The following is a 57,671-nucleotide window of genomic DNA, read 5'->3' on the forward strand; positions in this document are numbered from 1 at the left end:
CCATTAAAATATAGGATGTCAATTCTTTTTTATTATTTTTTGTTTCTGTTAAAAGTCTTTTAGAGACTGCTAAAGCATTTGTTTTGGCAATTCTATGATCATTCCAATTATTGATTTGTAAGGCAATTAAAATTCCAATAACTACCAAAACTATTTCGCCAATGGCATATTTAACGTACTTTGAGGTTTTGTTTTCCATAAGATATGATTTTCTAATATGTTTAAAGAACTTTATCATAATTTGAATTGTAATAATAATTGTCCGCAAGCGGCTATCTCAACCAAAGGTCTACTAGACCTTTGATTTTGCAAAAGCAAAATTATGTTTCGATAATGACGAATTTTTCGAAAGAATTTAATCATGATATTTTATTTAATCAACTTTTGATAGTTTGATGATATTATTTAAACTACTTGTTAGTTTTTGAAGTTCACCTAATTCTCCTAAAATTGCTTGTAAATTAGCCTGGCGAAGTCTATAAACATATTCAAACTCCAGAGATTCTAAAACGTTAAGATGATTCCTTTTATCTTTAAAATTGCCCTCAAAATCAAAATGTTTTGCTAAAAAAGGATCAATAATTTCATCAATGGTTTTTGATGCGTGTATTTCGTCTTCTTGAAAATCGCTCACCAAATCAGGCCAAGAAATAAGCAAGGTTCTTAAAGAGTCGTTTTGAATAAGGTCAAAAGTTGAGGTGTTAATAATGGCATTAATTGATCCTTGAGATGGGTTATAAGTAAACTGAGTTAGCGTTGAAAAAGCATATTTTGAAACCGAATCTAAATTTATTTTTTTAACATCTATAGGAAGCATTGAAACTAATTTACTTGTGTATTTTAATGATCTTTTATGATAATGCAAAGCTGAGTCTAATTGAATTCTGTTTTGGATAAATTCATTGTGAATAGCTTTTAAAATGGCTTTTTCTTTAGCTAAATTTTTGCGGTTTTCATTCCAATTATTAATTTGCAATGCAAGTAAAATTCCGATAACGACTAAAACAATTTCACCAATTGCATATTTTAAATACCTGCCTGCGGCAAAGGCAGGCTTAGTTGTTTTGTTTTCCATGAGAAGTCTTTTTCGGATTTTTTGAAAGAATTTAATCATTGTTAATTTTATTACAATTTTGTTTTTTCAATAATTAATTCCATTGTTGTAGATACTTTCTCAATTTCTGTTTGCGCTTTTTTATTTTCTCTATCACTTGCAACAAATAATATTTCATTCAAAATTCGTTTTTTTCGGGCAATAAGATTTAAGTATTTTTCAAGCTGTTTTTGTTCAAAATTGAGCACTTCATCAAAACGTTCATCCTCTGTATACAATTTAAAATTATCTAAAGTGAAGGGAATAAAAAGATCTATTGTGAATTTTCGCATTTCTATTTCTTCTTCTAAATAATCGTTAATTAAATCTTGCCATCGAATTAAAAGTTCTCTCAATTCAAAATCTTGAATAAGGTTGATAGACCCAGAACTAATTAATGATTTTATACTACTTTGTGAAGGATCAAAAGTATAAGAAACTCTAGCCCAAAGAGAGTGATAACGCAATGAATCTAAATTAACCGTTTTAAAAGGTTGATTTTTTAACATCCATTCACAACTTTTAAGCGATTTTAAATGAAAATTTTTAATCATTTCAAATTGCACCTTATTTTCTAAAAACTCTGTATGAATTTGGTTTAAAAAAACGGCTTCCTTAGCTTTATCTTTACGTTGTTCATTCCAATTATTAATCTGTAGTGCTATCAAAATACCAATAACAACTAAAACTATTTCTCCAATGGCATATTTAAAATACTTTGAGGTTTTATTTTCCATAAGATATGATTTTCTAATATGTTTAAAGAACTTTATCATAATTTGAATTGTAATAATAATTGTCCGCAAGCGGCTATCTCAACCAAAGGTCTACTAGACCTTTGATTTTGCAAAAGCAAAATTATGTTTCGATAATGACGAATTTTTCGAAAGAATTTTATCATTTATTCATAGCTTTAATTAAGTTTCTAATTTGAGTAATTTTAAATAGAGCAGCTTCAATAGAGCGAACATTTCCTTTTCTATTATCATTGAATAACTTAATTAGTGTAATAGAGGAAGGTTTGGTAAAGAATGTTTGATGATTAATTGGTTCACATGATACCCGCCATTGAAAATCTTTGAAATCTGTTTTTATTACAGGAACCCAATCAACATTAAAGGAGCTTTCAACATCATTTAGTGCTTGATAAACATCATTTACATTCTCATCATAATAAGAAATCAATTCTTGTTGAATAGTTTTATTTGATATAACTTCTATGCCTTTTGCTTTTAAAACTTCAAAAGCACTCGATTTTGCTCTAAATCTTTCAAAACAGATAATGTTACCAAGCCAAATTTTTAAACTGTCGTTGTAATTTTCAGTAGCAACTTGCTCAAGAAGTAAACCTGTTGTTAAAATTGCCTCTTTTGCTTTTTGTAATTCTATGGATAAAGTTACAGAATCGCTTTGCAAATTTTGGTCTATCAAAAACAGGATTTCTGCTTCATATTTTTTACTTTTTTGTTGATCATTCCAATTATTAATTTGAAGCGCAATTAAAATCCCAATTACTACAAGTACAATTTCACCAGAAGCATAAATTAGGTATATAGAAACTCTGTTTTCTTGCATAAGTTTTTGACGGATTTTTCTAAAGAATTTTGTCATGGTTTGATATTGTTTTCAATTAACTTAAGAGTTTCTTTTAAAAACGTCATAATAAGCTCCTCATTTGTTGTGACGAAAGATTGATTCATGTAATAATCAAACAACATATTGTCTACTTGAAGACTGTTTAAAAATTCGTCGTAATTAGATTTTGGTACTTTAATTGGAGGAATGAGAATGTCCCTTTTATAATCTTCTCTATCCATTGTAGCATCTCCATTTCGTAGCGGTAAAAATTTATGAAGTATAGGTGGTACATTGTTTATCCAATATGAGCGTCTAATAACAGCATCGTCTTCGTAATCATCGAGTTCTCCTGTCCATTGGTTTAAGGCATATCGTAATTTAGAATCTTTAATTAATTCTAGATTACCAGAAGAAATAATATCATTCATGACTCCTAGTCTAGCATCAAAAGTTGCAAAATTGAAAACCTTCCCAATTAAACTATCTATAGTTTTGGTTTCAAAACTTTTAGTTTCATCAAAATTTAATAGCGTTATAATAGCATTTAAGCAATTTAAGTTGACGTTGTGGTCAAAATTTAGCTCCTTAATATTTTGTTTAAATTCTTCTCTAAGACTAAAGAGTATTTGTTGTTCTTTTTCTTCCTCTTTTTGTTTTTCATTCCAAGTATTAATTTGTAGTGCAATTAAAATACCAATAACCACTAATACAATTTCACCAATGGCGTATTTAAAATACTTTCCTGTTTGGTTTTTTATTACTAAGTTTTGACGGATTTTTCGAAAAAATTTAATCATTTTGCTCATTGTTTGATTTTGTTTTTTAACTATTCATTTATGGCATCTGTAATACCTTTAGTGGGGATTTTTTTTGGATATCTCCAGTTGTATAGGCATTGTAGAGATTTTTAACTATTTTTTTATTATTTGGATTTAAATATTGAGCTAGATCAAGTTCTTCCACAAAGATTAAATTATACATAAAGTCTTGTTTTAGAGTAATTTTTCTATTTTTAATTTTATTAGTGTAGTGAATTTGTTTTTTCAGTTTAATATTCAATAATCATTATAAAATGATTTAATAAAAATTAAGAAAAGGAGGATTTGCAATGCACCAAAAGATTTTGGTAATTGTTTAAAGGTATGATAATACGTAATTTTCATAGTGTCTTTTTATTATAATAGCACTAATAAAAAAGACTTAGGGAATACAAGTTAATATTACTAAAAATATTGAATACTGTCAAATATTTTATTGAATATTTACATATTTAGCTTTGTTACAGATAATTTATTAACAAATGTTAATTTTATTTAAATTTATTTCAATGTTTATTTAGCTTTTGTAGTTGCTTAATTGTTAAAGTGCTTCCATCATGACTCCAACCTGGTGCGCCAAAAACATACATAAATTTATGGTACCAGTTTTTAGATTTTTTCATGTCTATCCAAATATCTTTGTATTCATGTGTTAGTATAATTAATGGATTATATGAGTTGGGAGCTTTGGTAACACCATATTTTATGTTTATGTTTTCGTCTAACTCTTTCCAAGTTCCAAAAATTTTATCAAAAATGTTTAAAAAGCCACCATGGTTTTTATCCATATACTCAATGTTTTGGGCATGATGCACTTGGTGCATAGTATGTGTATTAAATATTTTTTCAATAATACCCATTTTGGGTACATATACAGAATGCAACTGAAATTGCCATAAAGCTTCAATTCCTAAGCAAACCACTAGCATTTCTGGTGGGAATCCTAATGCAGGAATCCACATGTAAAAAAAAGGTTTGTAAAAAATGGTGAACCAACCGTTTCTTACTGCTGTTCCTAAATTAAAATTTTCTGAAGAATGATGTACAATGTGTGCTGCCCAAAGAATTCGAACATTATGGTTTTGCCTATGAAACCAATAATAACTAAAATCATCTAAAATTTGGCAGATTATCCAAATATACCAAGCGAATCCAAAAGATTTCCAACCCATAATATTGGTTCTAACACCATCAATAATAGGGTTAAAAAACTCATAAACAAAATTAAAAAGGACAATAGCAGCTATCGTTTTAGTTAAAGGAGCTAAAATGGTAGACCCTATTCCCATAGTAAGACTAGCAGCCAAGTCTTTCCATTTATATAAATCATTATTTGTTTTTTTGTGTTTACTATATGTAAGTTCCAGTAAGATTAAACCAAGAAAACAAGGAACACCATAAATTAGAGGGTTTGTAAAATTCATTAAATAAAAAAGTTGATTTTCAAAAGTATAATGATTTTAATTAAAATTACTATGATATCATTTTTTTATTGGTAGAAATTAAAATTATTTAAGTTTATTAATTTTGATTAAAAAAAACAGGAAATTATTTGTTTGTTAATTTTTCTTTATGATGCTGTATATCAACGATATTTGGCGATTGTTTTTTTGTAATTTTGAAACTTAAATATATTTCTAAAAATTCTCAAATGAAAACAAAACTACTCTCGTTATTATTTTTCTCAACTTTTTTAAGTTTTTCACAAACTGATATTGAACAATTGCAAAGTGCAACAGGATCTCAATATACCCTTTTAAACGGTACTGTAGATCAATCGACTACTGGTGCTAATGTGTCATGGGATTTTACCAGTTTGTCAAACACAACAATTTTATTAACAGATACTTATGCTGTTTCAGGATTAAATGCTACTATCCAAACTAACGATGGTGCTACTTTAGTAAGTAGTATTGGACTTGTTAATACTGGTGGTGAAATAGCTGTAACGTCTGCTTTGTCATCAGGAATTCAATTAAATTATTCCAATACAGCAGTAATAGGAACTTTTCCATTAAGTTATGGTTATTCCAATACAGATTCTGTAGATGGCACCTTTAGTGGTACAGTTTCTGGAACAGTTTTGAATACAAGTTCTATTACTGTTGAAGTAGATGGATGGGGCAATTTAAAAGTTGGTACTTTTGATGGTGAAGTAACTAGGTTAAAAATTGTGCAAAATCTAAATTTATTAGTTGGCGGTTTTGTTACTGGAACGGCTACTCAAACTTCTTATTTTTATTATGACGCTAATAATGATGATTTGATTTTTAGATTTACTAGATTACAAGTACCTCTTGCTAGTATAGATGAAACAACACAGGAAAGTTTATCAACCTATACACTAAAAACTAATAATTTTGTTACAAATAATATTGATTTAAAATTATTAAGTAACCCTGTTAAAGATCTTCTTAGTTTTGTTGTTAGTGATTTTATTGAAATAGAATCTACAACTATCTCTGACATTTCTGGAAGAATTGTTTTAAAAGTAGATGATAATATTTCTTCACTAAATGTTAGCCAATTACCATCCGGATTATTTATGGTTTCAGTTTCTACAAATAGAGGTCTTGTAACCAAAAAATTCATAAAGAAATAGATAATAACTTTATATAAATAAAAAAGGGTTTCAATTTTGAAACCCTTTTTTATTTAATTTATTATGCTGTTACCTTTTCCTTTTTTTTACAAAAATCCACTTCAATTTGATTATTTATTATGTCTTCAAAAGTTTCTCTTTTTCTAATTAAATGGGCTTTGTTGTTATACCATAACACTTCTGCAGGACGAAAACGTGAGTTATAGTTACTAGCCATAGAGAAACAATAAGCACCTGCATTTTTAAAACATAAAACATCACCTTCGTTAATTTCATTAATACGTCTGTTGTTTCCAAAAGTATCTGTTTCGCATATGTAACCTACTACGGTATAAAAACGCTCACGACCATTTGGATTTGATATATTAGTAATTTCATGATGCGAACCATAAAACATAGGACGAATTAAATGATTGAATCCAGAATCTACTTGAGCAAAAACCGTAGATGTTGTTTGTTTTATAGCATTTACTTTGGTTAAAAAGTAACCAGATTCACTTACTAAAAATTTCCCAGGTTCAAAAGCTAACGTTAAGTCTTTACCATATTCTTTACAGAAAGCATTGAATTTGGCAGATAGTTTTTCACCTAACTCTTCAATATTAGTTTCAATATCACCTAATTTATAAGGTACTTTAAAACCTGATCCAAAATCAATAAAATCTAAATTTTTAAATTGCTTAGCGGTTTCAAATAAAATTTCACTAGCATATAAAAATACTTCAATATCTAAAATATCACTACCTGTATGCATGTGTATGCCATTTATTGTCATTTTAGTATTTTCTACAATACGAAGTATATGGGGTATTTGATGAATGGATATTCCAAATTTAGAATCAATATGACCAACAGATATGTTGGCATTTCCGCCAGCCATAACATGGGGATTTATACGGATGCAAACAGGTACCTTAGGATGTTTAGTACCAAATTGCTCTAATATTGAAAGGTTATCAATATTAATCTTAACACCTAATTTAGCTGCTTCTTCAATTTCATTTAATGAAACACCATTAGGTGTAAAAATGATTTGATCAGCTTTAAAACCTGCTGCTAAACCTAATTGAACTTCTTGAATAGAAACTGTGTCAATACCAGAGCCAAAAGAATTAAATAGCTTTAAGATAGATATATTAGATAAGGCTTTAACAGCATAGTTGATTTTTAAATTCTTAACAGTTTTAAATGCGTTTGTGAGTCTTTTATATTGAGATTCAATTTTTTCTGCATCATAAACATAAATAGGACTTCCAAATTCTTCAGCAGTTTTAAGCAATTGATTAGCTACCATAATTTTTATTTTTTTTCAAAGATATTTTTTTAAAATGAATTAAAAATTAAATCAATTAAAATTTATTAAAATTAAACATAATGTTAAATAAATAACAATTTATATTTAATAGCTTTATTTATGAGTTTTAGTAATTAATTATTAGTGTAAGTTAACATGATTATTTACTTTTGTCTTGTTAATATATTAAGCAAATTATGAATTTACACGAATATCAAGGTAAACAAATATTAAGTAGTTTTGGAGTTCGTATCCAACGTGGTATAGTAGCCCAAAATGCTCAAGAAGCGGTTGCAGCTGCAAAACAATTAACAAGTGAGACTGGTACTAGTTGGCATGTTATTAAAGCACAAGTTCATGCTGGTGGCCGAGGAAAAGGTGGTGGTGTAAAACTTGCTAAAAACCTTCAAGAAGTTGAAGAAATAGCTGGTAAAATAATCGGTATGGATTTAGTAACACCTCAAACTTCTGCCCAAGGTAAGCGTGTACACCAAGTTTTAGTTGCTGAAGATGTTTATTATCCTGGTGAAAGTGAAACAGAAGAGTTTTACATGTCTGTTTTGTTAAATAGAGGTTCTGGTAGAAATATGATTATGTATTCTACAGAAGGAGGTATGGATATTGAAACCGTTGCTGAGGAAACTCCCCATTTAATTTTTACTGAAGAAATAGATCCTACTGTGGGTATTATGCCATTTCAAGCAAGACGCATAGCTTTTAATTTAGGGTTATCTGGAAATGCATTTAAAGAAATGACAAAGTTTGTTATCAATCTTTATACAGCTTATGTAAAGTCTGATTCTTCTTTATTTGAAATTAATCCGGTTTTAAAAACTAGTGATAATAAAATAATGGCTGTTGATGCTAAAGTTACTATCGATGAAAATGCATTATACAGACACAAAGATTATACAGATTTAAGAGATTTACGTGAAGAAAATCCAATTGAAGTAGAAGCTAAAGAAGTTGGTTTAAACTATGTTGATTTAGATGGTAATGTTGGTTGTATGGTAAATGGTGCTGGTTTAGCAATGGCTACTATGGACTTAATTAAACAAGCAGGAGGAGAGCCAGCAAACTTTTTAGATGTTGGTGGTACTGCTGATGCGGCAAGAGTTGAAGCAGCTTTCAAAATTATATTAAAAGATCCCGCTGTAAAAGCTATCTTAATTAATATTTTTGGAGGTATTGTTCGTTGCGATCGTGTAGCTCAAGGTGTTATAGATGCTTATAAAAACATGGGTACTATTAATGTCCCAATTATTGTTCGTTTACAAGGTACCAATGCTGATATTGCTAAGGAGTTAATTGATAATTCAGGCTTAGCTGTTTTAAGCGCTACAGAGTTTCAAGAAGCTGCTGATAAAGTACAGCAAGTATTAGCATAAATATTTAGTTATATATAATTAAAAAGAGCAACTAATTTAGTTGCTCTTTTTATTTTTATTGAAAACCTTATACTTATCAATTTTCTTTGGTTCAGATTTTATTGAATCATGTTCTTTTGGTTTATCTTCTTTTTTAAGCATCGGCCCACGAAGATGTATTACCAAGCCATTTAAAAAGTTACGTAAAATCTGGTCGCCACAGTCCATATATTTAGGGTGGTCTTCTTTTCTAAAAAAAGCTCCTAATTCACTTTTAGAAATTCTAAAATCTACAAGCTCTAAAATTTTTACAATATCGTCGTCCCTAAGCTTTAATGCGACCCTTAATTTTTTTAAAATATCATTGTTTGTCATATCTGTAATTTAGCTATTAATCCATTATGCATTTTATCGATACTCATCAAAGCAAACCTCTTTTCTCGCTTTTTTTTAGTTTTGTAAATATACTTTAAAAAATGCTTTTTCATATATATCATTTTTTTAAAGAATTTTAATTTTAAGTATTTGTAAATCAGTTTTTTAAATTAAATTTTAATGTTGACTATTTAAATAGTTAAGAAGACAAAGTGCTATTTTTTTGGATGTAAAAAAAGTGCTTATTGATGAAATTAATAAAAATGCCGACCAACTACTATCTACTTTTCGATAAGTTACATTTATCCACGATTATAAAAGTAGATGTTCTGTGTAACTTTACATTATTATAAATTAATCCCCTAAGAAATGGTTAATAGAGTTGAAAAATTAAGTCTTTTATCAGAAATGATAGCGTTTGCAAAATATGATAAAGACATAAGAAACATAGAATATAATTTTTTACTTGGAGTTGCTAAACAATTAGACATCTCAAGAGAAGATTTTGAATATTTATTGGAAAATCCAGTTTCTTATACACATTTAAAATCACACAGTGAGCGAATTGTTCAATTTCATAGATTAGTATTATTAATGAATATTGAACAAGAATATGGACAGGAAAGTAATAACTCTGTAGGTGCTATAAAATTATATAATTTTGGTTTAAGAATGGGTTTAAGCCATGAGTCTATAACTAAAGTATTATATTTAATGGAAAGTTTTCCTAACAAAATAGTACCACCAGATGTATTAATAGACATCTTCAAAACACAATATAACTAATCCCATAAATGTCTCTCAGCATTACTAAAATGCAAATTTTTAAGTGTTGATTTAAATTTAAGTTTAAGTTCTGCGGATTATAAGAAAAGCTAAAGGTTATACCTTTAGCTTTTCTAGTTTATTTTGGTAGCTTTTAATTTCGTCTCTCAATTTAGCAGCCACAATAAAGTCTAAAGATTTAGCAGCTTCTTCCATAAGTTTTCTTTTATCTTTTATTTTCTTTTCTAATTCCCCTATACTTAAGTATTCGCTTTCGGGCTCAGCAGCTTTTGCAGCCTCTAATTCATAACTATAAGTACTTACTGAGTTTTTGGATAAAGCGTTATCTAAACTTTTATTTAAAGCTTTAGGTTTTAAGTTAAATTTAATGTTATGAGCAATCTGTTTTTCACGTCTATAATTTGTTTCATCAATCGTTTTTTGCATGCTATTTGTTATTTTATCAGCATACATAATAGCTTTTCCATTTAAGTTTCGTGCTGCTCTACCTACTGTTTGAGTTAAAGAGCGTGCTGAACGTAAGAAACCTTCTTTATCAGCATCTAAAATGGCAACTAGAGATACTTCTGGTAAATCTAATCCTTCCCTGAGTAAATTTACACCAACTAATACATCAAATAAACCTTTGCGTAAATCTTGCATGATTTCCACACGTTCTAAAGTATCGACATCACTATGTATATATCGGCATCGTATTTGAATTCTATCTAAGTATTTAGTCAACTCTTCTGCCATTCTTTTGGTAAGTGTGGTAACTAAAGTACGCTCATCTTTTTCAACTCGAAGTTGTATTTCCTCAATTAAATCATCAATTTGATTTAAACTAGGTCTCACTTCAATAACAGGATCTAGCAAGCCAGTAGGACGAATTACCTGTTCTACATAAATACCATCTGTTTTTTGCAATTCATAATCTGCAGGTGTGGCGCTTACATATATAACTTGATTTTGTAAAGATTCAAATTCTTCAAATTTTAAAGGACGATTATCCATAGCAGCTGGTAAACGAAAACCATATTCTACGAGATTTTCTTTCCTACTTCTATCGCCACCATACATAGCGTGTACTTGAGAAATGGTTACATGACTTTCATCTATAACCATTAAATAATCATCTGGAAAGTAATCTAATAAACAGAAAGGGCGTGTGCCAGGTGCCCTTCCATCAAGATATCTCGAATAGTTTTCAATACCAGAACAATACCCTAATTCTCGAATCATTTCTAAATCAAATTCGGTACGTTCTTTTAAACGTTTTGCTTCTAGGTGTTTACCAATTTCTTTAAAGTAATCATGTTGCTTTACTAAATCATCTTGAATGTCTTTTATGGCATTTTGTAATATATCCGGCGATGTAACAAACATGTTAGCAGGATAAATATTAACACGGTCGTATTTTTCAATAACCTGATTCGTTTGAATATTGAAAGCTTCTATATCTTCTATTTCATCTCCAAAAAAATGAATACGAAAAGCATCATCTGCATAACTTGGAAAAATATCTACCGTATCACCTTTTATTCTGAAATTCCCATGATTAAATTCACCTTCTGTACGTGCATATAAACTTTGAACTAATTGATGCAAAAGTTTTGTTCTTGAAATAACTTGGTCACGTTCTAAAGTGATAACGTTTTTTTGAAATTCTACCGGATTTCCAATACCATATAAACAAGAAACCGAAGCTACTACTAAAACATCTCTTCTACCAGAAAGTAGAGAAGATGTTGTGCTTAATCTCATTTTTTCTATTTCCTCATTAATCGATAAATCCTTTTCAATGTAAACTCCAGTAACAGGAATATAGGCTTCTGGTTGATAATAATCATAATACGAAACAAAATATTCTATGGCGTTTTCAGGAAAAAACTGTTTAAACTCAGAATAAAGTTGGGCTGCTAAAGTTTTGTTATGTGCTAAAACTAGCGTTGGTTTTTGTACTTCTTTAATAACATTTGCAACTGTAAATGTTTTACCAGAGCCCGTTACACCAAGCAACGTTTGGTATTTTTCGCTGGTATTTAAGCCATTTACAAGTTGTTTTATGGCTTGTGGTTGATCGCCTGTAGGGTTAAATTCTGATTCTATTTTAAACTTCATTTTGCAAAATTAAGCAAAATAACACGGTTATCGTTTTAAAGTGAAATGTCCTTTGAATTCTCTGCCATCTTGAAGTAAAACTTTGAACCAGTAATCATCCGATTGCATCAAATTACCTTTAAAAGTACCATCCCAACCACTGGAAAGCGGGTTAATCTGTTTTAAAAGTTTACCATACCGATCAAAAATATAAATGTCACTTTGTGGTTGAAATTGAGCATTAATACCGAGTATTTGCCACGAATCGTTAAAACCGTCACCATTAGGTGTAAAGAAATTAGGGAAATCTATAACTGAAATATCAATAGAAGTTGTACCGCATCCATTTTTATCTCTAACAAAAAGTGTATGAACACCTCCTTTAACACGGTCGAAAAATGGTTCATCTTTATAAGAAGCAAATTCATCATCTAAAGCAAATTCATAATCACCTAAACCAAGATTAGCTTCATTTATAGTAATTGTATTATTGTCTGATATGTCAACAATAGTAATATCATCTTGTGTTATGGTTGCTAATTCTGATGCATTAACAAAAACATCTCTGGTTCTAGAACAACCAGTTCCATCTGTTTTAGTTAATGTTATAAAATAGGTACCGGGAGTAGATACTGTTAAAGTTGAATTATTAGAAAGCGAAGTTCCTGTTTCATTAGTCCAATCATAGGTGTAGATTTCAGATGGATTATCTTCAAGAGGATCTAAAACTACTGTGAAATTTGGATCAGAAGAACATACTATTTGAGGCGTTTCAATTGAAAATTCAGGTAAAGTATTCACAATAAAATCAATAGTTGTTGAAGCGGTGCATACTAAATTTGATGGATTAACAACGTCAACCGTTATAGTTTGTGTATCAGAAATTAAAGTATTTGGCAATGACGTTGCATTACTAATTAAATTGCCATTTTCATCAAAATAGGTGTAAAACATATCCATATCAGTTTGAGTGCCTAATACAGTACTTTCAATGTTTGTAGTATTGAAAGGGTATAAGCCATCATCATCATCAATATCACCAGAATCTCCATCACAAACAACAAAAGGACTGACAGAATTTGCAACGGGACTGACATCAACAATAAATTCTAAACTAGTTTCATCAAAGCAAGGGCCATCAGGAGCCGAACTTGTATTATTAGTAACTCTAATCGTTATCGTTTGACTTGCTGTTATAAACGGATTAGGCAGCGGACTAGGTAGCGGATTTCCTAATTCATCAAAATATTCAACAATAACATCTGCTGGGTTTTGAGCACCTAATAAATCATTTTCAACTTGAGAAGTGTTAAAAGGGAATTCACCATCATTATCATCATCACATTGTCTAATAATTGTAACAGGGTTTGCCAACGGTAGAGGTTCCACATTTAATAATATATGAGCTCCTAAACCTAAACAATCGTTAGCAATATTACTGTCAACTCTCACATAGATAAGTTGAGAACCTGGGTAACCAATATTTCTGTAATTCGAAATTTCGGTTATTTCATTTATTTCAGCTAGGGCATCAGCTTCATTTCTAAAGTATCTGGGAGGTAATGGATTTTGTCCTACAGGAATAAAACTTAAAATAGTTGCGTCAACACTACTAAAATCAAATGTAGCAACACCATCTCTATCATCGTTATTTGTGTTATCAACACCATTAATATCAAGAAAATCATCACATTGATTAAAGGTGACTAAAAAGTTTGAAGGAATTACTGTAGTGGAAACATTAAGTTGAATTTCTGAAACTCTAATACAACCAAATGAATTTTCGATTCTTGCCCAAATAATATCAGAGCTAATTGTTCTATTTTCAAAAGTTGTTGGGTTATTAATAAAATTAGGACTGGTAATATCTCCAGATATTGCCGCAGCTTGAGTTAAGAAAAAAGTAAACGTTTCGTTTATTGCATTTGCTGAAATTTCACTGTTAGCCTCAGTTAGATTAAAAGGACTGAAACCAAGTGTTGATGGATCGTCATCATCACACTGAACTAAAACAACTGGGGAATTAATAATTGGAAGGGGATGTACTATTAAATCAAATGTATTGAATGTGTTTACGCAATTAGTTACATTATTTTCGACTCTTACATAAATAGTTTGGTTATTTGGGTTAGCCGTATTTGTATGCGGACTCGCTAAAGGATTATTTCGTAGTTCAGCGTCGTTTAATGACAAATGATAGGTAACAGAATAATCAGTTGCTGCTTGTGTACCCAAAATAGTTGTGGTTTGACTTTCTAAATCCCAAGTTTGAATAATACCGTTGGTATCATTACCATCATCTGTGTTATCACAAGCCTCTAAATCTGGTACTGTATTAGCAAACGGTAATGTGTTTACAATCAAATCAAAAGTTAAATATGGATTTACACAACCTGTTATTATATTTGTAATTCTTACATAAATGGTTTGTAAATTAGGACTTAGTGTATTGGAGTACGGACTTGTTAGTGAACCAGAACCCGTAATGGCATCGGTTACTGATAAATGATAAGTAACTGTGAGATTTGTAGCAGGTAGAGTGCCTAAAATAGTTGCGGTTTGGCTTTCTAAATTAAAAGTTTGAACAATACCATTTCTATTATCGCCATCAGAGTCATCATCACAAAGTTCTAAATTAGCAACTGGATTTGCAACTGGCAGGGGGTTAACAATTACATTGAAACTTAAGTTTGTATTAATGCATCCTGTTGAATTATTTTCAACTCGAACATAAATGGTTTCAGAGTTTGGACTTGCATTATTTTCATGAGGACTTGTAAGTGCTTGATTGCCAGATGTAGCATCAGCCAGAGATAAGTGGTAAGTTACAGTAAAATCAGTATTAGGTTGTGTTCCTAAAATCGTGGCAGTTTGACTTTCTAAATCAAAAGTTTGAACAATACCGTTAAAATCATCTCCATCATCTAAATTATCGCAAAGTTCTAAATCTAAAACAGGGTTAGCAACAGGTAAAGGATTTACTATTAAATTGACTTCATCAGAATATAAACCACAGCTGTTTCCGTTTCTTTCTAACCTAACTCTATATTGATAGTTATTTAATGATAAAGGTGTACTAATAATAGTTAAATCAGTTGTCTGTGAGCCTGAATACGTGGCATCATCTGTTAGCGGATTCCATGTGATACCGTCTGCACTTAATTCCCATTGTATAGAATCAAAAGGTGTTGAAAGTGTAACTGATAATGTTGTATTCAATAAATGACATACCTCAATATCGATAGGTTGCGTTGTGATAATAATTGGTGCTGAATCTAAATAATCACTATTTGGTAATGTGTAACCATCACTTGCATTTGTAACTAAACCTTGTCCTGTGGTAGAATCTGGCATTAAATCTACAACAACTGCACCATCCCCTAAATAATCATCATTGTTTGCGTCAGAGAATCCTGCTTCAATAACATCACTACATCCGTCACCATCGCTATCAGCATCTATGTAGCTAAAAATAGTGTCATTATCCAAATCATTTATAGTGTATCCAATAAGATTACTATCTGGTGTTGTTTCCGCAGCATCTGCCCAACCATTGGTTCCAAATGAACCACCATCTTCAATTCCATTTAAATCGGTGTCAGATAAAATTCCTAGTAGCCCTGATTCAATTAAATCTGTAATACCGTCATTATCACTATCTAAATCATAAAAATCTGATACGGTATCTCCATCTGTATCTATTGGAAGGGTATTGATATCGTAAACATCATCCAATCCGTTTAAGTCTGCATCAATACCAGAAAGCGGTTGAAGGATTCCTATATTTTCAACAAAGTCAGGAATTCCATCGTTATCACTATCTAAATCTAATGCATCTTCAATGCCGTCAAAATCATTATCATTTGCAACGCATGTTGTAGTTAGTTTGAAAGTGGCTTGATTACTACTTGTATCCGATGTGTTTTTATGGATATAAGTTATGGCATTTACTGAATTGGCAGAAAAACTAAATGTACCAGCTCCCAGCGCTAAGGACGTTCCGTTGAGTTTAAATCGTATCTCAAAAGCTGAAATTTGAGTTACTCCAGTTTCGTAAATACCATCAAAATTAGTGTCAACTAATAATTGGTTATCAGGATTTAAAAGCGTGATTGTTCTTGTATTCGGGACACGAATTATAAATTCTTCGTCATCAGTAAGTAAACCATTACCTAGGCCTGTAGAGGTTGCATATTCAAACAATAAATTTAGATTATTATTGAAAACTAAATCATAAGTTACACTTTCTTCCGCAGCGTTATTTCGGCTTGGGGTTTCGCTCATAAAAGTACCATCAGCTAAACCAACAAAAGGCGTGGTTGCAGCAGTTCCAAAAGTATTGATAGTTCCTGTATAGGTATACCCTCCAACAAGAATACTTCCAGAAGTAGGATTTGAAAGATTAATATCTTGATTTCCGTTAGATTCTGTGCAATTTAAAATACCATCATTATCATTATCAATATCCGTATTATCTGGAATACCATCGTTATCAGTATCATCTGGACAAATACTTACTGGTACTTCAAGAGATTCTAATGTGGTGTTTGTACAATTTAATGTGCCTATTAATTTATATGTACCAGATAGGGCGGGTGTAAATTGTAAAGACGTATTACCTGTTGTAATGAAACCTGCACCATTTCCATCATCAAAAAACCATTCAAAACTATCAAAACTACCAGCATTAGCTACTTCTAAAGTAACGTTGGGAATACAAACACCCAGAGTAGTAAAGATGGCATCAAAATTTATTTCGGGAGGACTTGGAAATCCTGAATAAAAACTACCTGATGTTGCTGCACCATTAAAATTGAAATAAGCACAGTATAACTCATCAGAACTTTGAACCGAAATATTCCCAGTTAAACCTGTTACTTTATAAGTAACATAATCGGGTTTTCCAGTAACATTATTTGGTCCAATAGATGAAAAATTACTAATTGGAGTATTATTAATAGTTACCGTAGCTCCAACTTTGGTTACTATCGATATACCGCCTGTATAAGTTGTACCTCCAATAGATTCAATGTTGGCAATATTATCTAAGTTCCCTCTTGTTTCGCAACTTAAAGGTGGCACAAAAAACATGCCTTGGTTGGCTTCACTTGTTGTAGCACCAACCCCTTGATAAGCAAATACGGGTTGCGATGTTTGTACGTACATATTGCCACTAGCTGTATATTCATTACCTTCTATGAGATAATAATCACCTGCATTAATAGTAGCAACAGGGGTATTACCATTTATACTTATTGTTGTATTATTTGTATGTGCAACAATTAAAACATTTTCCCATCCATTTTCACCATCACCTTTAACAAAAATGTATTCTGTTCCTACTTTGGATAAATCAACAATTTGATCTATTCCGTAATCTCTAGCCCCACCATTATGAAAACTACCGTTAGCAGAACCACAGTTAACCACTATAGGTTTATCTGAACTAACTAAACACCCTATTAAGCCATCTCTATTAATTATGGCATTGTTACTATTAGTAGCTAGGGTATAGCTTTCGCCTTTGTTTAGTGTTGTGGTGACTGGTGTTATTCCTGTATAGTTTTCTATAACTAATCCCGCAGGTAAATCATTAAAAGATACTTGTGTATTGTCTTCAGTAGCCATAACTGAAACAAAATTTAAGTAGTTATCTTGCGGGTTTTCGTTGGTAAAGCTACCTACTCGAAATGTTGTTCCTAATGCTGCTAAGCCTTTACTAACTAGGGCTCCTGCTTGAGCTCCTGCATTTGCTCTTACAGAAACGTAAATGACATCTTGAGATTCTATTATAAAACCTTTATTATTTTTAACAGTACTAGTTTCGTTTGCATTAACAAACAACTGGGTGTCTCTGCCATTTCCAATATTATAAATAAATGGCGTAGCATTTGAAACTGTTCCAGTAATTTCAGCAGCAACTCCTTGACCAACAGGTTTTATTGTAAAGCTAAATGACGCTGCTTTAGGAGTAGAAATATAGATATAATGATCTTGTGGATTTGATGAGCCTGAGCCAGATTCCGTTAATGGTGGAATATAATGGGTTCTACTTAACTGAGAGAATCCTTGAAGACTTGAAAAAAGTGTAAATAAAAAGAAAAGTCCTTTAAATAATCTGGATAAATTCATTTATTTAATAAAAATTTGTATTAATTATTAGTATTAAAAATAGAAACAAATACTAAAATATAGTATTTAACTATACTTAGACTAAAAGAATGTTACAAGGTTTAGCCTTTTTAGATGAAAAGAACAAAAAGGCCACTAATAAGTATAAAAAGGTAGCTCTTTGACCGTTTTTATAAAGAATTAATTTTTGTAAACTTACCGTTTTAAAGCAAAATGGCCTCTAAAATCAAACGTGGTTCCATTTTGCACAACTTTTGCTAAAAACCAATAATCATCAGCAGGCATATTTTGGCCGTTAAAAGTGCCATCCCAACCAATTGAAGTGTGGGGTAAAGTTTTTATTAGTTTTCCGTATCGATTATAAATATAAACCACAGTTCCAGGTATTTCACTAATACCTACAATATGCCAGGTGTCAAAAAAGCTATCGTTATTTGGAGTAAAAAACTTTGGAACGTCAATAACAACAACTTCAGTTATAACATCTCTACAGCCATTTAAATCTCTTATAGTTACTAAATGAAGACCAAAAGTAACATTCTCAAAAACGTTTGAAGTTTGCGGTTCACCATCATCTAAAATAAAAACATAATCTCCAATACCACTTACATCAACAGTGATACTATTCGGATCAGCAAAATCAACAGTAGTAGTGAAATTTAAATTAGCATCTTCAGAATCAATAACTGTAAAGTTTTTAGTAAAAGAACAATCGTTTGAATTTATATTTGGTGTTGTAGCAGTAACAAAATATTCTCCAATTTGGCTGATATCATTTAACTCAATTTGAGATGAAGTCTCTCCTGTAGACCATAGGTAAGTGTCATTAGGGTTTCCTGTGTATGCATCAATTATTAGTGGTAATCTATTTATACAAAGTGGTACAAAATCTTCAATAGGAATTACAGGTAATGGCGTTACAAAAGTGTTAAATTGAGAAATGCCGTAACAACCAGTAGTATTGTTTTCTAATCTTGCAAAAATGATTTCACCATCAAAAGCAGAATGAGTGCTTGATAATGCGTCCAATGCATTTTCAGCATTATCGATATTGTTATAATAAGTTACTGTAAAGTTTAATGGATTTAATGAACCCATTACTGAAGCATCTTGAGAAGCTAAATTAAATTCTAAAAATCCATCAAAATCATCATCACAGTCAATTAAATCTAATGGTATATTTGCTATGGGATTTGGGTTTATTTGTAAATTAAATGAAGTTGTAACTAGACATCCTGTATCTATAAATGAAACTCTAGCAAAAATAATATGACTGTTTAAAGTATAATTAAAAATGTTGTTTAATGGTGATACATTATCATCAGCATCACTTTGTGTTTCATGATATGATATATTTACTGTTGAAGTATTATTTACTAGTATCGAATTAATTGTGGATAAATCAAAAGTATCTGTATCATTATCACATATTTCAATAATTCCTGTAGCATTTGTTGGCGGAGGTAAATCAACTATAAGATCTAAAGGAATTATGGTAAAACAACTGGTTAATATATTAGCTACTTTTATGTAAACCGTTTGAGAATTAGAATTAAAACTAGTTGGATTTAATATTTCGTTAGTATTATCTAAACCATCATTTACATTTATATCTGTGAGATTTTCAAAATAATTTACAATGAGATTACTTTGAACTCTATCTAAAATTTCGAAATCTGCCGTTGTCAAATCAAAAGCGGTAATACCATCATAATCTGCGTCACAATTTACCAATGGGCTAGCATTAGTTACATCTGGAGTAGCAATAATATTTATACCCAATTCTTCAACAACATGGCATAACGAATCTTCACTTTCTATTCTTACAAATAAACTTTGGGGATTTGAAACGTTAGTATAGCTTAATGGTAGTGGGTTTAAATTATTATCTGCATCATTTGGATTTAAGTGAAAAGATATATTAAGTATATCTGGCGAGCCTTGAGATACTTCAGTTATTTTTTCGCTTAAATCAAAGATGTTTATACCGTCATTACTATCATCGTCACAGATTAGATAATCTATTATTGGATTATATACAGGATCTGGTGAAACTTGTAATATGAAAGAATCGGTTCCAAAACAAGAAGGGTCTGTTATATTTTGAACACGAACATAGATAGTTTGTGGGCTAGTTGTATTTTGATAGATATTAAACTTATCAATTGGAATTGTAAAGGCAGCATCTTCAAAATAAAACACTTCTTTACCAGTTTGCCCGTTTAATATTTCCGCATCTTTGTCAACTAATAAAAAGTCTGCTATAGCATCTCCATCATTTTCACAAATTTGAAAATTACTGATATCTGGAAATACAGGGAGTGTATTTACAAAAGCTTCAAATGATTCTAAAGCGAAACACCCGGTACCACTAGCAATATCTTCAACTCTAACAAATATGGTTTGTGTATTTGTGTTGTATACATTTCTCTCAGAATCAGGAATTGCATTTGTATTTGTATTAGCATCATCCAAAGATGTGAAAAAATCAATTTGTAAACCTGTAGTACTCGAAACTACTTCAGGAATTTTATTGTTTAAATTTATGATGGAAAATCCATCTTGATCATTATCACAGATAATAACATCACTTGGCTCATTTGTTGAGGGCGCTGTTAATATTTCGATTTGAAAAGAATTTACCGTTGCACAACCAGAATTTATACTTTCTACTCGAGCATAAAGCGTTTCAATAGGGTTTGTATTGGTATAAAATGGAGGTAATTGATTACTTGTGTTATTATTTTCAGCATCTGTTTGATTTAGAAAATAAGTAACTATAAAGTTAATATTTCCACCTGTAACTGTATCGTCTATAGAAGCCAAATCAATACTAGTTATACCATCATCATCATCATCACAATAAGGTATTGGTGCTAAAGGACTAAATAATAATATGGGATTTACTAATAATGTTATTTCAGTATTTTCAATACAATTTCCACCTTCAATTCGAATGTATAAAACTTGTGGACTAACTGCTAAGTATAGAAGAGTCTTGTCTATTGGGTTTACATTATTATCTCTATCCTCAGCTGTTTCAAAAAATGTCACGTTAATAGGGAATGGCAAGTCATTTGCAATGTAGTTTTCTACAGTAAACAGGTTAAATTCTAATGTATCACTACTATCATCATTATTATCACACAGTGCAAAATCTCCAGTATCAGTCCCAGTTAATAATAAATTTGTGTGTATTTCAAAAGGTACTACTGTGGAACAGCCTGTTACATCATCTACAACCCTTAAATAAAGAGTACTAGAACCTGGTTCTATAACGGCATTTGTATATTGGTAATTTGTTTCATCAGCAATTGGATTATCTCCTGTTTGTGCATCATTAAAACTGATATGAAAAGTTGTAGTTACTCCCATTAATCCATTTAGGATACTTGCAATTACCTCAGTTAAATCAAAAGAAGCATTACCATCCAAATCAGTATCACAAGCATCTAAATATTGTGTATCCCTATTTACTATGGGGCTAACTGTAACATTTACATTTAAAGTTGTAGTATTTACACAACCAGTTAAGGTATTAATCACCCTTACATAAACTAAATCTATTGGTGTATTTGTATTTATATAAGGTGTTGGTATGGGGTTATTACCTGTTGTAGAATCTAAAATATTATAATGATAAGTAACTAATAAATTATTGTTTCCTCCTGTAATTTCATTATTTTTTTGAGATAAATCTATAACAGCAAATCCATCTGGATTATCATCGCCATCACAAAAGTCTAAATCACTTGGTGGGGTAATATTGGGAACTTGGTTTACAATTAAGTTAAATGTTGTGTACGAAAAACAATTGCTATCTAAGTCATCTATTCTAACAAAAATAGTTTGTGGATTCGTTGTATTGGCTGTTGGGTTTGTTATCGCATTTAAATTATTTCTAGCATCAGTATCAGATAAATGATAAGTAAAAGCATAATTAGTAAATGGAATATTATTTATTAATTCTGAATCTTTTGTATTGAGATTAAAAATTTCTATACCATCGGCACTAGGATCATCACATAATAAATAATCAGAAATTGGGTTTATAGGTTCCTCAGTGTTTAAAACAATTACTATTCCATCTTCTTCAATACAATTTGTGCCATTTACGGGTACTGAAACTTCAACGGTATAAGTTCCATCTTGAGTGGCAATATATGTAGCATTTGTAGCAACAGTTATTAAATTACCATTTAAATACCAAGCATATGAGGCTAATGGATTCTGTAAATCGGCATCTAAAACTACTGATGCGGCACAGGTTTGTATATCTTCACCTAAATCTAAAATTCTAAAACTATCTCCTTCTATAAACACAGCAGAGTCAAAAGTGCCATCTGTTTGATCTGCAATAATTAATTTAATATGATAAATTACATTTGGTAAAATACTGCCTGAAGCTGTTAATACGGTAGTTCTTCCATTGTAGTTGGTGTCTCCAATATTATAACCATCAAAATACTGATCGTTTTGGGCGGGACATACACCAAAAATCTCATCGTGTATGGTATTGGTGTTAACAGGGGTTGTTGTGCCTGGTACTAAGGCTATGTTTTGATAAGGATTTGTTGTTCCAGCTTCTCTTATTAAAAACACGAAACCATCTGAAAACTGACAGGGATTTATTCCAAAATATTCTTCTGAAGCTAATAAATAATTAAATTGAAATTGATTTGAAATTGAAACAAAATCGAATTCTATAGAAGTGGCATTGACTGTATTAGTTATTCCTAACGCGGTTTCTAGATCTGTATCTGTACCCCAAGCAGAAGAACCTTCACTCAGAGTTGGTGTTCTTAAACTATTACCACCAGATGCTGCTGCTCCGGTTGATAGCATGATACCTCTTTCAAATGGGAAATTAGAACTCCCTCTTTCAAAATAAGCATAACTTGGTAGTCCACTTGAATTTCCGTTAACTGATGAGCTGATGTTTGAAATATCTACACAGCCATTTACTAAATTATCTTGAATAAGAGATTGTAAACCAACAGTATCATCAACAGTAATTTGTTGTGAATAAACAAAATTACTACAGCAAAAAAGTATTACTATGATATAGTAAGTAATTCTCATAGATTGTAGGTTTTTCTTTTTGGGTTTTGTTTGGGTAAAAAACAAACTTATTTAAATAAGTTTGTTTTCGACTGAAAAGTAATTTTTTTTTAGTTCAAACCCAAAAAAAAGAGCAGTAAAAGTGCTTAAATTAGCTATGATGCTTAATTTTTAAGGGTGAAATGGTTTTTAAAGACCCTTCCGTCTTGAAGTTCTACAGAAAACCAATAATCATCATTAGGTAGGTTACTACCATTTAAAGTCCCATCCCAACCAATACCTGAAGGAGTCAACTCTTTAATCAATTTACCAAATCTGTTAAAAATAAGAATTTTTGTATTTGGTTGAAACTGTTCTGAAACACCAAATACTTGCCAAGTATCGTTAAAACCATCATTATTAGGTGTGAAAAATTTAGGAAAACCAATTACTGAAACTCCAGCATCTACAATTCCACAATCATTTTTTGAATCTCTAACAAGAACCGTGTAGATACCGGGAGAAACATTTTCAAATACGTTGCCTTCTTGATATGAAATTACAATTTGGTTATCACTATTTACCAAACTATACTCATAAACACCTTCTCCAGAAGTAATAACTGTAACCGTATTATTTTCAGTCATATCAACAACATTAATAGTTTGAAATGTAGCTATGTTTGAAGGTTCAATAGTAATTGTTCTTTGTTTAGAACAGCCATTAGCGTTTGTAACTGTTACATTAAAAGTTCCAATTTGATTTATTTGAATGTTAAATGTGTTTTCTCCAGTAGACCACTCGTAAGTATAATTATTAGGCGAATCATTTAAAACGCCAGCATCTATTGTAATAGTTTCAGGGAAAGTATTTAAACAATAATATTCTAAATCTTCGGTAATTATATTAGGTAATTCATTAACAGTAAGTAATAAATCACTAATTCCATAACAATTATTAGCGTTTTCAACACGTGCATAAATTGTTTGTAAATATGGAATGGTATTAGTAAAAGACATTCCTAAATTATTTTGTTCTAATAGGGCATCTTCATAAGTCTCATAATATGCAATATCGAGTCCTATTGTAGGAAGTCCATTCAGAATAATACTATCAGCTTCACTTAAATCAAATTCATAAAAACCGTCTTCAATTCCATCATCATCACAAACTGCCGGTAAAATGGCGTCATTAGCGTCAGTTAAACTCACATCTAAAATTAATTCAGAATAATTGGAACACCCGGTGATTATATTAAAAACTTCAACATAAATAGTTTGAGGGTTTATAGTGTTATAAAAAGAACTACCATTTATCTCATTTGTTCTAGCTATATCCGTGTAAAATTTAGTGGATTTATCCAAAATGCCACCTGTTAGATTATCATTAGCTTCATTAAGGTTAAATAAAGTAAATCCATCAACATTACCATCTTCGTCACATTGCAAAATGTTATGGTTAAATGCTTCAGGTACTGGGTTTACAATTAAATTTAAATTAGTAATGCTTTTACAATCTGTATTGAAAACATCTTCAATTCTTACAAAAATTTGTTCGTTAAAAGGGTTATTATTATAATATAAGTTTGGTAATGCAGCGTTTTTAATTTCAGCATCTGCTTCACTCATATAATATGATATATTGAAATCTGTAGGGTTTTGTCCATCTAAAATTTCATTGTTTTTTGATGTTAGATCAAAAATTACAAGTCCATTATTATCACTGCCATCATCTAAGTTATCACAAAGAATAAAATCTGTTGGAACACCAAAATCTGGACCAAGATTTACACTCAAATTAAAGTCGGTTAATTCAAAACAACCAGTTATGTTATTAGTGATTCTAGTGTAAATTGTTTGTGGGTTTGTTGAATTAGTAAATGGAGACAATAACTCATTTATTCCAATATTAGCATCACTTATCGATACGTGATAGGTTACTGAAATGTCAGTTTGATTTCCTAAAATTAGTGGTGTGTTATCTTCTAAATTAAAGCTTGTAAAACCATCGTTAAAAGGTAAATTAACATCACAGTTTTCTATGTTTATTGTAGTTCCTGTATTAGAGGATTCGTTGTTTGGCGGGTCTGAAAATTGTGCTGTACCAGTCCATTCTAAACTAAAAGGACTATTACCTATTGGTCTGTCAATAACAATAAAATAAGTTTCTCCAGCTAGAACATCTAGCCACCTTACAAAACTATTTCCATTAGCTCCAGGGCCTTCTGTGGTATCAGTTGAGGTAGCATTCATACCAGTTAAATTATTACCTTGATTTGCCGCTTGGGGGTTTGTTGTAGAACATCGAATTGATTGGCCTAAATTTCCACAAGTAGCATTTGGACCAAATACAAAAAAGTCATAATCCTCAGAAATTGCTGTACTATTTGGAGTTAGGGTAAAACCTAATGTACCATCACTTATTAAAGTTACTTTTAGCCAAATACTATTATTTTCTTGACTTGAACAATTTTGTCCAAAACCAAGCTCTTGATTTCCTATACCATTTACATCTAGGTTTATATTAGAATTTCCGCAAACTACAACTGCATCAATACAATCAGTTGGTTGTTGAGAAAAGCCATGATTAAAACCTAAAATTATACTGAATAATAAAATATACTTTTTTAATTGAATCAAAACTTAGCGTTTAAGTGTAAAATGGTTTTTAAATATTCTACCATCTTCTAATTTTACAGAAAACCAATAATCGTCACTTGGTAAAATGTTGCCACGAAAAGTGCCATCCCATCCAATTCCTGAAGGGTCTAACTCTTTTATTAATTTACCAAATCTATTAAAAATAAGAATTTTAGTGTTTGGTTGAAATTGGTTTGAAACACCATATACTTGCCAAGTATCGTTAAAACCATCATTATTAGGCGTAAAAAATTTAGGAAAACCGATTACAGATACTCCATCATTTACAATACCACAATCATTTTTTATATCTCTTACAAAAACTTTGTAAATTCCAGGAGATACGTTTTCAAATACATTACTTTCTTGATATGAAAATATAATTTGGTTATCACTATTCACTAAGCTATACTCATAAACACCTTCTCCAGAAGTAATAACTGTAACCGTATTATTTTCAGTCATATCAATAACATTAATAGTTTGAAATGTAGCTATGTTTGAAGGTTCAATAGTAACCGTTCTTTGTTTAGAACAACCATTAGCGTTAGTAACTGTTACATTAAAAGTGCCAACTTCATTTATTTGAATTTCATAAGTGTTTTCATCGGTAGACCACTCATAGGTATAATTATTAGGAGAATCATTTAAAACTGCCGCATTAATGATAATAGTTTCAGGAAACGTATTTAAACAATAATATTCTAAATTTTCAGTAATTATATTGGGCAATTCATTTATGGTTAGAATAACTTCACTAATTCCATAACAAGCATTATCATTTTCTGCTCTTGCATACAAAGTTTGCGAATAAGGCGTTGTGTTATTATATGGTGAAATTAGCTCATTTTCTTCTGAAAGAGCATCTTCATAAGTTTCATAATACGAAATAGGTAATGAAATCCCATTTAAAGTTTGTATGTCTGTGGTAAAATCATTCAAATTAAAAGTTCCTAAACCATCTTCAGAATTCAATTCATCACAAATAGCAGGTGCAAAATAGTCATTAATTTGAGTAGACGAGGTTTCTAAAATTAGCTCTCCAATACTAAAACAACTTGTGTTAGTGTTTATTATTTGAACATAAATTGTTTGTGGATTTGCAGTGTTTTGAAAGTTTGTTGCAATAATTATTTCATTCAAACTATTTTCAGCATCTATTTGTGAAGTAAAAAATTTTAATTCTCGATCTGTTAAATCATTGGTTAATATTCTTTCAGCTTCAAGTAAATTATAAGAAGTTAAATTGTCTTTTATACCATCTTCATCACATTGAATAAGGCTTGTATTAGTATATAATGGCAATGGGTTTATTGTTATTTCTATTGGAGGAGTAATTGCAAAGCAATTGTTATTTAAAACATTTTCAATTCTTCCAAAAATACTTTCATTAAATGGTGTTTGATTGAAGTATATAAAACTTAAGGGGTTTGTTTTGTTTTCTGCATCAAGTAATGATTTATAATAAGACATAGAATATAATGACGCATCTTGAGAGCCTAAAATATCAATATCAAATTGGTTAAGATTTATATCTGTTTGGCCATTGGTTACATCAGAATCATTCATTACGGCCGTGTCACAAATTTCTATAGGATTTACAGTATTCGCAATAGGTGTATTAAAAACCTGAATTGTAAAAGATTGAGAAGAATCAAAGCAGTTATTATTACCAGTAATACCTAATCTTGTGTAAATTATTTGAGGATTTTGTGTATTAATAAAAGGAAGGTTAATTTCATTTTGATTTAAATCTGCGTCTTCTTGAGATACATAATATTTTATATTGTAAGTTAATGGGTCTTGAGCACCAAAGGCTTGTTGAGTTTGTAAAGAAAAATCAAATAAAAAGTTACCATCGTTATCGGTATCACAAATTAAAATGTCATTTATTGGGTTTGTTATTGGTACATCAAAATATTCTACTAAGGCTTCACCTTCTAATATATCACAGTCTCCTGTATTGGGTTCTATTAAAACATCGTATAAACCGGGTTGAAATATTTCTAAATCAAAATCATTTTCAGTTAATATAATACCATCTCTACTCCAAGTGTATGTTGCTCCGGGTATATCTTCAGCAATTAACGTATAACTTTCGCCAATACATAACGGTAGGTAAGTGGTTTCAAAACCATTTCTAACAATATCTATTTTTTCAGCAAAAAATGAAGAAATGAATGGAGGTAAACCTTGTCTTGCTGAACTGCTAAGCGTAAAAGTATTATGGTTGTAATTACAAGCAGTGCCAATTTGATTTGGATTATTAATAACAGAAAGAAAAGGTAAGCCATTATTGTATGTACTGCTCATTGATCTGTAAATTTTTCCATTAGGACCTAATTGTAAGGCACCTCTATAGGTTTGTCTTTCGTCAATAACAATTTCAGAAGCATTAATGTCTGGAGCAGTTAAATCATATTGTAACAGGGCGCCATATTGACTATTTGGATTATCAAATTCTGACTGAATAGGGTTGTAAGACGTTGTAACATAAAGTAGTTCATTATTTTGTGAAAATTCAACACCATAAGGCGCTTGAGTTTTACCAGGAGGTGGAGTAAAATTTATGTTTAGGAAATTTGGGTTACTAACAATTCCAGTTGCTTTATCAAAATCAAATAAATATAAACCATCCCTTGAATTAGCACAGGCTAATTTTGTGCCATCTGGTGATAGTTTTAAATAACCCCTTGGATCACCAATAAAAAAATTAAAACTAGAAGTAACTGGCATTGTATTTACACCCGTGTTTGAAACCTCGTAAGCAAAAAAAGTATCAAAAAAACCCAAATCTAAACCCGTAGAATTTGCAAAAGTAATTACCCAGATAGATTTGGATTCACAGTCTTTTAAAACAGCACTAATTTTTTCAGAGCTGTCCTGTAATAGGTTGATGTTTTTGCTAGTTATATCTCCTAAACCACCATTTAAAGTTAAATCGACTGTAGAATAGTTAAAACCTAAATCAGCATCAGTTCCTATTGAGGTATCAACTGTGAAAATGTAATAAATATTTAAATCATCGGGTTTGGGAACAACTATTGCAGATTGTGTACTTGATGGATCTCCAAAAAGACCATTATTGGGCATTGGTTGGTGTAGTCTGTTAAAAACAGTAATTCCATCAGTGTAAAACAATAAATCTCCATTGTTATCAGAGATTGTTGTACAGCCTTCAACAGTATCTAGCATCCCATCTGTTAAATTTGTTACAGTGCCGTCTGAATTAAATTTAATTCCAGCATTAGAACCAAAATACCAGTTTGAAGCTTCTTCTTGACTTATAGAAAAGTTACAAATCAAGAAAAATAAACCAATAAATATTTTTTTCATCTTTTAAATAGCATAGCTATCAAAGATATTATAAATCTCGCTTTTTTAATAATCTATACGATAAAAAGATAAATAGAGCAGTCCAACCTAAAACAACGGCAATTTCATGCCAATGTACTGCATAGTCATAAGTTAATTCTGCTTTATCTGGAAACTTTGTCATTGCTATACGTTGAAAAGGTTGGTCTATTAATTTATACATAGATTCTAAAGGCATAAAGTTTTTTACTTTGAATGCAGAATTTGCATTTCCAAATATTTCGTAAGAACCCCAAAACACTAACCATTCAATAATATATAATATAAATAAGAATGCTAATGCAAATGCAGAGCGTTTAACTAGCATACCGAAAAGTAAACATAAACTAAAAAAACCAATTAATTTAACGAAATAGGCCAGCAAAAATTCAACCTCTCTAAAAATTATGGAGGCTTCGTTATAACTTGAATAGTAAAGACCAATAAAAAATGAAATTAACCCAATAAGAATGGTAGAAACTATTGAAAAGAAAACAATAGTGTAAAATTTTGATAATATAAATTCCTTTTTACTTAATCCATCTATTAGGTTTTGTTTGATGGTTTTATTGCTGTATTCATTACCAATCATACTCACTACAACAATGGCAAAAAAGAACTTAAATTGAGATGCGAAAAAAGTAGTTAAATGCCAAATAATTGGGAAATTAAAAATGCCTAATTCACCAAGTTCCAGTGTAAAAAAACCAAATACATTAATTTTTAATGATGATAAAAGAATAACAAAAAAAGGTAATATGAAGGATACAAAAATAAGTATTTTACTAGTTCTGTTTAGTAAAAGTTTTTGTAATTCTAAATTTAAAAGTCGTAACATCTGGTTGTTTTTAGTTATTTTGATTGTTGGTTAATTTTAAAAATTGCTCTTCTAAACTTTCTTTTCGTTGCACTAAATGAGTAAGAATGATACCTTCTTCAAATAATAGTTTGTTAAACTCATCAGATTTCATAGGCTCATTAAGAAAGGCAGTTACTAGGTTGTCCTGAACTTTTATTTTCCCAAAAGAATCATGATTTTCAAGTAGTTGAATTAACTCATTTTGATTGTGGCATTTGAGTTCAAAAAATCCATGGCTAGAGATCATTTCATCAACCCTTCCAGAATATAATTTTACTCCTTTACGGAGTACTACGACATGTGAGCACACTTTTTCAACTTCATCTAATAAGTGCGAAGCCAGTAAAATAGTAGTGCCTTGTGACGCTATTTGTTTTATTATTTCTCTAATTTGATGAATGCCTTGTGGGTCTAATCCGTTTGTGGGTTCATCTAAAATTAAAATTTCAGGGTCGTTTAATAGGGCAGATGCTATGGCTAAACGTTGTTTCATCCCTAAAGAGTATGTTCTAAACTTACTATCCTTTCTTTCTAAAAGGCCAACAACTTCTAATTTTTCTTCTATTTTACTATAATCAACTCCTTTAATTTTGCATACTAATTTTAAATTTTGAGAGGCGGTCATGTAGGGGTAAAAATTTGGACGCTCTATAATGGCTCCTACTTTTTTTAAGGCATTATGTGTAGAGGTGTTGCCATCAAACCAATGAAAACTACCTTTGGTTTTATTAACAACATTTAAAACAATACCTAGTGTTGTAGATTTGCCACTTCCATTGGGTCCTAAAATACCATAAACATTCCCTTTGTTTATTGTAAATGATAGGTCTTTAACAGCTGTTAAGTAACCAAATTTTTTAGTTAGATTGTTGATTGTAAGTATTGTTTCCAAACTCTAATAGTTTTAATACCAATTGTAAAATTAGTAAGGGTTAGTTTTAAAAGTAAGACGATAGTCTTTAAATTTTGTTACAATAGTGTAAAAAAAGGATTAAATTTGAGTAAGTTTAAAGCGCATGAAAGATTTGAAAATTTCAAAAAAAAAGCCTTCATTTCCAATAATACCAAGATTACACGATTATTTATCTGAGTATAATAGGAATATTAAAATTCCAATTTTTTATGATGATTTGCTCCGTTTTCAAGGATCTATCGTGGTCTATGATAAAGATGATAATGATACACTTTGGGTGCGTGTTTATTACAACGAATACGAAAGAGAGGAGATCGATTTATCATTAAAAAAAGTATATACTATTTTTCATTCGGATGGTAATGAAGATACCATTCCTTTTTTAAATGTGGATGCGATTGATTATTGTACGTTTGGAAATTCAAAACCTTTTAGAATAAAAATTAGAAATATTTTAAATGATAATTACACTTATTTTTATGTAAAAACCGCCGATGCTTCTCGAATTTATGGCTTAGAGTTAGAGCATATGTTATCCCCATATAATCTTAACTTTTTGGTTTATAAAAACACTCTTATTGAAGAGCATATTGCTGGAATTCCTGGTGATGAGTTTATAAAAAATATATTGCCTAAATGTGATAAATCTGAAAAATCTCAAATAGCAAAAGAGTTTGTGAAATTTAATGAGCGTTGTATGATTAGGCTTTTAGGAGATATGCGTTCTTATAATTATGTTATTGTTCCCACACATGATTTTGATCATGTGGTTTATAAAATACGACCTATTGATTTTGATCAACAATCTTACGAAGGGAAGTTTAATATTTACAGGCCGCAGTTTTTTAAAGAAAATTTAAAAATGGTTGAATTGGTTTCGGAGAGTATGCAAAAGCTTTCAATAAATCAGTACAAAACTGAGGAGCGCTCTATTTTAGTAAAACGCCTAAAAAGTTTTCATGATAGGATCGATCAACTTTTAGCTTGTATGCTTCATGATAGTATATCTAAGGAAGAAAACATAGATACTTTGAAGATGACAATTTATGAATATACCCAAGATTCAAACTTCAAATCATGTAAAAATATGGGGCAAATATTAAAACACTCTCTGGAATTTTTAACCCGTAATTACGAGAATGTGAATCTGGAAAATTTAAGACAAAAACGAGGTATTAATTCCAGTTTTCGTTAAAATCTAAACTCTCATAATCATCTAAATCTAAGTCGTCTTCAAACTCATTAAAGTAATCATCTTCATCAGCTTCAAATTGTTTTTCGGGAGCATTATCAGGAACCTGACCTTGAACAAACATGAGGTTTGGATAATCATTGCCTTCCATTTCATCAACAATTTCTGCAAGTTCTACATAAAAAGTCCACATACTTAAAAAGTCGTAAATGTAAATAAGTTTCGGTTGCATTTCATGAACTACATCGTTAATGGTAGTTTCATTCATTAATCGAGCAGAAGCATCATCAGTTAAATCAAATAAAGATATTTCTTCCCCTTGATTCCATTGGTCATCACTTAAATAAAATGAAGCCATTTCACTACCATCAAATCCAAAAGATTGGGTTATAATATTATGCAAATCTTCTAGTGTGTCTGTTTCTCTGATTTCTAAATCACGAAAAATATCTTCTTCTGTATCGTTGTCTAAAATAACTCTAAATCTATATATCATGGCGAAAATTATTATGCTAATTTACAAAGTTTGAGGGATGTTTTTAGTATTAAATGTTTCTAAAATGATATAAAATTGAATACCAAATAAAATACTAGCGAAAACAAGATGTATGGTTTGTGTACCAAACGGAAAGTGAAAATAAACCATGGCAATACCAGATAATATCTCCATAATTAAAATTACCATTACCCAATTTAGTTTTTTAAAATTTAGTTTTACTTTTTTTAGCAAATAAAACAAATAACCATTTATTAATAAGACAATTATTGAGAAAGATCTATGAAAGTAAAAGATTAATGTGGGGTTGTTTAACCAAAGATTACTCTTTTGGTCTCCAAAAATCTTAGCCTGTTCATCTATAAATTGTCTAACCTGTGTACCTAAGATTATTTGTATCAAAGTTAAGATTGAAGCTAATATCAAAACATTTTTAAAAGTAGAATGATAATGGTGGTTTTTATTTTTTGTATTAGTTTTATTAATAATAAATAACATGGCAGCCACCAGAACAAGAGCCATAACCATATGTATGGTTATTTTTAAGGGCGCTAAATTAGAATCTACAACTGTTTTGCCTAACCAAGCTTGAAAACCCATACCTAACACTATAAAAATTGAGAGTAACGTAATGGTTTTGTTTTCTTTCCAATATTTAATAGATGCAAAGGCTAAAAGTAAAGTTGCTAAGCCTGCTAAGGCACCTAATAAACGATTGATATATTCTACCCAAGTATGCCAGGGATTAAAAACAGTATAATCATGTTTAGTATAGGTTTCCCAATTAGATTTTGTAAAAACATCAGCAGTTGTAAAATCTGTTTTGGCAACTTGTAATGATTCTTCTAAAATAATAACTTGACCTTTTTTGTAAACATAATTAGGTTTCCATTCTAATTGTTGGTATTCTGTTGGTGGAATATAATAACCAAAACATTTTGGCCAATCAGGACAGCCCATGCCACTTCCAGTCATCCTAACAAATGCGCCTGCAATTATTACCAGATATGTTAAAACTAGCGTTACTTTTGCTATGTTTCTGAAATTTTTTTTCATTTGTTGTAGTGTTTTATTTAAACACAGTTTTCATCATAATTCTAAACTTACTTTTAGGCCTAATCGCTTACCTTCATTTAACATAAGTTGATAAGCAGCGTTGTATTCATTGGGAATCTCCCCTTCTAAAATAGCTTCTTTTATGGTTTCTTTGATGATGCCAATTTCTCGTGAAGGTTTTAAATTGAAGGTTTTCATAATCTCTTCTCCGGAAACTGGTGGTTGAAAATTTCTGATATGATCACGTTCTTCAACTTCAACAATTTTTTCACGAACAATTTTAAAATTATTATGATACTTGCTAAATTTTTTAGGGTTTTTAGTCGTGATATCTGCTTCGCAAAGTGTCATTAAGTCATCTACAAAATCTCCAGCATCAAAAACTAAACGACGAACGGCAGAGTCGGTTACTTCATCATTAGCCAAAACAATAGGGCGAGAACTCATAAAAACCATTTTTTGTACAAATTTCATTTTGTCATTTAATGGCATTTTCAGTCTTTTAAATAAATGATAAACCATTTTTGAGCCTTCAAACTCATGGCCATGAAACGTCCAACCTACTTTTTTACTAAACTTTTTGGTTGGGGCTTTTCCAATATCATGCAATAATGCTGCCCATCGTAACCAGAGATTATCTGTGTTTTTCGAAATATTATCAACAACCTCTAAAGTATGGAAAAAATTATCTTTATGTCTCTGGCCTTCAACTTCATCAATGCCTTTTAAAGCTATTAATTCTGGTAAAATATACTTTAATAATCCTGTTTTTTCTAGATGTAAAAATCCAATAGAAGGTGTTTTACTTTCAATTATTTTATGGAGTTCTGATATAATACGTTCTTCAGTAATAATTTTAATTCTATGACTGTTTTTTGTGATGGCTTTTAGTGATGTTTCTTCAATTTTAAAATCTAATTGTGAAGCAAATCTTATAGCTCGCATCATCCTAAGTGGATCATCACTATAAGTAATATCAGGGTTTAATGGGGTTCTGATGATTTTATTTTCTAAATCTTGAATACCATTAAAAGGGTCAAGTAAATCGCCAAAATGGGCTTCGTTTAGGTTTAATGCTAAAGCATTTATAGTAAAATCTCGACGGTTTTGATCTTCTTCTAAAGAGCCTTTTTGAACCGATGGGTTTCTGCTATTTTCATCATAAGATTCTTTTCTAGCGCCTACAAATTCAATTTCAATAGTTTCAAATTGGAGCATCGCCGTACCATAAGTTTTGAATACTTGTACTTTAGGTTTGTTAGGTAAATTTTTAGCGACTTGTTTTGCTAATTGAATGCCATCACCTACGGCAACAATATCAATATCTTTAGCTGAACCACGTTTTAGTATAAAATCACGAACAAAACCACCAATAGCATAACTTTCTACTCCTAATTCTGAAGCTGACTTAGAGATTATTTTGAAGATATTATGTTGAAGTGCTTGTTTGTAATTCATTAATGCTATTTGAGAATTTATCCCCTTATAACTTTAACAATACCATTGTTACTTAATTTAATAATTAACGATGGTTTGTCTAAGATTTTTTCGTGGTGCAAATTTACAACATAGTCTACACCTTTTAAAACCTCTTGAGAGATTTCTTTGAATGATTTTGGTATAACATAACCCCTAATGTTTGCAGAAACAGATATGATGGCACCATTTAGTTTTCTTGATATTTGATAGCAAAATTCATCATCAGGAATTCTAATGGCTATGGTGCCATCTTTAGCAATTAAATTTTGTGCTAAATTCTTAGCTTCATCATAAATGATGGTTGTGGGTTTATCGGTAACCTCAATAATGTTTAAAGCAACCGTTGGTACTTGAGTTATGTATTTTTTTAGCATTCTATCGTCTGCTATCAAACAAGTTAGTGCAGAACAATTTTCAATTTGAAGTAATTTATAAATTTTGTTAACAGCATCCCCATTAGTTGCATCACATCCTATACTCCAAACCGTATCTGTAGGATATATTATAAGTCCTCCTTTTTTTAAGACTTTTACTACGTTGTTAATTTCAAATTGCATCCGGTAAAGGATTGATGGATTGTTTGTGTTTTAATGAAATTGAAAGAGGTGCTTGTTTTAAAAGTGCTATAAATACAGGCCAGTTTTTTGGCTTAATTAAACTACTTATAAAATATTTTAACTGTAAATATCTAAGTAAAATGTAAAAAGAAACTAAACCATAATGTTTTCTAATGACATATAACAACGATATTTTTAATTCAATTTTTAATGCTACTTGTTTTGGGGTACTTGCTCCATGAAAATGAATAAAGTGTCCCTCAGGAACTAAAAAGGCCTCTTTGTTTATTTTCTCTAATCGTTTGCAAATGTCTGTTTCCTCATAGTAAAGAAAAATATTAGTATCAAAACCACCAATTTTGTTAAAATCAGCTGAAGAAAAAAACATAAAACTGCCTGCCACAAATTGCCCTTTTTTAGGCGAACTATAAAATTGTTTTCGTTTGGGGTATTTTTTTGGGTTAACAGATTCTAAAACCTTCCTTCCAAATAATTCTCTACCTAAAGATGCAAAATGATCTAAAGTTGGGAGTATTTCTTTATTTTCTTTAAATGCTTGTGGACCACAAACACCAACATTTTTATTAGTATCCATAAATATTTTAAGGATACTTAAACAATCATTTTTAAGAAGTACATCATTATTAATAAAGGCAAGATATTTACCTTTTGCATATTTAGCGCCAATCATATTTCCACCTCCAAAACCTGTATTAATGTTACTTCTAATAAGTTTTATTGTAATAGTTTTAGACAAAGAATCTATATATTCTTTTAGGTTAAAATAATTTTCAGCTTCTGATCCATTATCAACAATTAGGTATTGACAAGTTATATTTTTTGAAGTGTGTTTTATGATAGACTCAATACAATTAATTGTGTAATCTGCGGTATTGTAGTTTATTATTATTATGGAAACATCGACTGCCATTATTTAAGATATTGGTTAACTCCTTTTTCTACAAAGGTTATTTTATTAATCGTGGTTTCGTTTTCAATAGTTACGTTAATATTTATATGGCTTTTATCTTGCTCTTTATGATAAATATGAAAAGCTAAACCTCTAAATTTTAATCGTTTCCCTTTGATGCCTATATTTAATAAACGCTGAATCATTTCACTATCATCAATTCCCCAGCCTATAAGGTTTTCATTAAAACCATTCACTTTTATAAAGTCTTCTTTCCAAAAAGACATATTACAACCCCTTAATTTTGAAGACCTTTTTTCTTCTTCTTTATAAAAATTTGATAATAAAGGTATTCGTAAAGTTCTGCCTCGTTTTTTAATGCCTTTACTTAAAAAATTAAATGAAATTTGTTTTTTTTCAAATAAATCTTTTAAATAACTTTCTTTAATATTAACCCTACTGCCATACAAGAAGGTATTTTTTTTTGCCATGGCCAAATGATCTCTTACAAAATCTTTATGCATAATGATATCACCATCAATTTCAATAATATAGTCATATTTAGCTTTTGCAATAGCTTTATTCATAATGGCTGGTTTCTGATTTTTATTGTCTTCATGCCAAACATGATGTAATGGAATAGGGAAATCTTTCTGAAATTCTTTAACTAATTCTTCAGTTTCTTTTTGTGAACCATCATCAGCAACAATAATTTCATCAGGAAAAACAGATTGGTTTTTTACACTTAATAACAAAAGTTCTAAAGCCTGCGGCCAATTATAAGTTGGGGTTACTAAAGAGCATTTTGGAAAGGATTGCATTTGCATAATTTTGAAACGCAAATTAATGTATTTTTTTATTAATTAAGGATTAGTTTAAAAAGGATGTATGAAATTTTATACTTTTGAAAAATGGATTACGAAAATAAACCAAAAGGCTATTACGATAATGTTCGTAAAGAAATGCTAGAATTTTTACCAAATGATGCTAAATTTGTATTGGATGTAGGATGTGGAAACGGTGCTTTTGCTGAAATTATTAAAGAGCGAAATAAAGCTGAAGTTTGGGGCATTGAATTAATGGATACGCATGGTAAGGAAGCCAAAAAAAAGTTAGATACAGTTTTTATTGGTAAATGTGAAGACTTTATTGAAAATCTACCAGACAACTATTTTGACGTTATTTATTTTAATGATGTTTTAGAACATCTTGTAGATCCATATTGGGTTTTAAATATTATTAAAAACAAATTATCGAAAAAAGGTATAGTAGTTAGTTCTTTGCCAAACGTGCGCTTTTATAAAAGTTTTATGAAAGTGGTTTTGCATAAAGACTGGAAATATGAAGATTTTGGAAATATGGATAGAACGCATTTAAGGTTTTTTACAAAAAAAAGCATTAAACGCATGTATGAGGAGTTAGGTTTTGAAGTAATTACACATAAAGGTATTAATAAAAGTAAATCAATAAAACCCTATTTGTTTTATTTGTTGACACTTTTCACTCAATTAGATATGCGTTTCGTTCAATATGCAACCGTTGCAAAGAAAATTGATGAATAATAGAAAAATTCATAACGATTATAACGATTATTCAGATTTATTAGATTCTGTAATTCAAAATTTCGATTTTAAAGGAAAAGCCTTTGCAAATCAAGATAGAAATCAGTTAAAATTATTTGATATAAATGATAAAACTATTGTAGTGAAATCTTTTAAATCGCCTAATTTAATAAATAAAATTGTCTATAAATTTTTTAGAAAAAGTAAAGCCCAACGCTCCTTTGAGTATGCAAGCAAGCTTCTTAGCTTGGGGATAAAAACGCCACAACCTATTGCTTATTTTGAGTTTAGTTCTCTTTTTTTATTTAAAAAAAGTTACTATGTAAGTGAGCTTTTAAATTACGATTTTACGATTAGAAGTCTGGTAGATGACGATAATTTTAATAATTTTAATGACATATTGAGAGCTTTTACAAGGTTTACATTTTCACTTCATGAAAAAAATATTAATTTTCTTGATCATTCTCCAGGGAATACTTTAATAAAAAAAAATGGTAAAGGTTATGATTTTTATTTAGTGGATTTGAATAGAATGACTTTTGAAACCATGAATTTTGATGCGCGTATGAAAAATTTTGCACGTTTATCTCCAAAAGATAAAATGTTAAAAGTCCTGTCTGATGAATATTCAAATTTGATTAAAGGTAAAACTAAAGAAGAAGTAGAAAAGCGTATGTTTTTCTTTTCACAACAATTTTCTGAGAAATTTAAAAAATGGGAACGATTCAAGAAAACTTATTTTTTTTGGAGAAAGTTTAATTAGTTATTCTTTATACAAACCTAATTTTCGCTTTATATTTTTATAATACACATTTCGGTAAGAATCTAATTTGTTTAAGTAACTTTCAAATCGCCATTTTTTATAATTAACGATGTGTTTTAGTATAAATGCTTTTTTCTGTTCAGAAATTTTAAAATTTTCAAAAAATAGTTGGATATCAATATTATCAAAACCTGTAAATTCGTTTACCATGTTTTCTTGATGGATTATTGAGGCCCAAATTACCTTATTTTTTATTGTTTTTAATTTTTTTTCATATTTCCAATGCATATGTTCTCTGTGATACATGCTTTTTGGATTATCATTTTTTTCTATGAGCGATAAAAATGGATTAAATTGATGCTTTTTTTTGCCAATTCTAATTTTATCATTAACCTGTAATGTGTAACCGTCAATAAAATCAAGGGCTAAATAATCTTGTTTATTAAACTGCTTTTGTACTTCATTTATATAATTAGTACTTAAACAATCATCGTTGTCTAACCCACTAGTTATTACATATCCACCGGAATTTATAGTTATATAATTTTGTAAGTTTGGTAAAAATTCTTCAATCCCATTAACAAAAATTGGTTTAAATAAGGTTAATTCATTTTCTAAATTTTTAATTTTTTCTTTGTAATAATCTGGAGTTGTTATATCAAAATACACTAGCCATTCAAAATTTAAATTATTTTGTGAGGCAACACTTGGAAAACAATAATCTAAAAAAAGTTTAAATCTATTTTCAAGCCATGAATCTGTTAAAACAGATTCATTTTGTTTACTAAGAGTCCAATCTGTTTTTCTTAAATTAAAGCGTGTTATTAAGTAGTGTTTAAACATGGTTTTTATATGATTATCTGTTTTTATTTATTAATTCCTTTAGTTTTGTGTACTTTAAAAATGTGATATTGGCTGTTTGTACACAAATTACAAAGCCATTTAAACCATCAAGAAATCCTAATCTTAAAAAGTAAGCTTTAAAAAAGGCCCAAGTTGGGTTTAAAATAATTTTCCAAAAAGGTGCTCTTTTTCCTAGATCGAAATAGGCATTTGCAGCAATAGTTGAAAAATAGTCAGTTTTTAAATTAAATTCAGAATAGGTTTGGTAAGTCCAATGTAAAATATCACCTTTTAATTTTCCTATGTTATTTTTTGAATCTTTTAATTCTATGTGATCATGAGGATTTATGCCTTTCCACTCAGCTTTTCGTTTATCAAAAACACGTAATTTTCTGTTGGGATACCAATCTGAATGTTTAATCCATTGCCCACAAAAATTATTAAAACGGTTACAGTAATAACCATTAAAAACCCAATTGTGCTTTAAATTTAAAATAGATTTTTGTAATTCTTCAGAAAGTGCTTCATCACCATCAAGAGATACAATATAATCGTTTGATGCTTGTTTTAATGCAAAGTTTTTTTGTTCTACGTACCCTAAAAAGGTTTGTTCGATAAATTTCACATGATATTTAGAACAAATAGCTTTCGTGTTATCTGAAGAAAATGAATCGACTACCACAATTTCGTCAACAACATTTATGAGAGAGCGTAAACACTTTTCAATATTTAGCTCTTCATTAAAAGTAATAATAACACCTGATAGTTTAATCATATTCTATATTAAGGTTGCGTAAAAATAGTTATTTTTGTGGCAATGCAAACATTAGATATATCAGTAATTATAAGTACCTATAATCATCCAGAATGGTTAGAAAAGGTGCTTTGGAGTTATGAGTATCAAAGTTTTAAAAGTTTTGAAGTGGTGATTGCTGATGATGGCTCTGATGAAAACACCATAAATCTTATTGAAAATTTAAAGAAAAACTTATCTTACCCAATCCAACACATTTGGCATGAAGATAATGGATTCCAAAAAACCATCATACTTAACAAGGCTACAGTAGCAAGTAAATGTGATTATTTAGTTTATACTGATGGAGATTGTATAGCACGAAATGATTTTCTACAAACTCATATGGATTGTAGAACTAAAGGTTACTTTTTGTCAGGTGGGTATTTTAAACTGCCCATGCATATTAGTGAACTCATTTCTATTGATGATATAAGGAATCAATTTTGTTTTGATATAAATTGGTTAAAACAACATGGATTGAAAGATTCTTTTAAAAACAATAAAATAACTTCTAAAGGTTTGAAGCAAAAACTTTTAAACAATTTGACGCCAACAACAGCTACTTGGAATGGACATAATGCATCTGGTTGGAAGGCAGATATTATAAAAGCAAATGGTTATGATGAGCGTATGCAGTATGGTGGTGAAGATAGAGAACTAGGAGAGCGTTTATTTAATTCTGGTATCAAAGCCAAACAAATACGTTACAGTGCTATTTGTTTACACCTAGATCATGAGAGAGGTTATGTAATACCAGAAATGATTGAAAAAAATAAAAAAATTAGGGCAAAAACAAAAAAAGAAAAAATAACGAGAACTCCTTTTGGGATTGATAAAAATTGAATTATTTATTTTTTAAAAAGATGTTTAATTTTGGAATAATCAATTCTGGTTTGAATAACTTATAAAGTTGGTTTCCATCTTTTTTCATATCCTTTAACGATTTATTCATGTAAATATCTGGATTAACATCTTTTAAATGAATAGAAACGTGCATTTTTCCATCTTCAAACATATTCCAAGCTTCTTTTAAAATCCATGGAGAGAAAATGGTAAATGTTGAAATATTTAAGGCTTTTGCCATATTTACGGCGCCACCTTCATTACCAATTAAAGTATCACAATGTTTTGTAATGGCTAGAAACGCTCTTAAATTCTTTCCAAACACCTCAAAATAAATGTGCTTTTTGGTTTCATCTTCACATAAATCAAAAATTTCTTTGGCTTCTGTTTCTTGATTTGGAATGTAATTAAATAATATTTGTGCTTGAGTCTCTTTTACTATGACATCAATAATTTTAGCCATATAATTTAAAGGGTAGGTTTTATTTGCACTACTTCCAAGAACACTAATCATGAATAAAGGTAAATTCAAATTTATTTTATGAGATAACAAAAATTGCTTTGAATCTTCAATTTCTTTTTCTGTTAAATATATTTTAGGTTGAATAATTTGAGCTTGTTTTTTTAATATAGGTTGTAATAATTGTAATCGGTTTTCAATGGCTAAACCAGCTACAGTTTTGGTTTTTTTTTGTTCTCTGAAAGTATGCGTATATAAAAAAGATGTATACCATTTATACTTAGAGATTTTAATTTTAGATCTTGATAATGCTGTTATAAGATTGCTTGAGAATTTTGAATAAACATCAATAACAACATCGTATTGGTTGCTTTTTATTTTTTTTGCAAATTTCAAAAGCGCTTTTTTACTGATTGATTCTTTTTCAGTAAAAAATAAATAGTTATCTATAAATGGATTGTTTTCTACAACAGGGTAGGTGTGCTCATTTATTAAAAAATCTAGTTGAGCATTTATATATTGATGGCGAAGTACTTCAAACAGAATACTGCTAGTAAGCACATCGCCAATCATTTTTTGTTGTATAACAAGAATTTTCAAACTCTAAGAGTTATTATGTTTTAAAAAAACTAAAAAGTGTTTCTTATTTAAACAGCTACACTATGCTCACGAAGGGCATCGTTAAGTGATGTTTTTTTATTGGTGCTATCTTTACGTTTACCAATAATTAACGCACATGGTACATTGTAAGTTCCAGAAGGGAATTCTTTAGCATAACTTCCAGGAATTACAACCGAGCGAGCGGGAACTAGACCTTTATACTCAACAGGTGTATCTCCAGTAACATCAATAATTTTGGTACTCATAGTTAAAGTAACACCAGCGCCTAGAACAGCTTCTTTTTCTACCCTAACACCTTCAACAACAATGCATCTACTTCCAATAAAAGCATCATCTTCAATAATAACAGGAGCAGCTTGTAATGGCTCTAAAACACCACCAATACCAACACCACCAGATAAATGTACATTTTTACCAATTTGCGCACAACTCCCAACAGTTGCCCAAGTATCAACCATAGTGCCTTCATCAACATAAGCACCAATATTTACATAACTTGGCATTAAAATAGTACCAGCAGAAATATAGGCACCGTGTCTAGCTACTGCATGAGGCACAACACGTATTCCTTTTTCGGCATAACCCCTCTTTAATGGGATTTTATCATGAAACTCTAAAGGACCACACTCGATAGTTTCCATTTTTTGAATAGGAAAATATAAAACAACGGCTTTTTTAACCCATTCGTTTACTTGCCACCCACCTTCAATAGGCTGAGCAACTCTTAATTCGCCTTTATCTAATAAATCTATTACTTCTCTTATAGAAGCAGTTGTAGTGTCTTCAGTTAAAAGGTCTCTATTTTCCCAAGCATTTTCTATGGTTTTCTGTAATTCTGTCATTGATATTAAAATTTTGAGCAAATATAAAGCTATCATTTAAAAAATTAAAGTATATAAACTTTATTATATCATTTAAATAGATCTTTAAAATGCAATAATTTCTAACTAAAAGTGTCTAATGTTATTCTATTTATTCCTTTGAGCGCATTGTTAAAATCGATGAAATACATTTTTGTTGTATTTCACCGTAAAAAATATGCTTTTTAACTGTTTGTCGATAGAAATAAGTCGCTTCTCTAATAATCGAAAATACACGGTATACAACTAATTTATTGTTAGTAAGCCTTCGTCTGAATATATATTTGTCACATCAAACAACAAAAAACAGAATGAAAATAAATTTTTACATACTATTACTTTTATTACTTTTTTTCTCTCTAGGAAATGCACAAAGCACTATAAAAACTGTAGAAGTTGAAGTAACTAATACTATTTCTGTTTCCAATGTTGATACAAAAACTATCAACGCTAATCATGTTGAGGTTAATAAAGTAATAGAAACCGAAACTTTATTAATTACTCCTAACGATTTAAGAGAAACTATTGCACGTGGCAATAGCGATATCAGAATTTACTTAATTCGTAAAAGAAATGAAGGTAATATTAGTTTAGTTTTTCAAAGTATAAATAAAGCTGTAAAGGCTTAAAATATAATTTTCAAATATTAATTAACTAAGGTTAATAATTTAATAAAGGCTGTCTAAAAAGACGGCCTTTATTTTTTATTAATTAATTTTGTAAAAAAAAGCAATGGCAAGAATTTTAGCAATAGATTTTGGAACTAAAAGAACTGGTATTGCAGTTACTGATGCGCTTCAAATAATTGCATCGGGTCTTACAACTGTTGAAACTAAAGAGTTATTGCAATTTCTAAAAAACTATATTAAGCAAGAATCAGTTGAACTTTTTTTAGTTGGAGAGCCTAAACAAATGGATAATTCGGCATCACAGAGTGAAGTTTACATCGCTGCTTTCATTACTAAGTTAGAGAAAGAAATTCCTAACATTCCAATAAAAAGAGTTGATGAACGATTTACTTCAAAAATGGCTTTTCAAACCATGATAGATAGTGGTTTGAAAAAGAATCAACGAAAAAATAAAGCATTGGTTGATGAAATAAGTGCAACACTTATTTTACAAAGCTACCTTTATTCAAAATAAAAATCTTAAAAGAATAAATTTACCATAAATACTTACTATAAATTATAAGTTAGTATTTTTGTAGCATCAAAAAACAAATAATGATTTTACCAATTGTAGCCTACGGCGATCCTGTTTTAAAAAAGAAAGCAACAGATATAACTAAAGATTATCCGGACTTTGATGAGCTTTTGGTAAATATGTTCGATACCATGTATAATGCTTGTGGTGTAGGTTTAGCAGCACCACAAATTGGTTTGCCCATAAGAATGTTTATTGTAGATACAAGTCCTTTTTCTGAAGATGAAGATTTAACAGACGAAGAAATGAAGCAATTAAAAGGTTTTAAACGTACCTTTATTAATGCTGTTATAATTAGTGAAGAAGGTGAAGATTGGGTTTTCAATGAGGGTTGTTTAAGCATCCCAGATGTTAGGGAAGATGTTTCAAGAAAATCTATAATTACAGTTCAATATTTAGATAAAAATTTTAAATCACATACAGAAACATTTGATGGTTTAATTGCACGCGTCATTCAACATGAGTACGATCATATAGAAGGTGTTTTGTTCACAGATAAGCTTTCTAGTTTTAAAAAACGTTTATTAAAAGGCAGATTATCCAACATATCTAAAGGAAAGATAAGTGTAGATTATAGAATGCGATTTCCTGAACTAAAAAAGAAACGATAATATTTGCAAGACATTAATAAACAGTTGATATTTGCCCCTTTCAAAAAATAATTTATGAGTTTAGATAAAGTATTATCAATATCCGGCAAACCGGGATTATATAAGTTAATAACACAAACCAGAGGTGGTTTTGTAGCTGAATCTTTAACCGATAACAAACGCATATCTGTAAGTGTGCAGAATAATGTAAGTGTTTTAAGCGAAATAGCCATTTACACATTAACAGAAGAAGTACCACTTAAACAAGTTTTTGAAAACATAAAAAATAAAGAAAACGGTAAGCAAACAAGCGTTTTACCTAAAGATAGCAAAGATACATTAGAAGCCTATTTTTTTGATGTTTTACCAGACTATGACGAGGAACGAGTGTATGTTAGCGATATTAAAAAAGTAATACAATGGTACAATTTATTACATCAATATAATATGCTAGATGGTCTTACCGAAAATGTTGAAGAAGCTAAAGTTGTAGACGAAGAAGAATAAATATTATAATCTGTAAAAAAAAACCTCCTATTGGGGGTTTTTTTTATGCCAATTTTTGAAAGGTGTTGATTTTATTTTCGACCTATTAAAATGCTAACAAAATAAATTTAATATGAATCCAATTTGGTTTTTTGAAGACGTAAATCTATTCAAGATTTTATGCCCACACAAATTTAAGGAGTATAAAAAAGATCATAATTTTGATGCTTATAAAAAACAAGATTATATTTATTTTGAAGAAGACTCCTCTAATAAAGTTTTTCTAATAGAGAAAGGGAAAGTTAAAATAGGTTATTACAACGAAGATGGAACTGAAGTTACAAAAGCCATTTTGTCACGCGGTCAATTATTTGGAGAAAAAGCTATTTTAGGCGAACAAAAACGAGAGGAGTTTGCCCAGTCAATAGATAGTACTACAAGTATATGTCCCATTAGCGTAGAAATGATGCATGAGTTAATGCGAAAAAATGAAACATTTAGCTTTCGAGTATATAAATTCATAGGTTTTAAACTTCAAAAACTCGAAAGGCGACTTCAACTTTTAATGTTTAAAGATACTAAAACAAGACTGCTGGAATTCCTTGATGAGTTATGTTCTGAGTATGGATACGATTGTAATAAAACAGGTGATAAAGTAATTAATCATCCATACACTCAAAAAGATATAGCTAGTTTAATAGGAACTTCTAGACCTACATTGAACATTCTTTTAAATGAATTGAAAGACGAAAAAATCATTCAATTTAATAGAAAAGAAATTAGAATTCATAAAAATATTGCTTAGTGTTAGCTAGCTAACATTTTAAAAAATTATCAGATTGTAAATTTGAGGTATAAACTTTAAATAACGAAATGATGATTAGAAAAATGATTTTAGCTTTATTATCACTAGGCGTTTTTGCCTCATCTTGTAGTGATGATGAAACTTCGCTAATAATACCAAATGCCGGTATTTTAATAGGAGGTCCATTTACCTTTTTTGTAGATGGAATACCTGATAATGTAAGTGGAATATCAACTGATGCCAATGCAGTTGGATCCAATAGTACATTTGTAGTTACTGATGATTTGGGAAATATTCTGGGGTTACCTCCAACGTTAGCAGCACTTGAGGGTGTAAATTTTGATGATGCTGGTGAAGGCGTTTGTTTTATTTGGTATTTAAGATATGAGGATGGCTTAACAGGTGCTGAAGTAGGAATGAACGCAAACAATTTAGAAGGTAGTTTTGATTTATCTAATTCAATTTCGGTTTTTAGAAATCCAGAACCAAATGCAGGGATATTATCCGGTGGACCTTTTACGTTTATTGTAGATGGTATGCCAGATAATGTGTCAGGCATTTCAACAGATGCTAATGCTATTGGAACCAATAGCACATTCGTGGTAACAGATGATTTAGGAAATATTCTTGGATTACCACCAACATTAGCGGCACTTGAAGGTGTAAATTTTGATGATGCAGGTACGGGTGTTTGCCTTATTTGGTATTTAAGATTTGAAGATGGTTTAATGGGTGCAGAAGTAGGAATGAATGCAGATGGTTTACAAGGAACTTTCAATTTATCTAATTCGATAACTGTTAATAGAAAAGCTAAACCAGAAGCAGGAACTTTGTCTGGTGGTCCCTTTACATTTTGTATTGATGGACAAGTTGATAATCTAACTGGTATAAGTACAGATTCTAATGCCGTTGGAACCAATAGTACATTTGTAATTACAGATGATTTAGGTAATATTTTAGGGATGCCACCAACTTTATCGGCTTTAGAAGGTGTTAATTTCGATAGTGCAGGTGCTGGTGTTTGTTTAATTTGGTATTTGCGTTTTGAAGATGGTTTGATGGGAGCAGAAGTAGGAATGAATGCAAACAATTTACAAGGATATTTTAGTTTATCTAACGCCATTATGGTTACAAGAAATGAGGTTAATGCTGGCGCAATTACAGGAGGACCTTTTACTTTTGATGTCGATGGAACTCCAGATTTTGTAACAGGTATAACTTTAGATGGTACTGCAAAAGGCACAAATAGCACTTGGGTAATTACAGATGCAAGTGGAAACATATTAGGATTACCACCTACTTTATCAGCTGTGGAGGGCGTTAATTTTGATGAGGCAGGAACCGGTGTATGTTTAATTTGGTATTTACGTTTTGAAAATGGTTTAGTTGGAGCTACTATGGGTGAAAACACTAATAATTTACAAGGTTGCTTTGATTTATCAAATCCAATTACGGTGAATCGAATTTAAAAAAAAGTTAAGGTTTATTTATATCATTGAAGAAGAAAAATTTCTTAACTCATTTGAAGCGTGTCATATTTTAATATGATGCGCTTCATTATTTTTAATGTTTAATAGTTAAAGTGTTTTAAAAAACGCTTTTATAAAGCTCCAAGAGAATAGGGATTGCATGATTTTCAATTCTTCTAAAAAATTCGACTCTTCATCAAGAAATTTAAACATTGTTTTAGATTCATTTTTACAATAAAACTGTTCGAAAATCCATTCACCTTTATGATTTTCATCTTTTAAAACTTTAAGAAAAATCGTATCATAAAACTTATATTTTCTTTTGAATAAATTTTTTGATGGTGTTTTGTTTGTTTTTAAATTCTCAATTATTTTTAAAACTTTCTTTTCGGTATGTTTAAACGAATAACCTGTAGAGCCTTTTACCCAACCACCTCCTGTTCCTATTTTGGTTATATGGTTTGTGTTATATTTTTCAAAAGGAAAATTAGTCATAGGTATGTTACCTTTTTCTGATTCAATAATTTTAAACGCTTTAATTTTTAAATAATCTGTAATATAGGTTTTAATAAATCTATCATAAGTAGCTTCATCTACAAGGTTTTCAGTGAAATAAGTAAACTCAACTAAAGCCTCTGTTTTAGAAAAAGGTAACACATAAGTAAATGTTGTTTGTGCGCCATCTTTCAATCTATAATCCATCATAATAATTTTGGTTTCATCAAAAAACGCGTTTTCAGTTTTAATGATGATGCCTTTAAAATGTTGAATTATAGATGTATATTTTTTTGTTTTTTTAAAAAATTCTTGAGGAATTCTGCTATCAAAAATATGGGATGCTCTGTAAGTGTTTTTTTTTGTTGAAACCACAATTTCAGGTTTTTCTGAAACGCTTTCAACATGATCTATTATAAAATGAAAATTAGGATGATTTCTTAGTTTTTCTTTAGCGACTTTATAGAAATCAATAGCCCTAATTGTTTTGTAGACATATGGCTTTAGATTTAACTCTATGCATTTTTTAGAGGTAAAAACGGAGGCTTTATACCATCTTTTATGAACTACATCATTCCATTGTGAAGGTTCAGTTTCCCAAAAACTCCATGTTTTATCATTGGTGTTTTTTTTTGAGGTATCAATTAAAGCAATTTGTTTGTCATCAAAAAAGGAATCAGATGCCATTTTTAAAGCCAATTGAAAACCAGCTAAACCACTTCCTATTATAATATAATCGAAATAGGAACTATCAGACATTTAAAAACTTTAATTGTTATTTTTTGAAGTATTTAAAAGGAACAAATAACATTCCAAAACATTCACCATCACCTTTACCTAAATGTTTGTGGTGAATTTTATGAGCCCGTCTTACGCCTTTTGCATACCAGTTATTGGCATTTCTAAAAAGTTTAAAACGTTGATGAATAAAAATATCGTGAACTATAAAATAGGACAGTCCATATGCAAAAATACCCAAGCCAATAGGCAAACCAGCCCAGAAACTGGTGTATTTCCAAAGCAAGAAAAATCCAATACTTACTACAGCATAAAATATAAAAAATGCATCATTCCGCTCAAACCAGTTATCATGGTCTTTATGGTGATGGTCTTTATGTAAACTCCAAAGAAATCCATGCATGATGTATTTATGAGTAAACCATGCCATAAACTCCATAAAACTATAGGTTCCTAAAAAAATTAATATCCAATATAACGTGTGCATCGTTTTAAATTTACATTAAGTTTAATTGATATTTCACATAACTACGTGCTAATAATTCTATTTTTTTTGGGTTAGAAACACGTATTCTTGAGTCTTTTATTTTTAAAGCTGGCGTTTTTTTAAGTTTTTTTAATAGTTGGCTGTAATATCTGTAAGCCATAAAAACCCCAAATTTAGCTTCAATAGGTAATTTTTTTATGCCGCTTAACCCTTTTTCAAAATCCTTTTCAATATCATCAATAATATATTGTTTTGATGCTTCATCCAGATTATTTAAATCCGTATTAGGAAAGTAAGTTCTGTTTAAATCATTAAAGTCGGCTTTTAAATCTCTAAGAAAATTAACCTTTTGAAATGCCGAACCTAATGCCATGGCAGTATCTTTGAGCTCATCATATTTAGATTGATCGCCTTTTACAAAAACTTTCAAACACATCAATCCCACAACATCTGCAGATCCATAAATGTAGGCTTTATATTCCTCATCAGTTAAATAAGTGGTTTTGTGTAAATCCGTTCTCATACTCTTCATAAAAGCATCTACTAAACTTTTATCTAAACCATATTTATGGAAAGTGTATTGAAATGAATTTAATATGGGATTTAAGCTTATTTTATCAGTAAGTGCAAGTTCTAAATCTTCACTAAACCTGCTAAAAAGTGCTTTTTTATCATAATCATGAAAAGTATCAACAATCTCATCTGCAAAACGTACAAAACCATAAATATTATAAATATCATTTCTGATTGATTTATATAACATTTTTGTAGCCAATGAAAACGAGGTACTGTAAGTTTTGGTTACTATTTTGCTACAATGGAAGGAAACGTTATCGAATAATAATTTCATATTAAAATATGATGGTGTTTTGTTACTAAATCGGCTACTAATTTTCCAGAAATTAATGATGGAGGCACACCAGGACCTGGAACGGTTAATTGACCAGTAAAAAATAAATTTTCTACAAGTTTACTTTTTAATTTTGGTCTCAAAAAAGCGGTCTGCAATAAAGTGTTTGCCATTCCATAGGCATTTCCCTTATATGAATTATAATCTTTTATAAAATCATTGATGCAAAAACTTTCTCTAAATATAATATGATTTTTTACATTTTGGGATGTTAATTTCTCAAAACGTGAAATAATTTTTTCAAAATAAATATTTCTAAGTTCCTCAGTATCTTCTATACCTGGCGCTAAAGGAATTAAAAATATACCCGCTTCTTTGCCTTCAGGTGCTGAATTTGAGTCTGTTATGCTAGGGAAGCTGGCGTAAAATAAAGGGTTGTCTGGCCACTTTGGGTGGTCATAAATAGCTTCTGCATGCACATCAAAATCAACATCAAAAAATAAAGTATGATGATTGACATTGATTAATTTTTTATCAAACCCCACATAAAATAGTAGGGAAGAAGGCGCAAATGTTTTTTTATTCCAGTACGATTCAGAATATTGTCTATGGGGTTTGTCTAAAAGTGTTTCAGTATGATGGTAATCTGCACCACTTACAACGATATCCGATTTAAAAGTTTCACCATTAGAAATAACACCTTTTGCAACGCCATTTTCAACCATAATTTGGTCGATATTTGCATTTGTTTTTATAGTAACCCCAAGTTCTTGTGCTAAACTTTCCATAGCCAAAATAACTTGATACATGCCTTTTTTAGGATGAAAGGTACCTAAACCAAAATCAGCATAATTCATAAAACTATAAAAAGAAGGCGTATCACTAGGTTTAGCACCAAGAAAAAGCACAGGAAATTCAAGAATTTTTACAAGCCTTTCATTTTTAAACTCTTTTCTAACATCTTTTTTTATGGTGCTAAAAAACTGGTTGATTTTTTTTATGGTGGCAGGTGTAATTAATTCAAGTGGCGATACCCCAGGATTATAAACTAAATCCTTTATGGCGATATCATAATTATTCTTTGCCTTTTCTATAAATTTATTAAGTTTTTTAGAACTTCCAACTTCTTCTTTTTCAAAGGCAGCTTTTATTTTTTCAAGAGTATCTTCAATGGTAATAAAATCATTTTCACCAAAATACACACTGTAAGCAGGGTTTAGCTTTTCTAGGGTATAATAATCAGATGGTTTTTTGTTGAAATCTGAGAAAAAACGTTCAAAAACATCTGGCATCCAATACCAAGTTGGACCAATATCAAATGTAAATCCATCCTTTATTAATTGTCTGGCACGACCGCCAATAGTACTATTTTTCTCAAAAACAGTAACATCATAACCAGCTTTTGCCAGGTAACAAGAGGCTGCTAATGATGAAAAACCAGAACCAATTATGTTTATTGTTGAATTCATATGTTGTATTAAATGCTTTTAAAACTATTGCGTTGTAAAAATTTATAAGTTTTCTACTAGTTTTTCTATTGAATTGTATATAGTTACTTTTTTAGGAAGACTAGACACATCATAATTCGCAAGTTTAGGTCCTAAAAGAATGAAGTTAGTTTTTTCTTTTTGAAGTAAAAGCGCATCAAATTCTTTAATGTAATCTGGTATTTTTTCAATTTCTGGATACACGGTAAAGTAAGATAAAAATGTTATTTCATCAAAAAACTCCAGTAAATCAGTTAAGCTTTCCATGGGCATACTTTCACCAAGAAAAATCGTGTGGTATCCTTTACTTCGTAATTGATAATTAACAAAAAGCAATCCTATATCATGAATTTCTGCATCTGGTAAAAAGAGTATAAACGTTCTAGAAACGGGTTTTGGCTCTAAGAGTTGCAGTCTTTCTGTATTTATTAGTATTTTTTGTTTGATGTGAACCGATAAAAAATGCTCGTGGGCAGGGGTGATGGTATTGGTTTGCCATAATAAACCAATTTCATTAAGGAGTGGTAAAAAAACCGAATAAAATATTTCACTAAATGTTTTATTATCTAGAAGGTTGTTGTACGTACTGTAAAATAGCACTTGATCAAAATTGATCATAGCCATTTTTAGCGCATTTATAGCATGATCTTCTACCTTAGATCTAGACGCAATTTCTCTAACCTTTACAGGTATTTCTTCTTCTTTAAAACTAGCAATTTTAGAAATTTTAATACCGTTATTGTTTAAATATGAAATATTTAAAAGTTTTTGGAAGCTCGCTAAACTATAATTTCTAATATTTGTGTCAGACCGATCTGGACTTAATAAATTGTAGCGCTTCTCCCAAATTCTTATGGTATGTGCCTTTATACCTGTTAAATTCTCTAAATCTTTGATGCTAAAATTTACTTGAATATTGTTCATTAAAATTTAATTTAAGTTAAACAAAAGTACATATAATTTATTTACAAGCTTTAAAAAATTAAAGCTATTTTTTTTATTTTAATTAAAAACTCAAATTGTTAATTTATTATTTTTCGTGAATCTTATTGTATTTAAGATTATAAACCAAACTTACTGTTGAAACCTCCTCTCATTTCAAAATAATATTGAAATTTCTAATAACGATATTCTGACAATAAATATCGATGAAATCATCACTTAATATCGACAAATGCAACTCTAGTGTAGTTTAACGAATATTATAGCTATGTATGGAAAAAGTATTAAATATAACTATTTTATATGTTTTTTTGTACCGGTTGTTGGTTTATACCCTACAGCTACCAATGATTTGATTAATAGCAAAAAAATCTAAATTATTAAAAACAGTGATTCTTAAAATCCGTTTTTTAAAAGATTGTAAACATTAATAATATAAACAACTGTTAATGTTAGTTTTCATCTTCTGTTTGGATTATGAAATTAATAAATTGCTATATGAAAACAAAGAGTTACTCTCACTTAATTATTCCTCTTTCGATAATCATACATTTATCAATAATAAATGGCACGCTGTTTATTTTGACTCCTGATACTTATACGTACTCACTAAGTATAATTTTTTACAACTTTTCTTGGTTAGCTATAACTTACAGTTTGAATTATTATCCTACAGCACGTAAGGAAAAATTCATGACAAATATCAAGAAAATGTTTAATCTGTACATTATTTACGGATTAACTTATTTTTCATGGTTTGTTGTTCGGGGTGTTTTGCCAGATAATATTCAATATCACTTAATAGTATTCTTAATAATATGTGTTTTACTAACCATTTACAGGTTATTATTTTACATAGTTATTAGAAACTACAGATTAAGTGGGGGTAATTATGTTAATGTAGTTGTAATTGGAAGAGATAAGAATTTAAAGAAAATTAGAAAAGTATTTGATAATCCATATTACGGCTATCGTTATTGTGGTTTTTTTGATGATAAGCCATCTCAAAGTCCTACTTATTTAGGGGAAATTTATGATAGTTTTAAATATATTATAGATAATAGTATTAACGAAGTTTATTGTACGGCGTCAAAGCTTTCAAGGTCTGAACTACAGAACCTGATTAATTTTGCTGATAATAATCTGATTAAATTAAAAATAATACCCGATAACAAAGACATCTACACAACAGCAATGACTGTTCAGAAATATGATAATATTCCTGTTTTGGATGTTCGAACAGTGCCTTTAGATGCAGATTTTGGTCGAATGGCTAAACGTATTTTTGATGTTGTTTTCTCTTCTATCATCATAGTTAGTCTTTTGTCTTGGTTAATACCATTACTATATATTATAATTAAGTTGGAATCTCCTGGGCCATTGTTTTTTACACAAAAAAGACATGGGCTTAAGCGTCAAACTTTTAATTGTTTAAAGTTTAGGTCTATGACATCCAATGGAGAGGCACATTCTAAAATGGCTACTAAAAATGATATGCGTGTTACACGAATTGGTAGGATTTTAAGAAAAACAAGTATTGACGAATTACCGCAGTTTTTTAATGTTTTTCTGGGGCATATGAGTGTTGTTGGTCCAAGACCACATATGGAACAACACACCTCCGATTACGAAATATCTGTAGATAAATATTTGGTAAGACATTTTGTGAAACCCGGAATAACTGGTTTGGCACAAATAAAAGGTTACCGTGGAGAAATTATTAAACCCTCAGATATTTTAAACAGAATTAGATTAGATATTTTATACGTAGAAAAGTGGTCGTTTTTACTAGATTTTAAAATTATTCTTTTAACAATTTTCAACGCTTTTAAAGGCGAAGAAAAGGCTTATTAAAATACATGTAAATTAAAATTAAAGATTATGAGTTGGTTTGTATTATCAGTGAAAAGTAGTCAAGAAAAAAAAGTTGCCGATATCTTAAATAAGATGGGTATTCAGGTATTCAATCCTTTAATTAAAGAAGTAAAATATTGGAGTGATCGTCAAAAAGTTGTCGAATCGCCTTTATTTAAATCATACGTTTTTGTTAATATTTCAGAAAAATATAGAAGGATAGTCTTTGGTGTGCCAGGAGTTAAGGGTTATTTGTTTTTAGATGGTAAACCAGCCTTAGTTGGTGAGGACGAAATTGCTATCATTCAAAAATGGATAAATGAAGAACGGTACGATTTAGTAAGGCTTTCTAAACTAATTTCTAGAAATGAAATTGCCATACAAGAGTGGTTAATGAAAAATAATTCTGGTATCAAATGGATTGGAAAAAGCAATGTGTCTGTCCTACTAGATCAAATGCATATTTTAGAGAAAGAAAAATTAAGAGAAGTTATTTAATTTTTTAATTTTTTGTGTCAACTCATTTTTAATTTTATTAGCCCTAATAATCTAAAAACAAAGCAAATCATGACAACAGTATTATGAAATTTGCATTTAAACGATAATGAAAATATAGATTATTTAAATTATTGATTATATTCATTTTAAGCCTACTATATTCCTTTGAATTTTTAAAAAAAAGATGTTCCTTTACTTAAATTTGTTAAAAATTTGAAAATATTTGCTTGTAGTAGCCATTATTTTCAAATTGAATTAATGTTTTTTTAAGTTAAAAACCAGTTATTTTTCATGAATCAATCTTATTGTTATTTATAAATATGGAAAAAGATATTTTCAAAATATTGTTAAATTATTTACGTTATTGGTATTTGTTTTTAATAGGCGCTGTAATTTGTTTAGCATGCGCACACTTTTATATAAGATATAATATCACACCAGAATATTACGCAAGTGGTAAAATTTTACTAAATGATAAAGAGGAAGGAGACGGTTTACAGTCATTCAGTAATTTAGGATTAATTAAAAATTCTAAAAACATTGATGATGAAATTGGAATTTTAGAATCTTACGATCTTATGGTAGAGACCATAAACGAATTAGGCTATTCTGTAGGATTTTATGTAAAAGGAAGATTTAGTGAAATCGAGCTTTATGATAAAGCGGTGCCCTTCAAAGTTGTTTTAAGTGATAGTGTGCCGCTTCAAAAATTTGGAACACTGGGTACTATTGCTATTGTTGATGACTTTACGTATCAGATAGAAACATTTAAAGACGATGAGAGTGTTAGTAAGAGTACTCATAATTTTGGAGAACCTATTAATACACCTTTTGGAGCATTTCATGTGGAATTAAGAACCAATAACTACAAAACCCTAGACCCTATATTTGTTAAGTTTAGAGATGTAAAATCCATAGCTTTAGGGTATAATAATAAAGTAAGTATCAGAAATGTTAACGAAAGTGGAGGAGGGCTTTTAAGAATCTCTTTAACAGATGCCATTCCTCAGCGTGGTGTAGATGTTATAAATAAGCTCATTGAAGTTTATGCAAAGAGTTCTGCTAAAAACAAGAATTTCTTGGCGCAATCAACTTTAAAATTAATTGATGAGCGTCTAGAATTGTTAACAGCTGATCTTAATGTTGCAGAAAAAGGCGTTGAAAATTATAAGCAGAGTAATGATTTAATTAATGTAGAATCTGATGCGTCTCGTTTTGTAAATTTAGCTGATGAGGTCGATAGAGAGTTAACCGTCTTAAGATCAGAAATAAATACTCTAAGCTCGTTAGAAACCAGTTTGATACAATCTTCAAACCAAACTTTTTCTCCTATCAGTTCTTACAATGTTAATAGTCCGGTGTTGGCTGGTGCAATCATAGCCTACAATGCAGAGGTTCAAAACCGAAAAAACCTTATCAGCGCTTCAGGTACAGGAAATCCGATGCTACCCGAAATGGACAGACAGTTACTGGAAAGTAAAAATCTTATTCTACAAAATATTAGAAACATAAAAGCACAACTTTCAAGAAACCAAAGTGATTTATCTAATAAATCATCCCAATACCGATCTAAAATATCTTCAGTGCCAACAGCAGAAAGAGCGCTCCTAGAAATTAACAGAGATCAGGGTATCAAACAAAGTTTATATCTTTATTTATTACAAAAGCGAGAAGAAGAATCCTTATCTATCAGTGTGCCATTTTCAGATACGCGAATCATAGAAACACCTCAAGCAACCAGTTACCCTGTTTCGGGAGCCAAATCACCTATTTATTTAGGTGCTTTACTATTTGGCATGTTTATTCCTTTTGTTTGGGTATTTGCAAAAGATAAACTAAATACTAAAGTTTTAGAAAAAGAAGATATTGAGGCCCTAACTAATACGCCTATACTCGGTAAAATTTCAAGTAATGAAGGTAAAGAGGTTATTGTAGTATCTGGAAATAAAGTAACACCAGTTGCTGAACTCTTCAGATTAATGCGGCACAATTTAAAGTTTCTTACGCAAGGTAAGAACAGTCAGGTCATCATGGTAACTTCAGGAAAACCCGGTGAAGGCAAAACATTTGTATCTATGAACATAGGCGCAAGTTTGGCTATAACGGGTAAAAAAGTAGTGGTTCTTGGTTTTGATTTAAGGGTTCCAAAACTTATGAAAGATTTAACTTTGGATTATCAATTAGGACTTTCAGACTACATCGTGGATCAGACTACAAAAGTGGATGATATTGTTGTGCCATATAATAATGAGAAGAATCTTTCTTTTATTGGTGCAGGTCCTATACCACCCAATCCAGGAGAGCTTATGCTTAATGAACGGGTAGGTGAGTTAATTGAAGATTTAAAAAAGCGATTTGATTACATCATCATTGATACACCACCAATTGGTAAAGTGTCTG

At 30.1% G+C, this 57,671-nt stretch carries 46 protein-coding genes (1 of these 46 running past the window's edge); 16 read left to right on the forward strand and 30 right to left on the reverse strand.

Annotated elements, in window-relative coordinates:
* The 6 genes from AC1XJX_RS09980 to AC1XJX_RS10005 form a co-directional block, all read right to left on the reverse strand.
* On the reverse strand, window positions 1–199 hold a 199-nt coding region (locus tag AC1XJX_RS09980; RefSeq protein WP_482003839.1), incomplete at its 3' end, for a DUF6090 family protein.
* A gap of 174 nt (window positions 200–373) precedes the next feature.
* Window positions 374–1,075, reverse strand: coding sequence for a DUF6090 family protein (locus AC1XJX_RS09985; RefSeq protein ID WP_482003840.1), 702 nt, complete (start codon window positions 1,073–1,075; stop codon window positions 374–376).
* A gap of 50 nt (window positions 1,076–1,125) precedes the next feature.
* Window positions 1,126–1,830: a DUF6090 family protein gene (locus AC1XJX_RS09990; RefSeq protein ID WP_482003841.1), complete on the reverse strand. Its 705-nt coding sequence runs from the start codon at window positions 1,828–1,830 to the stop codon at window positions 1,126–1,128.
* Between the two features lie 160 nt (window positions 1,831–1,990).
* Window positions 1,991–2,704, reverse strand: coding sequence for a DUF6090 family protein (locus AC1XJX_RS09995; protein WP_482003842.1), 714 nt, complete (start codon window positions 2,702–2,704; stop codon window positions 1,991–1,993).
* Window positions 2,701–3,468, reverse strand: a complete 768-nt coding sequence (locus AC1XJX_RS10000) for a DUF6090 family protein (RefSeq protein ID WP_482003843.1) — start codon at window positions 3,466–3,468, stop codon at window positions 2,701–2,703. Before AC1XJX_RS10000 ends, AC1XJX_RS09995 begins: the two co-directional genes overlap by 4 nt.
* Before the next feature lie 527 nt (window positions 3,469–3,995).
* Entirely contained in the window at window positions 3,996–4,913 is a 918-nt protein-coding gene (locus AC1XJX_RS10005; RefSeq protein WP_482003844.1) for a sterol desaturase family protein, read from the reverse strand.
* A gap of 227 nt (window positions 4,914–5,140) precedes the next feature.
* Here AC1XJX_RS10005 and AC1XJX_RS10010 point away from each other — a divergent pair, with 227 nt between their 5' ends.
* A complete protein-coding gene (locus AC1XJX_RS10010) occupies window positions 5,141–6,091 on the forward strand; it encodes a T9SS type A sorting domain-containing protein (RefSeq protein ID WP_482003845.1) in 951 nt (316 codons plus the stop codon).
* A 61-nt stretch (window positions 6,092–6,152) separates the two neighbouring features.
* On the opposite strand, the gene lysA is transcribed toward AC1XJX_RS10010, so the two are convergent.
* Window positions 6,153–7,385 carry a diaminopimelate decarboxylase gene (gene lysA / locus AC1XJX_RS10015; protein ID WP_482003846.1) on the reverse strand — a complete coding sequence of 411 codons (1,233 nt, stop codon included), beginning with the start codon at window positions 7,383–7,385 and terminating at the stop codon, window positions 6,153–6,155.
* 197 nt (window positions 7,386–7,582) lie between these two features.
* On the opposite strand from lysA, the gene sucC reads away from it, so the two are divergent.
* Complete coding sequence (gene sucC, locus AC1XJX_RS10020; RefSeq protein ID WP_482003847.1) at window positions 7,583–8,773, forward strand: ADP-forming succinate--CoA ligase subunit beta; 1,191 nt, start codon at window positions 7,583–7,585, stop codon at window positions 8,771–8,773.
* A gap of 36 nt (window positions 8,774–8,809) precedes the next feature.
* Here the strand turns inward: sucC and AC1XJX_RS10025 are convergent, their stop codons facing one another.
* Entirely contained in the window at window positions 8,810–9,127 is a 318-nt protein-coding gene (locus AC1XJX_RS10025; protein ID WP_482003848.1) for a DUF1456 family protein, read from the reverse strand.
* A 369-nt stretch (window positions 9,128–9,496) separates the two neighbouring features.
* Between AC1XJX_RS10025 and AC1XJX_RS10030 the strand changes: the two genes are divergently transcribed.
* The gene (locus tag AC1XJX_RS10030) at window positions 9,497–9,913 is read left to right on the forward strand and encodes a TerB family tellurite resistance protein (RefSeq protein ID WP_482003849.1); all 417 of its coding nucleotides are present in this window, start codon (window positions 9,497–9,499) and stop codon (window positions 9,911–9,913) included.
* 96 nt (window positions 9,914–10,009) lie between these two features.
* Here the strand turns inward: AC1XJX_RS10030 and uvrB are convergent, their stop codons facing one another.
* The 7 genes from uvrB to AC1XJX_RS10065 form a co-directional block, all read right to left on the reverse strand.
* Window positions 10,010–12,013, reverse strand: coding sequence for an excinuclease ABC subunit UvrB (gene uvrB / locus AC1XJX_RS10035; RefSeq protein ID WP_482003850.1), 2,004 nt, complete (start codon window positions 12,011–12,013; stop codon window positions 10,010–10,012).
* A 27-nt stretch (window positions 12,014–12,040) separates the two neighbouring features.
* Window positions 12,041–18,124: a T9SS type B sorting domain-containing protein gene (locus tag AC1XJX_RS10040; RefSeq protein WP_482003851.1), complete on the reverse strand. Its 6,084-nt coding sequence runs from the start codon at window positions 18,122–18,124 to the stop codon at window positions 12,041–12,043.
* 195 nt (window positions 18,125–18,319) lie between these two features.
* Window positions 18,320–23,206, reverse strand: a complete 4,887-nt coding sequence (locus AC1XJX_RS10045) for a T9SS type B sorting domain-containing protein (protein WP_482003852.1) — start codon at window positions 23,204–23,206, stop codon at window positions 18,320–18,322.
* 143 nt (window positions 23,207–23,349) lie between these two features.
* Window positions 23,350–25,803, reverse strand: coding sequence for a T9SS type B sorting domain-containing protein (locus AC1XJX_RS10050; RefSeq protein WP_482003853.1), 2,454 nt, complete (start codon window positions 25,801–25,803; stop codon window positions 23,350–23,352).
* Window positions 25,804–25,806: 3 nt separating this feature from the next.
* Entirely contained in the window at window positions 25,807–29,139 is a 3,333-nt protein-coding gene (locus tag AC1XJX_RS10055) for a T9SS type B sorting domain-containing protein (protein ID WP_482003854.1), read from the reverse strand.
* Window positions 29,140–29,167: 28 nt separating this feature from the next.
* Window positions 29,168–29,995 (reverse strand): ABC transporter permease, encoded by an 828-nt coding sequence (locus AC1XJX_RS10060; RefSeq protein ID WP_482003855.1) that lies wholly within the window; start codon window positions 29,993–29,995, stop codon window positions 29,168–29,170.
* A 10-nt stretch (window positions 29,996–30,005) separates the two neighbouring features.
* Window positions 30,006–30,908 carry an ABC transporter ATP-binding protein gene (locus AC1XJX_RS10065; protein WP_482003856.1) on the reverse strand — a complete coding sequence of 301 codons (903 nt, stop codon included), beginning with the start codon at window positions 30,906–30,908 and terminating at the stop codon, window positions 30,006–30,008.
* Window positions 30,909–31,032: 124 nt separating this feature from the next.
* Here AC1XJX_RS10065 and AC1XJX_RS10070 point away from each other — a divergent pair, with 124 nt between their 5' ends.
* A complete protein-coding gene (locus AC1XJX_RS10070) occupies window positions 31,033–32,124 on the forward strand; it encodes a hypothetical protein (protein ID WP_482003857.1) in 1,092 nt (363 codons plus the stop codon).
* Here AC1XJX_RS10070 and AC1XJX_RS10075 read toward each other — a convergent pair.
* The 6 genes from AC1XJX_RS10075 to AC1XJX_RS10100 are packed head-to-tail and all read right to left on the reverse strand — an operon-like array spanning window position 32,105 to window position 37,440.
* Entirely contained in the window at window positions 32,105–32,617 is a 513-nt protein-coding gene (locus AC1XJX_RS10075) for an IS1096 element passenger TnpR family protein (protein WP_482003858.1), read from the reverse strand. The genes AC1XJX_RS10070 and AC1XJX_RS10075 overlap by 20 nt on opposite strands.
* Before the next feature lie 21 nt (window positions 32,618–32,638).
* The gene (locus AC1XJX_RS10080) at window positions 32,639–33,673 is read right to left on the reverse strand and encodes a COX15/CtaA family protein (protein WP_482003859.1); all 1,035 of its coding nucleotides are present in this window, start codon (window positions 33,671–33,673) and stop codon (window positions 32,639–32,641) included.
* 33 nt (window positions 33,674–33,706) lie between these two features.
* The gene (locus AC1XJX_RS10085) at window positions 33,707–35,131 is read right to left on the reverse strand and encodes a CCA tRNA nucleotidyltransferase (RefSeq protein ID WP_482003860.1); all 1,425 of its coding nucleotides are present in this window, start codon (window positions 35,129–35,131) and stop codon (window positions 33,707–33,709) included.
* A 17-nt stretch (window positions 35,132–35,148) separates the two neighbouring features.
* On the reverse strand, window positions 35,149–35,709 hold the full coding sequence (locus AC1XJX_RS10090) for an L-threonylcarbamoyladenylate synthase (RefSeq protein ID WP_482003861.1): 561 nt from the start codon (window positions 35,707–35,709) through the stop codon (window positions 35,149–35,151).
* Window positions 35,699–36,640: a glycosyltransferase family 2 protein gene (locus AC1XJX_RS10095; protein WP_482003862.1), complete on the reverse strand. Its 942-nt coding sequence runs from the start codon at window positions 36,638–36,640 to the stop codon at window positions 35,699–35,701. Before AC1XJX_RS10095 ends, AC1XJX_RS10090 begins: the two co-directional genes overlap by 11 nt.
* Complete coding sequence (locus tag AC1XJX_RS10100) at window positions 36,640–37,440, reverse strand: glycosyltransferase family 2 protein (protein WP_482003863.1); 801 nt, start codon at window positions 37,438–37,440, stop codon at window positions 36,640–36,642. Before AC1XJX_RS10100 ends, AC1XJX_RS10095 begins: the two co-directional genes overlap by 1 nt.
* 90 nt (window positions 37,441–37,530) lie before the next feature.
* Here AC1XJX_RS10100 and AC1XJX_RS10105 point away from each other — a divergent pair, with 90 nt between their 5' ends.
* Window positions 37,531–38,181, forward strand: a complete 651-nt coding sequence (locus tag AC1XJX_RS10105) for a class I SAM-dependent methyltransferase (protein WP_482003864.1) — start codon at window positions 37,531–37,533, stop codon at window positions 38,179–38,181.
* Window positions 38,174–38,944 (forward strand): lipopolysaccharide kinase InaA family protein, encoded by a 771-nt coding sequence (locus AC1XJX_RS10110; protein ID WP_482003865.1) that lies wholly within the window; start codon window positions 38,174–38,176, stop codon window positions 38,942–38,944. Before AC1XJX_RS10105 ends, AC1XJX_RS10110 begins: the two co-directional genes overlap by 8 nt.
* Here the strand turns inward: AC1XJX_RS10110 and AC1XJX_RS10115 are convergent, their stop codons facing one another.
* Window positions 38,945–39,787 (reverse strand): glycosyltransferase, encoded by an 843-nt coding sequence (locus tag AC1XJX_RS10115; RefSeq protein WP_482003866.1) that lies wholly within the window; start codon window positions 39,785–39,787, stop codon window positions 38,945–38,947.
* Between the two features lie 13 nt (window positions 39,788–39,800).
* Complete coding sequence (locus AC1XJX_RS10120) at window positions 39,801–40,562, reverse strand: glycosyltransferase family 2 protein (protein ID WP_482003867.1); 762 nt, start codon at window positions 40,560–40,562, stop codon at window positions 39,801–39,803.
* A 42-nt stretch (window positions 40,563–40,604) separates the two neighbouring features.
* On the opposite strand from AC1XJX_RS10120, the gene AC1XJX_RS10125 reads away from it, so the two are divergent.
* On the forward strand, window positions 40,605–41,426 hold the full coding sequence (locus tag AC1XJX_RS10125) for a glycosyltransferase family 2 protein (RefSeq protein ID WP_482003868.1): 822 nt from the start codon (window positions 40,605–40,607) through the stop codon (window positions 41,424–41,426).
* A 1-nt stretch (window position 41,427) separates the two neighbouring features.
* On the opposite strand, the gene AC1XJX_RS10130 is transcribed toward AC1XJX_RS10125, so the two are convergent.
* Both AC1XJX_RS10130 and AC1XJX_RS10135 read right to left on the reverse strand, forming a co-directional pair.
* Window positions 41,428–42,486, reverse strand: coding sequence for a glycosyltransferase family 9 protein (locus AC1XJX_RS10130; protein ID WP_482003869.1), 1,059 nt, complete (start codon window positions 42,484–42,486; stop codon window positions 41,428–41,430).
* 47 nt (window positions 42,487–42,533) lie between these two features.
* Window positions 42,534–43,349 (reverse strand): 2,3,4,5-tetrahydropyridine-2,6-dicarboxylate N-succinyltransferase, encoded by an 816-nt coding sequence (locus AC1XJX_RS10135; RefSeq protein ID WP_482003870.1) that lies wholly within the window; start codon window positions 43,347–43,349, stop codon window positions 42,534–42,536.
* 329 nt (window positions 43,350–43,678) lie between these two features.
* On the opposite strand from AC1XJX_RS10135, the gene AC1XJX_RS10140 reads away from it, so the two are divergent.
* From AC1XJX_RS10140 to AC1XJX_RS10165, 6 genes are all read left to right on the forward strand, one after another.
* Complete coding sequence (locus AC1XJX_RS10140) at window positions 43,679–43,996, forward strand: hypothetical protein (RefSeq protein WP_482003871.1); 318 nt, start codon at window positions 43,679–43,681, stop codon at window positions 43,994–43,996.
* A gap of 103 nt (window positions 43,997–44,099) precedes the next feature.
* Window positions 44,100–44,510 carry a Holliday junction resolvase RuvX gene (ruvX, locus tag AC1XJX_RS10145; RefSeq protein WP_482003872.1) on the forward strand — a complete coding sequence of 137 codons (411 nt, stop codon included), beginning with the start codon at window positions 44,100–44,102 and terminating at the stop codon, window positions 44,508–44,510.
* Window positions 44,511–44,590: 80 nt separating this feature from the next.
* Entirely contained in the window at window positions 44,591–45,181 is a 591-nt protein-coding gene (def, locus tag AC1XJX_RS10150; protein WP_482003873.1) for a peptide deformylase, read from the forward strand.
* A 54-nt stretch (window positions 45,182–45,235) separates the two neighbouring features.
* A complete protein-coding gene (locus tag AC1XJX_RS10155) occupies window positions 45,236–45,667 on the forward strand; it encodes a DUF5606 family protein (RefSeq protein WP_482003874.1) in 432 nt (143 codons plus the stop codon).
* A gap of 112 nt (window positions 45,668–45,779) precedes the next feature.
* On the forward strand, window positions 45,780–46,451 hold the full coding sequence (locus AC1XJX_RS10160; RefSeq protein WP_482003875.1) for a Crp/Fnr family transcriptional regulator: 672 nt from the start codon (window positions 45,780–45,782) through the stop codon (window positions 46,449–46,451).
* Window positions 46,452–46,519: 68 nt separating this feature from the next.
* Complete coding sequence (locus tag AC1XJX_RS10165) at window positions 46,520–47,920, forward strand: hypothetical protein (RefSeq protein ID WP_482003876.1); 1,401 nt, start codon at window positions 46,520–46,522, stop codon at window positions 47,918–47,920.
* 108 nt (window positions 47,921–48,028) lie between these two features.
* Here AC1XJX_RS10165 and AC1XJX_RS10170 read toward each other — a convergent pair whose 3' ends face one another.
* Genes AC1XJX_RS10170 through AC1XJX_RS10190 form a run of 5 tightly spaced genes read right to left on the reverse strand, consistent with a single transcriptional unit; the run spans window position 48,029 to window position 52,901 of the window.
* Window positions 48,029–49,174 (reverse strand): lycopene cyclase family protein, encoded by a 1,146-nt coding sequence (locus AC1XJX_RS10170; protein WP_482003877.1) that lies wholly within the window; start codon window positions 49,172–49,174, stop codon window positions 48,029–48,031.
* A 16-nt stretch (window positions 49,175–49,190) separates the two neighbouring features.
* A complete protein-coding gene (locus AC1XJX_RS10175; RefSeq protein WP_482003878.1) occupies window positions 49,191–49,640 on the reverse strand; it encodes a sterol desaturase family protein in 450 nt (149 codons plus the stop codon).
* Between the two features lie 10 nt (window positions 49,641–49,650).
* Complete coding sequence (locus AC1XJX_RS10180) at window positions 49,651–50,490, reverse strand: phytoene/squalene synthase family protein (RefSeq protein ID WP_482003879.1); 840 nt, start codon at window positions 50,488–50,490, stop codon at window positions 49,651–49,653.
* Window positions 50,487–51,959: a phytoene desaturase family protein gene (locus tag AC1XJX_RS10185; RefSeq protein WP_482003880.1), complete on the reverse strand. Its 1,473-nt coding sequence runs from the start codon at window positions 51,957–51,959 to the stop codon at window positions 50,487–50,489. The genes AC1XJX_RS10180 and AC1XJX_RS10185 overlap by 4 nt, the downstream gene beginning before the upstream one ends.
* Before the next feature lie 42 nt (window positions 51,960–52,001).
* Window positions 52,002–52,901, reverse strand: a complete 900-nt coding sequence (locus tag AC1XJX_RS10190) for a MerR family transcriptional regulator (RefSeq protein WP_482003881.1) — start codon at window positions 52,899–52,901, stop codon at window positions 52,002–52,004.
* Between the two features lie 516 nt (window positions 52,902–53,417).
* On the opposite strand from AC1XJX_RS10190, the gene AC1XJX_RS10195 reads away from it, so the two are divergent.
* The 3 genes from AC1XJX_RS10195 to AC1XJX_RS10205 all read left to right on the forward strand — a co-directional run.
* The gene (locus AC1XJX_RS10195) at window positions 53,418–54,773 is read left to right on the forward strand and encodes an undecaprenyl-phosphate glucose phosphotransferase (protein WP_482003882.1); all 1,356 of its coding nucleotides are present in this window, start codon (window positions 53,418–53,420) and stop codon (window positions 54,771–54,773) included.
* Window positions 54,774–54,800: 27 nt separating this feature from the next.
* Window positions 54,801–55,271, forward strand: coding sequence for a UpxY family transcription antiterminator (locus AC1XJX_RS10200; protein ID WP_482003883.1), 471 nt, complete (start codon window positions 54,801–54,803; stop codon window positions 55,269–55,271).
* 320 nt (window positions 55,272–55,591) lie between these two features.
* Window positions 55,592–57,671 carry the 5' portion of a GumC family protein gene (locus AC1XJX_RS10205; protein WP_482003884.1) on the forward strand. It continues 194 nt past the right edge of the window, so the window shows 2,080 of its 2,274 coding nt (coding positions 1–2,080); its start codon is at window positions 55,592–55,594; the stop codon falls past the right edge of the window.

Source organism: Flaviramulus sp., assembly GCF_982512915.1.

Excerpts from the sequence above, each read along its gene's own strand:
- AC1XJX_RS09985 (WP_482003840.1), bottom strand. The coding sequence starts at position 1,075 with ATGGAAAACAAAACAACTAAGCCTGCCTTTGCCGCAGGCAGGTATTTA.
- AC1XJX_RS09990 (WP_482003841.1), bottom strand. The coding sequence starts at position 1,830 with ATGGAAAATAAAACCTCAAAGTATTTTAAATATGCCATTGGAGAAATA.
- AC1XJX_RS09995 (WP_482003842.1), bottom strand. The coding sequence starts at position 2,704 with ATGACAAAATTCTTTAGAAAAATCCGTCAAAAACTTATGCAAGAAAAC.
- AC1XJX_RS10000 (WP_482003843.1), bottom strand. The coding sequence starts at position 3,468 with ATGATTAAATTTTTTCGAAAAATCCGTCAAAACTTAGTAATAAAAAAC.
- AC1XJX_RS10005 (WP_482003844.1), bottom strand. The coding sequence starts at position 4,913 with ATGAATTTTACAAACCCTCTAATTTATGGTGTTCCTTGTTTTCTTGGT.
- AC1XJX_RS10010 (WP_482003845.1), top strand. The coding sequence starts at position 5,141 with ATGAAAACAAAACTACTCTCGTTATTATTTTTCTCAACTTTTTTAAGT.
- lysA (WP_482003846.1), bottom strand. The coding sequence starts at position 7,385 with ATGGTAGCTAATCAATTGCTTAAAACTGCTGAAGAATTTGGAAGTCCT.
- sucC (WP_482003847.1), top strand. The coding sequence starts at position 7,583 with ATGAATTTACACGAATATCAAGGTAAACAAATATTAAGTAGTTTTGGA.
- AC1XJX_RS10025 (WP_482003848.1), bottom strand. The coding sequence starts at position 9,127 with ATGACAAACAATGATATTTTAAAAAAATTAAGGGTCGCATTAAAGCTT.
- AC1XJX_RS10030 (WP_482003849.1), top strand. The coding sequence starts at position 9,497 with ATGGTTAATAGAGTTGAAAAATTAAGTCTTTTATCAGAAATGATAGCG.
- uvrB (WP_482003850.1), bottom strand. The coding sequence starts at position 12,013 with ATGAAGTTTAAAATAGAATCAGAATTTAACCCTACAGGCGATCAACCA.
- AC1XJX_RS10040 (WP_482003851.1), bottom strand. The coding sequence starts at position 18,124 with ATGAATTTATCCAGATTATTTAAAGGACTTTTCTTTTTATTTACACTT.
- AC1XJX_RS10045 (WP_482003852.1), bottom strand. The coding sequence starts at position 23,206 with ATGAGAATTACTTACTATATCATAGTAATACTTTTTTGCTGTAGTAAT.
- AC1XJX_RS10055 (WP_482003854.1), bottom strand. The coding sequence starts at position 29,139 with ATGAAAAAAATATTTATTGGTTTATTTTTCTTGATTTGTAACTTTTCT.
- AC1XJX_RS10060 (WP_482003855.1), bottom strand. The coding sequence starts at position 29,995 with ATGTTACGACTTTTAAATTTAGAATTACAAAAACTTTTACTAAACAGA.
- AC1XJX_RS10070 (WP_482003857.1), top strand. The coding sequence starts at position 31,033 with ATGAAAGATTTGAAAATTTCAAAAAAAAAGCCTTCATTTCCAATAATA.
- AC1XJX_RS10075 (WP_482003858.1), bottom strand. The coding sequence starts at position 32,617 with ATGATATATAGATTTAGAGTTATTTTAGACAACGATACAGAAGAAGAT.
- AC1XJX_RS10080 (WP_482003859.1), bottom strand. The coding sequence starts at position 33,673 with ATGAAAAAAAATTTCAGAAACATAGCAAAAGTAACGCTAGTTTTAACA.
- AC1XJX_RS10085 (WP_482003860.1), bottom strand. The coding sequence starts at position 35,131 with ATGAATTACAAACAAGCACTTCAACATAATATCTTCAAAATAATCTCT.
- AC1XJX_RS10090 (WP_482003861.1), bottom strand. The coding sequence starts at position 35,709 with ATGCAATTTGAAATTAACAACGTAGTAAAAGTCTTAAAAAAAGGAGGA.
- AC1XJX_RS10095 (WP_482003862.1), bottom strand. The coding sequence starts at position 36,640 with ATGGCAGTCGATGTTTCCATAATAATAATAAACTACAATACCGCAGAT.
- AC1XJX_RS10100 (WP_482003863.1), bottom strand. The coding sequence starts at position 37,440 with ATGCAATCCTTTCCAAAATGCTCTTTAGTAACCCCAACTTATAATTGG.
- AC1XJX_RS10105 (WP_482003864.1), top strand. The coding sequence starts at position 37,531 with ATGGATTACGAAAATAAACCAAAAGGCTATTACGATAATGTTCGTAAA.
- AC1XJX_RS10110 (WP_482003865.1), top strand. The coding sequence starts at position 38,174 with ATGAATAATAGAAAAATTCATAACGATTATAACGATTATTCAGATTTA.
- AC1XJX_RS10115 (WP_482003866.1), bottom strand. The coding sequence starts at position 39,787 with ATGTTTAAACACTACTTAATAACACGCTTTAATTTAAGAAAAACAGAT.
- AC1XJX_RS10120 (WP_482003867.1), bottom strand. The coding sequence starts at position 40,562 with ATGATTAAACTATCAGGTGTTATTATTACTTTTAATGAAGAGCTAAAT.
- AC1XJX_RS10125 (WP_482003868.1), top strand. The coding sequence starts at position 40,605 with ATGCAAACATTAGATATATCAGTAATTATAAGTACCTATAATCATCCA.
- AC1XJX_RS10135 (WP_482003870.1), bottom strand. The coding sequence starts at position 43,349 with ATGACAGAATTACAGAAAACCATAGAAAATGCTTGGGAAAATAGAGAC.
- AC1XJX_RS10140 (WP_482003871.1), top strand. The coding sequence starts at position 43,679 with ATGAAAATAAATTTTTACATACTATTACTTTTATTACTTTTTTTCTCT.
- ruvX (WP_482003872.1), top strand. The coding sequence starts at position 44,100 with ATGGCAAGAATTTTAGCAATAGATTTTGGAACTAAAAGAACTGGTATT.
- def (WP_482003873.1), top strand. The coding sequence starts at position 44,591 with ATGATTTTACCAATTGTAGCCTACGGCGATCCTGTTTTAAAAAAGAAA.
- AC1XJX_RS10155 (WP_482003874.1), top strand. The coding sequence starts at position 45,236 with ATGAGTTTAGATAAAGTATTATCAATATCCGGCAAACCGGGATTATAT.
- AC1XJX_RS10160 (WP_482003875.1), top strand. The coding sequence starts at position 45,780 with ATGAATCCAATTTGGTTTTTTGAAGACGTAAATCTATTCAAGATTTTA.
- AC1XJX_RS10165 (WP_482003876.1), top strand. The coding sequence starts at position 46,520 with ATGATGATTAGAAAAATGATTTTAGCTTTATTATCACTAGGCGTTTTT.
- AC1XJX_RS10170 (WP_482003877.1), bottom strand. The coding sequence starts at position 49,174 with ATGTCTGATAGTTCCTATTTCGATTATATTATAATAGGAAGTGGTTTA.
- AC1XJX_RS10175 (WP_482003878.1), bottom strand. The coding sequence starts at position 49,640 with ATGCACACGTTATATTGGATATTAATTTTTTTAGGAACCTATAGTTTT.
- AC1XJX_RS10180 (WP_482003879.1), bottom strand. The coding sequence starts at position 50,490 with ATGAAATTATTATTCGATAACGTTTCCTTCCATTGTAGCAAAATAGTA.
- AC1XJX_RS10185 (WP_482003880.1), bottom strand. The coding sequence starts at position 51,959 with ATGAATTCAACAATAAACATAATTGGTTCTGGTTTTTCATCATTAGCA.
- AC1XJX_RS10190 (WP_482003881.1), bottom strand. The coding sequence starts at position 52,901 with ATGAACAATATTCAAGTAAATTTTAGCATCAAAGATTTAGAGAATTTA.
- AC1XJX_RS10195 (WP_482003882.1), top strand. The coding sequence starts at position 53,418 with ATGAAAACAAAGAGTTACTCTCACTTAATTATTCCTCTTTCGATAATC.
- AC1XJX_RS10200 (WP_482003883.1), top strand. The coding sequence starts at position 54,801 with ATGAGTTGGTTTGTATTATCAGTGAAAAGTAGTCAAGAAAAAAAAGTT.